At 64.4% G+C, this 57671-nt stretch carries 53 protein-coding genes, 3 tRNA genes and 1 pseudogene (2 of these 57 cut by a window edge); 34 read left to right on the top strand and 23 right to left on the bottom strand.

The window, feature by feature from the left end; all coding sequences use genetic code 11:
- On the bottom strand, positions 1-629 hold the 5' portion of the coding sequence (locus H7K34_RS20410) for a cytochrome P450 (protein ID WP_264063890.1). 604 nt of this gene lie to the left of the window's left edge; only the first 629 of its 1233 coding nucleotides appear in the window; it begins with the start codon at positions 627-629; its stop codon lies off the left edge, out of view.
- Positions 630-954: 325 nt separating this feature from the next.
- On the opposite strand from H7K34_RS20410, the gene H7K34_RS20405 reads away from it, so the two are divergent.
- Positions 955-1602: an adenylate/guanylate cyclase domain-containing protein gene (locus H7K34_RS20405; RefSeq protein ID WP_264063889.1), complete on the top strand. Its 648-nt coding sequence runs from the start codon at positions 955-957 to the stop codon at positions 1600-1602.
- A 42-nt stretch (positions 1603-1644) separates the two neighbouring features.
- On the opposite strand, the gene H7K34_RS20400 is transcribed toward H7K34_RS20405, so the two are convergent.
- The 3 genes from H7K34_RS20400 to H7K34_RS20390 all read right to left on the bottom strand — a co-directional run bounded on the left by H7K34_RS20400 (position 1645) and on the right by H7K34_RS20390 (position 5985).
- The gene (locus H7K34_RS20400) at positions 1645-2880 is read right to left on the bottom strand and encodes a cytochrome P450 (protein ID WP_264064808.1); all 1236 of its coding nucleotides are present in this window, start codon (positions 2878-2880) and stop codon (positions 1645-1647) included.
- An 84-nt stretch (positions 2881-2964) separates the two neighbouring features.
- Positions 2965-3729 (bottom strand): SDR family oxidoreductase, encoded by a 765-nt coding sequence (locus H7K34_RS20395; RefSeq protein ID WP_264063888.1) that lies wholly within the window; start codon positions 3727-3729, stop codon positions 2965-2967.
- 78 nt (positions 3730-3807) lie between these two features.
- Positions 3808-5985 (bottom strand): FUSC family protein, encoded by a 2178-nt coding sequence (locus tag H7K34_RS20390; protein WP_264064807.1) that lies wholly within the window; start codon positions 5983-5985, stop codon positions 3808-3810.
- A gap of 214 nt (positions 5986-6199) precedes the next feature.
- Here H7K34_RS20390 and galT point away from each other — a divergent pair, with 214 nt between their 5' ends.
- Together galT and H7K34_RS20380 are read left to right on the top strand one after the other, a co-directional pair.
- Positions 6200-7309, top strand: coding sequence for a galactose-1-phosphate uridylyltransferase (galT, locus tag H7K34_RS20385; RefSeq protein ID WP_276059938.1), 1110 nt, complete (start codon positions 6200-6202; stop codon positions 7307-7309).
- Complete coding sequence (locus tag H7K34_RS20380) at positions 7306-8394, top strand: galactokinase (RefSeq protein ID WP_264063886.1); 1089 nt, start codon at positions 7306-7308, stop codon at positions 8392-8394. Before galT ends, H7K34_RS20380 begins: the two co-directional genes overlap by 4 nt.
- A gap of 3 nt (positions 8395-8397) precedes the next feature.
- On the opposite strand, the gene H7K34_RS20375 is transcribed toward H7K34_RS20380, so the two are convergent.
- From H7K34_RS20375 to H7K34_RS20360, 4 genes are all read right to left on the bottom strand, one after another.
- Positions 8398-8883: a hypothetical protein gene (locus tag H7K34_RS20375; RefSeq protein WP_264063885.1), complete on the bottom strand. Its 486-nt coding sequence runs from the start codon at positions 8881-8883 to the stop codon at positions 8398-8400.
- Between the two features lie 22 nt (positions 8884-8905).
- The gene (locus H7K34_RS20370; RefSeq protein ID WP_264063884.1) at positions 8906-9664 is read right to left on the bottom strand and encodes a hypothetical protein; all 759 of its coding nucleotides are present in this window, start codon (positions 9662-9664) and stop codon (positions 8906-8908) included.
- 72 nt (positions 9665-9736) lie between these two features.
- The gene (gene lpqN / locus H7K34_RS20365; protein WP_108926188.1) at positions 9737-10408 is read right to left on the bottom strand and encodes an envelope biogenesis lipoprotein LpqN; all 672 of its coding nucleotides are present in this window, start codon (positions 10406-10408) and stop codon (positions 9737-9739) included.
- A 105-nt stretch (positions 10409-10513) separates the two neighbouring features.
- Positions 10514-12889, bottom strand: a complete 2376-nt coding sequence (locus tag H7K34_RS20360) for a lysylphosphatidylglycerol synthetase family protein (protein ID WP_264063883.1) — start codon at positions 12887-12889, stop codon at positions 10514-10516.
- A 215-nt stretch (positions 12890-13104) separates the two neighbouring features.
- Here H7K34_RS20360 and H7K34_RS20355 point away from each other — a divergent pair, with 215 nt between their 5' ends.
- From H7K34_RS20355 to H7K34_RS20310, 10 genes and pseudogenes are all read left to right on the top strand, one after another.
- Positions 13105-14052 (top strand): class I SAM-dependent methyltransferase, encoded by a 948-nt coding sequence (locus H7K34_RS20355; protein ID WP_264063882.1) that lies wholly within the window; start codon positions 13105-13107, stop codon positions 14050-14052.
- 103 nt (positions 14053-14155) lie between these two features.
- Positions 14156-14878, top strand: a complete 723-nt coding sequence (locus H7K34_RS20350; RefSeq protein WP_264063881.1) for a FadR/GntR family transcriptional regulator — start codon at positions 14156-14158, stop codon at positions 14876-14878.
- Positions 14875-15672, top strand: coding sequence for an MlaE family ABC transporter permease (locus H7K34_RS20345; protein WP_108926190.1), 798 nt, complete (start codon positions 14875-14877; stop codon positions 15670-15672). The genes H7K34_RS20350 and H7K34_RS20345 overlap by 4 nt, the downstream gene beginning before the upstream one ends.
- Position 15673: 1 nt before the next feature.
- Positions 15674-16542 (top strand): annotated as a pseudogene (locus tag H7K34_RS20340) (ABC transporter permease).
- A 5-nt stretch (positions 16543-16547) separates the two neighbouring features.
- Entirely contained in the window at positions 16548-17762 is a 1215-nt protein-coding gene (locus H7K34_RS20335) for an MCE family protein (protein WP_264063880.1), read from the top strand.
- Positions 17759-18790 (top strand): MCE family protein, encoded by a 1032-nt coding sequence (locus tag H7K34_RS20330; RefSeq protein ID WP_264063879.1) that lies wholly within the window; start codon positions 17759-17761, stop codon positions 18788-18790. The genes H7K34_RS20335 and H7K34_RS20330 overlap by 4 nt, the downstream gene beginning before the upstream one ends.
- Positions 18787-20328: a virulence factor Mce family protein gene (locus H7K34_RS20325; protein ID WP_264063878.1), complete on the top strand. Its 1542-nt coding sequence runs from the start codon at positions 18787-18789 to the stop codon at positions 20326-20328. The genes H7K34_RS20330 and H7K34_RS20325 overlap by 4 nt, the downstream gene beginning before the upstream one ends.
- Positions 20325-21824, top strand: a complete 1500-nt coding sequence (locus tag H7K34_RS20320; protein WP_264063877.1) for a virulence factor Mce family protein — start codon at positions 20325-20327, stop codon at positions 21822-21824. Before H7K34_RS20325 ends, H7K34_RS20320 begins: the two co-directional genes overlap by 4 nt.
- Before the next feature lie 8 nt (positions 21825-21832).
- Positions 21833-22975, top strand: coding sequence for a virulence factor Mce family protein (locus H7K34_RS20315; RefSeq protein WP_264064806.1), 1143 nt, complete (start codon positions 21833-21835; stop codon positions 22973-22975).
- 3 nt (positions 22976-22978) lie between these two features.
- Entirely contained in the window at positions 22979-24529 is a 1551-nt protein-coding gene (locus tag H7K34_RS20310; RefSeq protein ID WP_264063876.1) for an MCE family protein, read from the top strand.
- A gap of 17 nt (positions 24530-24546) precedes the next feature.
- Here the strand turns inward: H7K34_RS20310 and H7K34_RS20305 are convergent, their stop codons facing one another.
- Entirely contained in the window at positions 24547-25278 is a 732-nt protein-coding gene (locus H7K34_RS20305) for a TVP38/TMEM64 family protein (RefSeq protein ID WP_264063875.1), read from the bottom strand.
- 163 nt (positions 25279-25441) lie between these two features.
- On the opposite strand from H7K34_RS20305, the gene H7K34_RS20300 reads away from it, so the two are divergent.
- The 5 genes from H7K34_RS20300 to H7K34_RS20280 are packed head-to-tail and all read left to right on the top strand — an operon-like array spanning position 25442 to position 29729.
- Positions 25442-26878, top strand: coding sequence for a CehA/McbA family metallohydrolase (locus H7K34_RS20300; protein ID WP_264063874.1), 1437 nt, complete (start codon positions 25442-25444; stop codon positions 26876-26878).
- A 58-nt stretch (positions 26879-26936) separates the two neighbouring features.
- Positions 26937-27452 carry a nitroreductase family protein gene (locus H7K34_RS20295; RefSeq protein WP_264063873.1) on the top strand — a complete coding sequence of 172 codons (516 nt, stop codon included), beginning with the start codon at positions 26937-26939 and terminating at the stop codon, positions 27450-27452.
- A gap of 11 nt (positions 27453-27463) precedes the next feature.
- Positions 27464-28234 (top strand): class I SAM-dependent methyltransferase, encoded by a 771-nt coding sequence (locus tag H7K34_RS20290; protein WP_264063872.1) that lies wholly within the window; start codon positions 27464-27466, stop codon positions 28232-28234.
- A 23-nt stretch (positions 28235-28257) separates the two neighbouring features.
- A complete protein-coding gene (cynS, locus tag H7K34_RS20285) occupies positions 28258-28716 on the top strand; it encodes a cyanase (protein ID WP_108926200.1) in 459 nt (152 codons plus the stop codon).
- The gene (locus H7K34_RS20280) at positions 28716-29729 is read left to right on the top strand and encodes a patatin-like phospholipase family protein (protein WP_264063871.1); all 1014 of its coding nucleotides are present in this window, start codon (positions 28716-28718) and stop codon (positions 29727-29729) included. The genes cynS and H7K34_RS20280 overlap by 1 nt, the downstream gene beginning before the upstream one ends.
- Before the next feature lie 121 nt (positions 29730-29850).
- Here the strand turns inward: H7K34_RS20280 and H7K34_RS20275 are convergent, their stop codons facing one another.
- The 3 genes from H7K34_RS20275 to H7K34_RS20265 form a co-directional block, all read right to left on the bottom strand.
- A complete protein-coding gene (locus tag H7K34_RS20275; protein ID WP_264063870.1) occupies positions 29851-30546 on the bottom strand; it encodes a crotonase/enoyl-CoA hydratase family protein in 696 nt (231 codons plus the stop codon).
- Positions 30547-30606: 60 nt separating this feature from the next.
- Positions 30607-31449 (bottom strand): hypothetical protein, encoded by an 843-nt coding sequence (locus tag H7K34_RS20270; RefSeq protein ID WP_264063869.1) that lies wholly within the window; start codon positions 31447-31449, stop codon positions 30607-30609.
- 125 nt (positions 31450-31574) lie between these two features.
- On the bottom strand, positions 31575-32225 hold the full coding sequence (locus tag H7K34_RS20265) for an MBL fold metallo-hydrolase (RefSeq protein WP_264064805.1): 651 nt from the start codon (positions 32223-32225) through the stop codon (positions 31575-31577).
- A 182-nt stretch (positions 32226-32407) separates the two neighbouring features.
- Here H7K34_RS20265 and H7K34_RS20260 point away from each other — a divergent pair, with 182 nt between their 5' ends.
- The 12 genes from H7K34_RS20260 to rplA all read left to right on the top strand — a co-directional run bounded on the left by H7K34_RS20260 (position 32408) and on the right by rplA (position 37414).
- Positions 32408-32620: a type II toxin-antitoxin system VapB family antitoxin gene (locus H7K34_RS20260; protein WP_264063868.1), complete on the top strand. Its 213-nt coding sequence runs from the start codon at positions 32408-32410 to the stop codon at positions 32618-32620.
- Between the two features lie 84 nt (positions 32621-32704).
- Positions 32705-32777, top strand: a tRNA-Thr gene (locus H7K34_RS20255).
- 37 nt (positions 32778-32814) lie between these two features.
- Positions 32815-32888 (top strand) — tRNA-Met (locus H7K34_RS20250).
- A gap of 35 nt (positions 32889-32923) precedes the next feature.
- Positions 32924-33091 carry a 50S ribosomal protein L33 gene (gene rpmG / locus H7K34_RS20245; RefSeq protein WP_108926205.1) on the top strand — a complete coding sequence of 56 codons (168 nt, stop codon included), beginning with the start codon at positions 32924-32926 and terminating at the stop codon, positions 33089-33091.
- 49 nt (positions 33092-33140) lie between these two features.
- A complete protein-coding gene (gene hadA, locus H7K34_RS20240) occupies positions 33141-33617 on the top strand; it encodes a (3R)-hydroxyacyl-ACP dehydratase subunit HadA (RefSeq protein WP_264063867.1) in 477 nt (158 codons plus the stop codon).
- On the top strand, positions 33604-34032 hold the full coding sequence (hadB, locus tag H7K34_RS20235) for a (3R)-hydroxyacyl-ACP dehydratase subunit HadB (protein WP_108926207.1): 429 nt from the start codon (positions 33604-33606) through the stop codon (positions 34030-34032). The genes hadA and hadB overlap by 14 nt, the downstream gene beginning before the upstream one ends.
- Positions 34033-34036: 4 nt before the next feature.
- The gene (gene hadC / locus H7K34_RS20230; protein ID WP_264063866.1) at positions 34037-34552 is read left to right on the top strand and encodes a (3R)-hydroxyacyl-ACP dehydratase subunit HadC; all 516 of its coding nucleotides are present in this window, start codon (positions 34037-34039) and stop codon (positions 34550-34552) included.
- Between the two features lie 146 nt (positions 34553-34698).
- Positions 34699-34771 (top strand) — tRNA-Trp (locus H7K34_RS20225).
- A gap of 89 nt (positions 34772-34860) precedes the next feature.
- Positions 34861-35334: a preprotein translocase subunit SecE gene (gene secE / locus H7K34_RS20220; protein WP_264063865.1), complete on the top strand. Its 474-nt coding sequence runs from the start codon at positions 34861-34863 to the stop codon at positions 35332-35334.
- A 34-nt stretch (positions 35335-35368) separates the two neighbouring features.
- Positions 35369-36139, top strand: coding sequence for a transcription termination/antitermination protein NusG (gene nusG / locus H7K34_RS20215; RefSeq protein ID WP_264063864.1), 771 nt, complete (start codon positions 35369-35371; stop codon positions 36137-36139).
- Between the two features lie 62 nt (positions 36140-36201).
- Positions 36202-36630, top strand: a complete 429-nt coding sequence (gene rplK / locus H7K34_RS20210) for a 50S ribosomal protein L11 (protein WP_108926211.1) — start codon at positions 36202-36204, stop codon at positions 36628-36630.
- 76 nt (positions 36631-36706) lie between these two features.
- Positions 36707-37414 carry a 50S ribosomal protein L1 gene (gene rplA / locus H7K34_RS20205; RefSeq protein WP_264063863.1) on the top strand — a complete coding sequence of 236 codons (708 nt, stop codon included), beginning with the start codon at positions 36707-36709 and terminating at the stop codon, positions 37412-37414.
- A 2-nt stretch (positions 37415-37416) separates the two neighbouring features.
- Here rplA and H7K34_RS20200 read toward each other — a convergent pair whose 3' ends face one another.
- From H7K34_RS20200 to H7K34_RS20150, 11 genes are all read right to left on the bottom strand, one after another.
- On the bottom strand, positions 37417-38643 hold the full coding sequence (locus H7K34_RS20200; protein ID WP_264063862.1) for an RNA polymerase sigma factor: 1227 nt from the start codon (positions 38641-38643) through the stop codon (positions 37417-37419).
- 9 nt (positions 38644-38652) lie between these two features.
- Positions 38653-39351 (bottom strand): YciI family protein, encoded by a 699-nt coding sequence (locus H7K34_RS20195; RefSeq protein WP_264063861.1) that lies wholly within the window; start codon positions 39349-39351, stop codon positions 38653-38655.
- Between the two features lie 102 nt (positions 39352-39453).
- Positions 39454-40350: a hydroxymycolate synthase MmaA4 gene (gene mmaA4, locus H7K34_RS20190; protein WP_264063860.1), complete on the bottom strand. Its 897-nt coding sequence runs from the start codon at positions 40348-40350 to the stop codon at positions 39454-39456.
- A gap of 145 nt (positions 40351-40495) precedes the next feature.
- The gene (locus H7K34_RS20185; RefSeq protein ID WP_264063859.1) at positions 40496-41377 is read right to left on the bottom strand and encodes a cyclopropane mycolic acid synthase family methyltransferase; all 882 of its coding nucleotides are present in this window, start codon (positions 41375-41377) and stop codon (positions 40496-40498) included.
- 146 nt (positions 41378-41523) lie between these two features.
- A complete protein-coding gene (locus H7K34_RS20180) occupies positions 41524-42387 on the bottom strand; it encodes a cyclopropane mycolic acid synthase family methyltransferase (RefSeq protein ID WP_264063858.1) in 864 nt (287 codons plus the stop codon).
- Between the two features lie 91 nt (positions 42388-42478).
- Positions 42479-43342: a cyclopropane mycolic acid synthase family methyltransferase gene (locus H7K34_RS20175; protein ID WP_264063857.1), complete on the bottom strand. Its 864-nt coding sequence runs from the start codon at positions 43340-43342 to the stop codon at positions 42479-42481.
- Positions 43343-43493: 151 nt separating this feature from the next.
- Positions 43494-44354: a cyclopropane mycolic acid synthase family methyltransferase gene (locus H7K34_RS20170; protein WP_264064804.1), complete on the bottom strand. Its 861-nt coding sequence runs from the start codon at positions 44352-44354 to the stop codon at positions 43494-43496.
- A gap of 98 nt (positions 44355-44452) precedes the next feature.
- Positions 44453-45358: an alpha/beta hydrolase gene (locus tag H7K34_RS20165; RefSeq protein ID WP_264063856.1), complete on the bottom strand. Its 906-nt coding sequence runs from the start codon at positions 45356-45358 to the stop codon at positions 44453-44455.
- A complete protein-coding gene (locus H7K34_RS20160) occupies positions 45358-46704 on the bottom strand; it encodes an ABC1 kinase family protein (protein ID WP_264063855.1) in 1347 nt (448 codons plus the stop codon). The genes H7K34_RS20165 and H7K34_RS20160 overlap by 1 nt, the downstream gene beginning before the upstream one ends.
- Before the next feature lie 129 nt (positions 46705-46833).
- Entirely contained in the window at positions 46834-48282 is a 1449-nt protein-coding gene (locus H7K34_RS20155; protein ID WP_264063854.1) for a gamma-aminobutyraldehyde dehydrogenase, read from the bottom strand.
- Positions 48283-48360: 78 nt separating this feature from the next.
- The gene (locus tag H7K34_RS20150) at positions 48361-49833 is read right to left on the bottom strand and encodes an APC family permease (protein ID WP_264064803.1); all 1473 of its coding nucleotides are present in this window, start codon (positions 49831-49833) and stop codon (positions 48361-48363) included.
- Between the two features lie 693 nt (positions 49834-50526).
- Between H7K34_RS20150 and H7K34_RS20145 the strand changes: the two genes are divergently transcribed.
- The 4 genes from H7K34_RS20145 to H7K34_RS20130 form a co-directional block, all read left to right on the top strand.
- On the top strand, positions 50527-50970 hold the full coding sequence (locus H7K34_RS20145) for an Lrp/AsnC family transcriptional regulator (protein WP_235616956.1): 444 nt from the start codon (positions 50527-50529) through the stop codon (positions 50968-50970).
- Positions 50967-52322 carry an aspartate aminotransferase family protein gene (locus tag H7K34_RS20140; RefSeq protein ID WP_264063853.1) on the top strand — a complete coding sequence of 452 codons (1356 nt, stop codon included), beginning with the start codon at positions 50967-50969 and terminating at the stop codon, positions 52320-52322. The genes H7K34_RS20145 and H7K34_RS20140 overlap by 4 nt, the downstream gene beginning before the upstream one ends.
- 546 nt (positions 52323-52868) lie before the next feature.
- Positions 52869-53984, top strand: a complete 1116-nt coding sequence (gene ald, locus H7K34_RS20135; RefSeq protein ID WP_264063852.1) for an alanine dehydrogenase — start codon at positions 52869-52871, stop codon at positions 53982-53984.
- Positions 53985-54097: 113 nt separating this feature from the next.
- Positions 54098-57671: the 5' portion of a glycoside hydrolase family 38 N-terminal domain-containing protein gene (locus H7K34_RS20130; protein WP_264063851.1), read on the top strand. The gene runs 590 nt beyond the window's last position; only the first 3574 of its 4164 coding nucleotides appear in the window; it begins with the start codon at positions 54098-54100; the stop codon falls past the right edge of the window.

The following is a 57671-nucleotide window of genomic DNA, read 5'->3' as shown; positions in this document are numbered from 1 at the left end:
CGAGCGACCATCCCGTCGACATAGTCGTCTAGCTCACCCCACGCGCGCATCACGCCGGGCTCGAGTTCGCGAATGTCGGCACTGAAGCTGAAGGCCTTGAAGATCTCGTCGGCCCATACCGAAAACTGTTGCCAATCCTCACGTGGTGCGCCGAGCAGCGCGCAGATGATCGGCACGGGGTAGGGGCGGGCGATGGCGGTGACCACGTCGCAGCACCCCGCGTCGGCAACGCCGTCGACGAGCTCGTTCATCAGGTCGGCCATCGTGTCGTGCAGGCGCAGGGTCGCTTTGGGGGTGAATGCCTTGGAGGTCAGACCGCGCAGCCGATGGTGCGCGTCACCTTCCAGGCAGAGCAAGCTGTTGACCACCTTGTCCCACAACGGGCCCGACGTGATGCCGTGGACGAGCAGATTGATGCCCGGCGGGATCTGGAATCGGGTGTCGCGAAGAACAGTGCGCACCAGGGGGTACGAGAGCACCGCGGGTCCGTATGGCCCGATCGCGATCGGGGCCTGTCGCTGCACGGCTTCGATGCGCGGGTAGATCTCCGCGGGGGTCTCCCCGGCGTTGTAGTCCAACGCGGGGAGATCGGCGTCGAAAACACTTGCGGGAGCGGTACCGACAGCCATGGCGGTCTCCTTAGCCCGGAATCCGCGACGCGCGAAGCGCGCGGACAACTTTCAAACAATGTATGGCCACGTTGTATAGGTGTCAACGAGGCGCGTTCAGGCGAACCGATGTTGGCGGCCAAACGGACGGCTTTGGGGGCGGATGCCTCATGTGCCGGTAGGGCTCGGGGTCGACAATTTCGGCATGGTTGTTTTCGATTCCCCGCCCGACACCGCTGCTGTAGCCCCAAAACAGCCGTGGGACAGGGTGTTAACGGAAGGTCATGCGTCTCTGGTCAGGGCGCGGCGGGTGTTTCGCCATCTGCCGTCCGAACCGCGTTGCAAGGTGTGCAACAACCCGTTCGGTGGGCTGGTCGGACGCGCTTTCGCTGCCGCCGGATTCAGCCCGTCCCGCAAGAACCCAAATTTGTGCAGCCGCTGTTGCGACGCGCTTCCGCCGGGCGGCGCCGAGGTGGACGTCGCGGTGTTGTTCGCCGACGTTCGCGGTTCCACGGAGCTGGGCCGGCGTGGCGACGCCGCGGACTTTGCCGTGTTGCTCAACCGGTTCTACTCAGCCGCAACGCAGACGCTCCTGCGCCATGATGCGGTGATCGACAAGCTGATCGGCGACGAGGTCATGGCCTTCTTTGTGCGGGGCATCAGCGGGCCCCACTACCGGCGTCGTGCGGTGATGGCGGGGAGGGATCTGCTGGACGCGGTCGGGTACGGGGGCGACGAGGGGCCTTGGCTGCAGCTGGGCGTGGCGGTCAACGCGGGTGTCGCCTACGTCGGCAATGTCGGGGACGCGGTGGTCGATTTCACCGCGCTCGGCGACCCGGTCAACGTCGCGGCGCGGATGCAACAGCATGCCGCCGGTGGGGAATTGCTCGTCGCGTCCGCAGTGGCCGACGAGTTGGTGGCAGGCTCACCGCGGCGGCGGTTGCAGCTGCGCGGATACGACCGGCCGATCGAAGCGTTCACCGTCAATGCGTGACTTCGATTATCGGCGAACAGGACTGCGCCGCTAGGTGACAGGTCAGCTGCGCTGGTAGTCGACCTGCCAGTGTTTGATGCCGTTGATGAACGGTGAGCGCAGCCGCTGCGGGTCTCCGGCGGAAGCCAGGTCGGGCATGTGGTCGGCGATTGCGTTGAACATGATGTCGATCGTCATGCGAGCCAGGTTGGCGCCGATGCAGTAGTGCGCACCGGTGCCACCGAATCCGAGGTGCGGGTTGGGGCTGCGCATGACGTTGAATGCATATGGATCGCCGAATACCTCTTCGTCGAAATTGGCCGAGCGGTAGAACATCACCACCCGCTGACCCTTGGTGATCGCGACGCCACCAAGCTCGGTGTCGGCCAGCGCGGTGCGCTGGAATGCCGTGATCGGAGTGGCCCACCGGATGATCTCGTCGGCCGCGGTCTTGGGTCGCTGCGTCTTGAACAGCTCCCATTGCTCGGGGTGGTCGGTGAAGGCCATCATCCCCTGCGTGATCGAGTTGCGAGTCGTCTCGTTGCCGGCGATGCCGAGCGTCACCACGAACATGCCGAACTCCGCCTCGGAGAGTCCGTCGCCGTCGGCGCCGGCCGCCACCAGCGTCGACACGATATCGTCACCCGGATCTTCGGCTTTGCGGGCCGCTAATTGCATTGCGTACCACATTAATTCGCCCGCTGAGGTGAGTGCGTCGTAGTCGGCGAACTCCGGGTCGTCGCTTCCGATCATCTTGTTGGACCAGTCGAACAGCTTGCCGCGGTCCTCCGCCGGCACCCCGAGCAGGCCGGCGATGGCCTGCAGCGGCAACTCGCAGGCCACCTGAAGGACGAAGTCTCCCGAGCGTTGCTCCGCGGCGTGCTGGGCGATCTGGCGCGCGCGCTCGTTGAGGTCGGCGCGTAGCCGCTCGACGGCTCGCGGGGTGAAGCCGCGGGCGACGATCTTGCGTAGACGGCTGTGTGCGGGGTCGTCCATCATGATCATCGATGCCCGGCCGGCTTCGATCTGCCCCTGCGCCTGATCCTCCCGGTAGCGCGGCACGATGGATTTCGTTGCGGACGAGAAGATGTCGCTGCGCAGCGACACCTCGCGGATGTCGCGGTGCTTGGTGACCATCCAGTAGCCGCCGTCGGAGAACCCGCCCTGATCGAGCGGCTGCTCATTCCACCAGATCGGCGCCGCCCGGCGCAGTTCCGCCAACTCCTGCACCGGTAACCGGTGGGCGTAGATGTCGGGATCGGTGAAGTCGAACCCCGGCGGGAGGTTGACAGCGGCGATGGATGCGCTCCTCGGGGATTGCGGGTGGTGAGCAGATGCTAGCGCTTAGACACGGCTGGGCATACATAAAAGAGCAAATGTCGGCTACTTGCCGTGCGGGTCGCTGGCGTTGAGCGCCGCGATCACCTTGTCCTGGTCGCCGCGGGCCTCGCCGTAGCGCAGGAACTTCACCCGCTCCACCTGAATCTCGTTGTTGTTGGGTTCGTTTTCCAGCAGCAGCATCACCTCGTCGAGAAACTCGTCGAGGGGCATCGCGGCGGGGTTATCCCGTTGTCCGGGAGCCAGATCGGTTTGCACGGACGGCGGCACGAGTTCTTTGACCTCGACGCCTGTGTCGGCCAGCTGCAGCCGCAGCGACTCGCTGAGCATGTGAATGGCGGCTTTGGAGGCGTTGTAGCTGGGGGTGGCCCGCAGCGGCGCGAAGGCCAGGCCTGACGAGACTGTGATAAGGGTAGCTGCCGGCTGCTTTTGCAGATGCTCGACGAACGCCGCGATCAGTCGGATGGGGCCCAGTACGTTGGTGACGATCGTCGATTCGGCGGACTCCAGGAACGTGTCGGGGTGATGCCAGTCCTCGATTTTCATGATGCCCGCGACTGCGATCACAACGTTGAGGTTCCGGTGGCGCGCCAGCACCTCGTCGGCGGCCGAGCGCACGCTCGCGGCGTCGGCGGTATCGATCTGCACGGTGTCGAGACCGGGATGCTCGGTGGCGATCTTGTGCAGCAACTCGGTTCTGCGGCCCCCGACGATGACGGTGTTGCCCTTGGCCTGCAGGCGCAGAGCGAGCGCCAACCCGATCCCGCTGGTCGAGCCGGGAATGAAGATGGTGTTGCCGGAGATGTGCATGCGCTGACGCCTTTCCTGGGGTAGCTAGAGTTTGCCAAGTCGGCGGGTCCTGCGCGAGACCCTGGCTCCCGGTAGTGCTCAGTGCGCCGGCTGGCTAGCTACCTTCTGGGTGTCGTGCGCGCCGAGGTTTGTTGCCGCGGTGATGACGGCCCGTTCGATCTGGCGAAGCGCGTGCACCGCGGTGAGGAATCGCCTGGCGTCGGGAGGCGGCCCGGCCTCGTCGTCGCGATGGCGGGCCAGGGCCTCGGCGGCGTCGAGCGCGTCGGTCGTGGAGTTGACGGTCACCGGGCCGGCCCCGTCGACGAGGGTGACCAGCGCGTCGATGTTGCGCCGAGTTTGCTCGGCGGCCGTGGTGAACGCGTTGCCCATTTCGACGGCCAGCTGTTGTGAGCCGACGGGATTCCGGTAGCGCTCGCTGCTGCGGGCCAGGCTTCGCCCGTAGCGGTCGCAGGCGGTGAAGATGCGCAAGCCCCGGCGAATGCTGCGGCGTCCAGCCAGACCGGCAACTCCTGCCAAGAGCGGCTTGGCGGTGATCCGGAACTGCTGCAGGTTTCGGTCGAGCTGGCGCGCTTGCTCGGTCGGGCTGACGGCTTCGTCCTCGCCGAACATCGTCGCGGTGGAGATCTCGATCAGTGCGGTCAACGCCTTCAAGAAGGCGAGGGTGTCGTCGCGGATGGCGGTTCTGGTGTTCGTCGGCAACACCAGGATCGCCACGGTAACTCCGATCACGGCGCCGATCGCGGTCTCTTCGATGCGCAACATCAGTACACCGAACGAGAATTGGCCCATCAAGCCGTAGAGCAGCGCCAGCATCGTGGTGATCCAGAAGGTCATCAGGCTGTAGGTGATCGTCATGAAATAGAACGCGCAGAACAGGCAGACGAAAATCGCCGCCAGCGAGGCGGTCTTGTCGCCGGCGAACAGCGTGGCCGCCAGCATGCCGCAGGGCACGCCGAGGATGGTGCCCAGCATTCGCTGCCAGCCTTTGGTCAGGGTTTCACCCCAGGAGTTGGTGCCGGCAAAGATCACGAACGCGGCGATGACCGCCCAAAACCAACGGGCGGGCGACACCAGCTCGCCGGTGACGATGGCCAGCGACGCGGCGATCGTCACCTGAATGGCTTGCCGAGTGGTCTGCGACAGCCCGCCGGCTTGCTTGGCATCGGCACTGTCGTCGTCTTCCGGGTACGCCTGCTCGGGCTCCGCAGGCTTAGCGTCCTCGATGCTTTCAGCGGCCTTGCCGGTGGCGTGATCGATGATTGACCGGACTTCAGCAGTTGCAGTGGCGGCGTTGATGATTGCCAGCGCAAGGCGGCGTATTGCCGCTTGCCCGGGGTCGTCGTCGGCGGTGGGCGTTGGCTGATGGTCAAGGATCCGTTGGGCCTGACTCGCGGCCTGCGCAAGCCCGTCGAGCGACGGAATCCGGATCGCTCGGGCCAGCTCGGTGAGCACCCCGGCGAGTTCCAGACGGGTGCCGGAGCCGATGGCGGTGGGATTCTCCGTCACGACCAATGCCGCTTGCCGTCCGGCGTTGGCGACCCACTCGATGGCCAGTTCCGCGTCGAACAACCACGGAGCCAGCTGTTGGCTGGTCACCCCGGGCCACAGCACGGCGGGATCGGCCTTGTCTTCGATCTGGCTCTGCACCATCAGGGCGGTCTCGTTGAGCCGAATCGTGCGGGCCCGCATTTGGCGCTGTCGCCGTTCGTCGAGTCGCCCGGTGCGAACCGCGTCCGCCGTGGTGTCGACGACGATCGCCATTCGCGCCCTCAGCGCACGAATCGTGGCGCGTAGCACGCGTTCTGGATGATCGGGCAGTGCGTAGGTGGTCATCACGAACGTGCACACCGTTCCGACGACGACAGCGCCGATCATCCACGGCAACTCTGAAAGGCTTGCTCGCAGATACAAAGTGAAGAAATAGGCCATGAACGCGACCATTCCGAGTGCTCTGCCGCGGGGGCCGAAGCGACGAATGTACACCGCGGTGAAGACGACAATCACGAAGACGGTATCGGCGGCCAACTGGTACGGCGCGAGCGCCGCGGCGGCAATGATGGACAGTGCGGCGGGTAATGGCATCAGCGCCATCGTGATTCGCTGCTGGCGCGAGTCAGGTTCGTTGACGGATCGGGACGCGATCATCGTGATGACGACGCCCAGCAATGCGACGGTCAACGGCTGTCCGGTCGCGCGGGTCAGTACGAAGAGGATGGTGAGCGAGCAGGCCAGCGCGGTCGTTGTCCGAGTCGCCATTCGCAGTCGCAACAGTCCGGGGTCGGAGCCGAACCACCAGTTTCGCGCCCGCCCATAGAGCACCGTCGCGGAGGCGCCGAGACCCCTACCGGCGCTCAAATCCACATCGTCTCGGCGGGTATCGCGAAGGTCGCGCTCGTTCGCCCCGCGCCCACCCGACACCCGCCACCACCTCTCTTTTTGCTCTCCTATCCGCAGCGCTACTGCGTGAGCGCTGCGGACCAGGCTAGTCTTCGAGGTCGTGACAGCGCCGACGCGGGCGAAGCTGGCCGATGGCCGTGACCTGTTGTTCTTCGCGTTGCCCGGGCACCGTCCGGTGCCGGTCGCCGATCGCAGGCCATTGCCGGAGCGTGCCGGAGGTCAGTCGCAGTTGCGGTTCGACCGGTCGACCGGACAGTGGGTGATCATCGCGGCGCTGCGACAAGACCGCACCTACAAGCCGCCCGCCGACCTGTGCCCGCTGTGCCCGGGTCCGACCGGGTTGACCAGCGAGGTACCCGCGCCCGACTACGACGTCGTCGTTTTCGAGAACCGGTTCCCAAGCCTGTCCGGTGCCGGTCAGCCGATGGGCGCGCCCGAAGCCGACGGGTTTGTCTTCGCGCCCGGAAATGGCCGGACCGAGGTGATCTGTTTTTCCAGCAACCACACCGGGTCGTTTTCGGGGTTGGAACCCGCGCATGCGCGGCTGGTGGTCGAGGCATGGCGGCACCGCACCGCCGACCTGATGGGCACCCCGGGCATCGAGCAGGTGTTCTGTTTCGAGAATCGCGGCGAGGAAATCGGGGTGACGCTGGCCCATCCGCATGGTCAGATCTACGGCTACCCTTATTTGACGCCGCGCACCGCCGCGATGCTGGCACAGGTGCGCGAGCATCGAATGCGTCACGGCGGCAACCTCTTTGCCGATCTGCTGGCCCACGAGATCGCCGACGGTAGTCGTATCGTAGCGCGCACCGAGCTGTTCACGGCGTTTGTCCCGTTCGCGGCGCGCTGGCCGGTCGAGGTGCACATTTACCCGAACCGGTTCGTGCGCAACCTTGTTGAGTTAACGGAGGACGAGCTGGACGCGTTCGCGCAGCTCTATCTCGACATGTTGGGTCGGTTCGACCGGATGTATTCGGGTCCGCTGCCCTATATTTCGGCGCTGCACCAATACGCCGATACCGAGGTTCAGGCTGACGGCTACTTCCACGTCGAGTTGATGTCGATCCGGCGCAGCGCCACCAAGCTGAAGTACCTGGCGGCCTCCGAATCGGCGATGGACGCCTTCATCACCGACGTCACGCCCGAAAGCGTGGCCCAGCGACTGGCCGAACTCAGATGACTATTCGCTACGCGGCGCCGGGGCGGATCAATCTGATCGGGGAGCACACCGATTACAACCTCGGGTTCGCGCTGCCGATCGCGCTTCCGCAGCGCACGGTGGTGACCTTTACCCCCGACCGTGGCGATGCGATCACGGTGAGCAGCGACCGCGCGGACGGAGCCGTGCGCATACCGCTGAGCACCGCTCCCGGGGACCTGGATGGTTGGGCGAGTTACGTGGCCGGGGTGATGTGGACGCTGCGCCAGGCCGGCCACCCGGTGCCCGGCGGCGCGATGTCGATCACCAGCGAGGTGGAGCTGGGGTCCGGGCTGTCTTCCTCCGCGGCGTTGGAATGCGCGGCACTGGGGGCGATCGCGTCGGCCGCCGGTGTGCGCATCGACGCAAAAGAGCAGGCCCGGCTGGCTCAGCGTGCTGAGAATGAATATGTCGGTGCCCCAACGGGTTTGCTCGATCAATTGTCTGCACTTTTCGGGGCGCCGTCGACCGCGCTGCTGATCGACTTTCGCGATGTCACCGTCGAGCCGGTGGCCTTCGACCCGGACGCATGCGGCGTCGCGCTGCTTCTGATCGACTCCCGGGCGCGGCATCGGCATGCGGGCGGCGACTATGCGGCCCGGCGTGCGTCGTGCGAGCGGGCGGCCGCCGAGCTCGAGGTGTCGTCACTGCGCGAGGTTCAAGACCGCGGACCCGCCGTCTTAGCGGCGGTGACCGATCCGGTCGATGTCCGTCGGGCCCGTCACGTATTGACCGAGAACCGGCGGGTACTTGATTTTGTTGGCACGCTACGGGATTCGGACTTCACCGCGGCCGGCCAGATCATGACCGCCTCGCACGCGTCCATGCGTGACGATTTCGAGATCACCATCGGCCACATCGACCTGATCGCCGACACCGCGGTGCGCGCGGGTGCCCTGGGCGCGCGGATGACCGGCGGCGGCTTCGGGGGTTGTGTGATCGCCCTGGTGCCAACCGGCGAGGCCGAGGCGGTTGGCGAGGCGGTGCGACATGCGGTGACCGATGCTGGGTTCGAGCAGCCGGTGATCACCCGAACCCGCGCGGGCACGGGCGCGGGGCCGGCGTAGCTATTACTCGGCCGGGGTCAGTCGGACAGCGCCGAGGTGCATGCGGTCGACCGCCTCGCCGAACTCCTCCAACGTCGGGATCCGCTGGTCGCGGAATTTCAACCCGATCATCGTTTGGGCGCGTCGCAGGCCATACGAGTCGGCGCAGCGCTTGTAGAGATCGGAAACGATAGCGCGGTCCCGGATGAGCTCGCCGCGCATCGCGGTCGTCTTGCCGTCGTAAATGACCTGGGCGGGCGCGCCACCGCGAAAGTTCTGCTTCCACGGAGCACCGGTGAGCGCATACAGATCGCTGCCGATCACATGGGCGCTCACCGGAAGTGTGAACGGGCGCCCCGTCTTTCGGCCGGTGAAGCTCAACACCATGAGCTGCTTGCGGGCGGAGCCGGCCAGCGGGGTGCGCAGCAGGAAACCCAGCATCGGGTTGACGAGTTTGAGCAGGGCCGACGGTGGGTGCCCGGCGTCGATCGCATACGACTGTTCTGCCATGCACCCACCGTAAGGCCAATCGCTACGGTGAGCAGCCTTTTCCGCGCAGGATCGGCGCGAGCCGGGCCAGCGGAACACTGGGTGCTACCGAACCTGGTGACACGCCGCCGGGGCCACGACCCGCAGGCATATAGAGGATCAGGTTGTCACGGTCCAGCGCCCAGGCCTGGTAGCTGTCGGCCAGCTCGCCCTCGGCGCGGTCGGGTTCGAACTGCTCGACCTGGAACGGCGACCCGCTCAGGGCCTGCTGCACAAAGGGATGCGCGATGGGCGGGATCGCCTTCAACGGATCCACGCCGGGGCACAGCAGGTCGGCGAGCTGCAGCTGACGGTTCGAGTCGAAGGTGAACGTGGTGATCTCGGCATTGGGGTGGGGCATGCTGCTGAAATACCAATCAGACTGGAATACCACAGTTTTCGTGGTCGATGCATTCGTGAGAACCTGCGACGTGATGTTGGCGTTGCCGGTTCCGTTGGCGTCCGTTTCGCCGTGATCGGTGAAGAATTTCCGGACGAAGGGTGTCAGGACCGGGCCGGCCGGCGGGGTGTCGACGAGGTCGACGGGGTACGCGGCGGTCACTTCGAGGTGGGCGCCGTTGACGTTCTTGCTCAATCTGCACTGTCCGACCTTGGCGTCCCACACTCCGTGCACGTCGTTGCAGAGACGGTTGGGAATCGGGGGCGGGCCGGCCGCTGGAGTGCCCGGGCTGTGGTTCGGACTCTGGCAGCCGCAGGCGATCAACATAGCGGCCGCGGCGATAGCGAGCCGGCTTCGTGGCATCGCCCCACCTTAAGGGCATGCAGACAGCGCGCCGCGGAGCGTGGTCGTCTCCGCGGCGCGATCCGGCTGCTGTCAGGGGGTAATGGTGGTCTGGTCGTCGATCACGTTGGTGGCCTCATTCAACGGGTCGTGATCGCTCTGCAGCGAATCGGCGTTGAACTGCAACACGTACACCCCGTCCTGGCTCGGGATCACCACTGTCTTCTGTGCGATGGCGCGCGTCTTGCCGTCCCTGGTGTACGTGCCACCTAGCTGCCAAGCCTGAAACCCGCCGAGCGTGGACGCATTGCCCTTGGAGCCCTCGTAGCCGGGGAGATTCTGCAGCTCGCCCGGGGCGTAGTGGAGGATCTTCGCCGGGTCGACGTTACCGGTGAGCTTCGAGAAAATCGCCACGATGGTGGGCGGATCAGCGGGATTGGCGGGCTGCGACTGGACGATGGCGCCGTAGGACGCGGCGCTGTTCTGCGCGATCTGCCAGCCCGGGGGCACCGGCAGGTTGATGGTGGGGCCGGGGTCGCCGCGGTGCACCGGGGTTTCGGTGATCTTGTTCTCGACGACATAGTCGGCGATGGACTTGTTGGCGTGTGCGCCCGGTGTCGCGCTGGTGGTCGTCGTGGTCGTCGTTGTCGACGTCGAGGTGCTTGTCGATGTTGATGTCTTGGTTTCTGACTTGCCGCCCGAGCCGCAACCCACGACCGCCAGACTCAGAGCCACGACAATGGTTGCTGCGGTGAAGTGTTTCATCGATCAATTCTCCCGGAAATTGGGCTAGCACCAGCGCCAGCCCCGCGAAATGAGACTAGCCGACATTGTCGGAGAAAAGTTGCTAGTTGAGTAGCGGTCGACCGGCTAGACCATGTCGTTGTCGGCGAGCCAGCGCATCACCGGCCAGCCGATGAAGACCGGCAGCCAGCAGGTGAGCACCCGATACAGCAGCACCGATGGCACGCCGACAGCGGCGGGCACCCCGAACGCGGCCAACCCACCGATCAGCGCCGCTTCGACGGCACCCACGCCGCCGGGCGTCGGCGCGGCCGAGGCCAGGGTGCCGCCGACCATCGTCACCACCGTGCAGGTGACGAATGTGGCGCCGCCGCCGAAAGCCTGGACGCTGGACCACAGCGCCAGCGCCGCACCGAGAGTCGTTCCGGCACAACCAAGTACGATCAGCGCGAGTCGCCTGGGTTCACGGACCAGCTCGATGAGGTCCTTGGCCACTTCCTGCAGCCGCGGGCGCACCGCCGTCGCCAGCCAGCCACGGAGCGTGGGCACGAACAGAAATGTGCCAACAATGCCCAGCGCCACACCCGCGATCAGGTAGAGCACCGTGGCATCGGGAACGAAATGCGAAAGGTCCATCGACGCGCCCGCCACGGTGCTGAACAAAATCAGCAATAGCAGGTGCATGATCACCTGTACCGATTGCTGCAGCGCCACCGCGGCGGTGGCCCGCATGACGGACAGACCGCTCTTCTGCAAGATCCGGGTGCTCAGTGCCAGCCCGCCGACGCCGGCCGGGGTCGTGGTGGCGGCAAAGGTGTTGGCTACCTGGGCTATTGACAGCTTCCAGAAGTTCACCGTCCCGTCGGTGCACGCCCACAACGCCGCCGCCGCACCCACATACGTCGAGGCAGAAATGAACGCACCCAATACTGCCCACCACCAGTTCGCCGTCCTGAGCTCGGAAAAGAATGTCGGCACGGTGCTGATGAACGGGTACGCGACATAGACCAGCGCGCCGAGCAGGACCAGCTGAACGACCTGACTACGGGTGAATCGGGTGATGGTTTCCTTCTCGATCTGATCCGCACCCGTTTGGGCTTTGACTTCGGCCCGGGCGGCCGAGATGACAGCGGACGCGTCGCCTACCGACTTGCGGACCCGTTTGGGCACAGCGGATTTGGTGAGCCGACGCGAGGCGGTCAAGATGTTGTCTTTGCCGAACGTATCGATGGCCGCCCGAACCGCCGACTTCGCGTCGTACAGCGCTGAGGTGGTCACCAGCAGCTGGGCCAGGTCGGATTGCAGTTGTGCTTCGGTGGCGCCGTATTCGGCGTTGCCGAACCCACCGAAGAGCACCGTGCCGTCGTCGACGGTGATCTCGTGGCTGCGCAGGTCGCCGTGCGAGATCTGAAAGTCGTGCAGCTTTCCCAGCGATTCCCATACCCGCGCGACCGGTGTCGTCTTTGTGCACTCGTCGAGCGGGATCCCCCGAACGGGCCTGTGGGCGTAGAGCGTCCATCCCCGGTCCAACGCCGCGAAGGCAATCGTCGAGGTGTTGGCCACGCCCACCTCACCGATGGCGATGGCCATCAACGCGCGATGCTCGACGGCGCGACGCATCGAGGCCTGTAGGGGAGCGGTCTCGGCATCACGCAGCCGCAGCTTGCGCCACAGCTCGCGCAGCGCGCCGCCACTGCGTTGGTGCGGGCCGTACAACTCGATCGCTGCCGTCGAATCGGGATCGCCGGAATCGGTCGACAGCACAAGCGGACCGGGTCCGGCGGGCCGGATCACCATCAGCCGTGAGACGACGAATCCTCGCTTGGCCATCGCACGGACCGCGGCCACCAGCGGCACTTCCAGCGCGGGTGTACCGACGGCCAGCACCACCAGGGCGCCGACGAACCAGCCCACCGCCAGCCCCACCAGCGAGCGGGCCGGGACGATGGCGCTGATGACGAGGTGGATCGGCACGAAGGCGAGCAGCAGCGCCCACCACCAGTGTCGCCAGCGCGCGGGAAGCCAGGGGCCGGAAACCGTCAGCACCGCGGCCAGCATCGCGATCCAGCGCGGGTCGTCGAGGAACTGCGCGGGTAGCGTGCTCAGCCGGTCCGAGACATCGAAGTGCCAGCGGGGTGCCGCCAGGCGGTTGCTGCTGATCGACAAGGGGAGTGCCGCGAGAATCGCGGCGGCCCCGTAGGCGCCCAACAGTTTCCACTGTCGGGCGACAATCAGGCCGATCAGGATCACGAATGGCAGCGCCAGAATCGCGAAGCCGTATAGCAGGTAGACCACGTCCGATTGCGTGGGCGACAAGACCCCGACAATCTGGGAGACGGATTTCTCCAGCCGAATCCAGCGGGTGCGGGTGACCAGCGAGCCGGTGATCACCGTCGCAAGAAACGCTGTGGCCAGGATCAACCGCAGAATGTCATTGGTCCGCCGATTCACCGGTTGCAGCAAGCTGCCCGAAACGCTGATCTCGCGCCCGTCAACTCGCATGACCGTGATCCTTCGAAATCCCTGGGCCCGTGCGCCGCTGTGAGCGGCCCGCCGACAACTTAACCGGATACCTGCGGGCAAGCGCGCATGAACCTGGTGGACAGCTTGTTTACCTGCGGGTAAACGGTAGCCGGACGCCGCCGATGGACACAGCGTGCGGACAGTTCGCTCACGTAAGGTCGCCCAAAGTGTGCGTCAACCGGGAGGACGTGAGCGTGGCCAGGACCGAGAACGACAGCTGGGAGATCACCGAGAGCGTGGGGGCGACGGCGCTGGGCGTCGCGGCGTCCCGAGCGGCGGAGACCGAGAGCGAAAATCCGCTGATCCGCGATCCGTTTGCCCGCGTCTTCCTCGACGCGGCCGGTGACGGGGTGTGGAATTGGTACTCCGCTGCGCAGCTGCCCGCCGAGCTCCTCGAGACCGAGCCCAATTTGGCGCAGCAGATGCAGGCGATGGTCGGCTATATGGCTTCCCGGACCGCCTTTTTCGACGCGTTCTTTCTGGACGCGACGAACGCGGGCATCTCCCAGGCGGTGATTCTGGCGGCCGGCCTGGACTCGCGGTCCTGGCGGTTGCCGTGGCCGGACGGCACTACGGTGTACGAGCTCGACCAGCCCAGGGTGCTCGATTTCAAAGCGTCGACGTTGGCCGACCATGGGGCGCAACCCGCCTGCAACCGGGTCGCCGTCCCGGTGGACTTGCGCCAGGACTGGCCGAAGGCCTTGCGCGAGGCCGGTTTTGACGCCTCAGCACCCAGCGTCTGGTCGGCCGAGGGGCTGATGCCATATCTGCCGGCCGCAGCCCAGGAGCTGCTGTTCGAACGCGTTCAGGGCCTGACCGTCACCGGCAGCCGGATCGGTGTGGAGGCGCTGGGGCCGAAGTTCCTCGACCCCGAAGCCCGGACGCGCCGGAAGGCGCGGATGGATCGCGTCCGCGCGGCGTTCGCCAAAGCGGACCTGCAGCGCGAGGTCCCCAGCACCGACGAATTGTGGTACTTCGAAGAGCGCGAAGACGTGGGTGCCTGGTTCGGTCGCCACGGCTGGGACGTGACGGTGACGCCTTCGCTGGAACTGATGGCCGGCTATGGCCGCAGGCCGGTGGAAGAGGTCGAGAACGACGTCCCCGGCAACCTGTTCGTCGCCGCGCAGCGGACGGGGAATTAGCGCCCCGGGCAAACACCGATCCCGGATGGACGGCGTGGGCTGCGCGACACGCCAGTGGTCTGACCACTTGACGTCTGACCTATGGCCGAGAATGCTCTTGCGCATGGCGCTGCAGCCGGTGATCCGCCGATCGGTGCCCGAAGAGGTCTTCGAGCAGATCGCGGCCGATGTACTTAGCGGGGAGATGCAGCCCGGTGAGGCACTCCCCAGCGAGCGCCGCTTGGCAGAAGTTCTTGGGGTGTCCCGACCGGCCGTTCGCGAGGGTCTCAAGCGGCTTTCGGCGGCTGGCCTCGTCGAGGTTCGCCACGGCGACGTCACTACCGTGCGTGACTTCCGCCGGCACGCGGGCCTGGACCTGCTGCCCCGGTTGGTATTACGCAAGGACGAGCTCGACATCTCCGTAGTCCGCAGCGTGCTCGAGGCCCGGCTGCGTATCGGCCCGAAGGTTGCCGAACTGGCGGCTGAACGGCATGGGCCTGAATTGGCCGGCTTGTTCGAGGATTCGCTGCGCGATCTCGGGACCGAACGCGATCCCATCGTGTGGCAACGCCACTCCCTCAAGTTCTGGGATCAGGTGGTCGATAGCACCAGCTCAATCGTATTTCGGTTGATGTACAACGCCTTTCGCGCCGCATATGAGCCGGCGCTGGCTGCCCTGGCCGGCGGGATAACCGCTGAGGTCAAACGCCCGGACGCCTACCGGAAATTGGCCGATGCGATCTGCGCCGGCGATGCCGTCGGGGCGAGGAAAGCCGCCAACGACTTGCTCGAACTCGCCAACACCGCGATGCTGGCCGCTCTCGACCGCCCGGGGAGGCGGCGATGAGCACCCACACCGTGATCGCCACTTATCTCCGCGGTCAGATCCAGCCCGGGATTGACGCGGTCGGCGGCTTCTGTCAGATGTGCGTCTTGACCGGCAAGGCGCTGTTTCGACGGCCCTTCCAGTGGGGTGAGGTGATCGAGCAGGGCTGGTTCATCACGAACGTTTCGTTGCTGCCAACCCTGGCGGTCTCGATTCCGTTGACAGTGCTCATCATCTTCACGCTCAACATCCTGCTGGCCGAGTTCGGCGCTGCCGACATCTCCGGCGCGGGCGCGGCGCTGGGCGCGGTCACCCAGTTGGGCCCGCTGACCACCGTGCTGGTGATCGCCGGCGCCGGGGCGACAGCCATCTGCGCCGACCTGGGCGCTCGGACCATCCGTGAGGAGATCGACGCGATGGAGGTGCTCGGCATCGACCCCATCCACCGGCTGGTCGTGCCCCGCGTCGTCGCCGCGACCATCGTCGCCGCACTGCTCAACGGCGCGGTGATAACCATTGGCCTGGTAGGCGGTTTCGTCTTCGGTGTCTTCATCCAACACGTTTCGGCCGGCGCCTATGTCGGCACACTCACCCTGGTCACCGGCTTGCCCGAAGTGGTCATCTCGGTGATCAAGTCGGCCATCTTCGGGATGATCGCCGGCCTGGTCGGCTGTTATCGCGGGCTTACCACCAAGGGCGGTCCCAAAGGCGTGGGCACCGCCGTCAACGAGACGCTGGTGTTGTGCGTGATCGCGCTCTTTGCGGTCAACGTGGTTCTGACCACGATCGGCGTGCGGTTCGGGACGGGGCGCTGACATGTCGACCTTCGCCGTGCTGCGCGCCCGCTACCCGCGCACTAGTTCCAACCTCAACCACTACGGTGGCGGCGCGGTCCGAAGGCTCGAGCGGATTGGGATTTTCGCGAGGTTCACGCGGATCAGCGTCACGCAGATTGGGTGGGCGCTGCACCGCTACCGCACCGAGACGCTGCGACTCATCGCCGAGATCGGCATGGGCACCGGCGCGATGGCCGTGATCGGCGGCACGGTCGCCATCATCGGGTTTGTGACGCTATCCGGCAGTTCGTTGATCGCCATCCAGGGCTTCGCCTCGCTGGGCAACATCGGTGTCGAGGCGTTCACCGGATTCTTTGCCGCACTGGCTAATACACGCGTCGCCGCGCCCATCGTCTCCGGTGTCGCGCTGGCCGCCACGGTCGGCGCGGGTGCCACCGCCCAGTTGGGTGCGATGCGGATCAGCGAGGAGATCGACGCCCTGGAAGTCATGGGCATCAAGTCGATCTCGTATCTGGTCTCCACCCGGATCCTGGGCGGGCTGGTGGTGATCGGGCCGCTGTACGCGCTGGCTCTCGACATGGCCTTCACCTCGGGCCAGCTCGTCACCACCGTGCTCTACGGACAGTCGAACGGTACCTACGAGCACTACTTTCGTACCTTCCTGCGTACTGAGGACGTTTTTGGTCGGTCGCCGAGGTCGTCACGATCGCGGTGGTGGTGATGATCACCCATTGCTACTACGGGTACACCGCCAGCGGTGGCCCCGTCGGCGTCGGCCAGGCAGTCGGCCGATCGATGCGTTTCTCGCTGGTCTCGGTGGTGGTCGTCGTCTTGCTGGCCCAGTTGGCGCTGTACGGCGTCGACCCGAACTTCAACCTCACGGTGTAACCGCCATGGCCGCGGAATTGACGCGCAATACCCGACGCGTCGTGCTCTACGTCGAGGGCATGGTCTTACTTCTGGTCAGCGCGATCGTTCTCACATTGGTGTACATGCAATTTCGGGGAGACTTCACGCCGAGGACCGAGCTGACCATCGTCGCCGCGCGGGCGGGCCTGGTGATGGAACCGGGAGCGAAAGTCACCTTCAACGGGGTGGCGATCGGTCGGGTGGCCAGCATCTCGGAGATCGAACGGGACCGCAGCCCGGCGGCGAAACTGGTGCTGCAGGTAAATCCGGAGTACATCAAGCTGATTCCGGCCAACGTGGAAGCCACCATCGAGGCAGCCACCCTGTTCGGAAACAAATATGTGTCGCTGGTCTCGCCGGAAAACCCGCAGCAGCGCCGGATCTCGCCGCATGACGTGATTGACGTGCGCTCGGTGACCACCGAGTTCAACACGCTGTTCGAGACGATCACCTCTCTCGCCGAGAAGGTGGATCCGATCGAGGTCAACGCCACGTTGTCCGCGCTGGCCCAGGCCCTGGACGGACTGGGCAGCAACTTCGGGGATTCGATCGTCAATGGCAATCAGATTCTGGCGCAGTTGAATCCGCGAATGTCAGAGTTCGGCCACGACGTGCGTGGATTGGCCGATCTCGGCGAAACCTATGTCCGTGCATCGCCGGACTTGTGGGCCTTTTTGCAGAATGCGGTGACCACCGCGCGCACACTCACCCGGCAGCAGAGCGATCTGGATGCCGCATTGTTGGCGGCGGTGGGTGTGGGCAAGACAGGCGAAGACATCTTCACCCGCGGCGGGCCGTATCTGGTGCGCGGCGCCGCCGACCTGGTGCCGACCGCGGCGCTGCTTGACACCTATAGTCCCGCACTGTTCTGCACGATCCGCAACTTTCACGACGCGGCGCCCCTGATCCTGAATGCCGTTGGCGGGAACGGCTATTCGCTGGCGGCGGCCGGATCAATCCTGCCGGCGCCCAACCCCTATGTCTATCCCGACAATCTGCCGCGTGTGAACGCTCACGGGGGACCCGGCGGGCGACCGGGTTGCTGGCAGACCATCACCCGGGATTTATGGCCGGCGCCGTATCTCGTAATGGACACCGGAGCCAGCCTCGCGCCGTACAACCACTTCGGGCTTGGCCAGCCGATGTTCGCTGAATACGTCTGGGGACGCCAATCCGGGGAGAACACGATCAACCCATGAGAATCACTGGCACGGCAGTCAAACTCGGAATGTTGTGGTTGGTCCTGTTGGTGTTCACCGTGCTGATCATCGTCGTGTTCGGCCAAGTACGCTTCGACCGCACCACCGGGTATTCGGCGGTGTTCACCCATGTCAGCGGGCTACGAGAGGGCCAGTTTGTCCGCGCTTCGGGGGTGGAGGTCGGCAAGGTCTCCAAGGTCACGCTGATCGACGGCGACAAGCGGGTGTTGGTGGAGTTCGCCGTGGAGAACTCGCTTGAGCTCGACAAGGCGACGACCGCGTCGATCCGCTACCTCAACCTCATCGGCGACCGTTACCTGGAGCTCAGGCGTGGTGACAGCGGTCAGCGGCTGGCCCCGGGCGGCAGGATCCCGCTCGAGCACACCCAACCGGCCTTGGATCTCGACGCTTTGATCGGTGGGTTCCGCCCGCTCTTGAAGGCCTTAGATCCCGACAAGGTGAACAGGATAGCTTCCTCGATCATCACCGTGTTCCAGGGTCAGGGCGGCACCATCAACGACATTCTCGACCAAACCGCTTCGCTCACTGCAACATTGGTTGACCGCGACCAGGCGATAGGCGAGATCATCACCAACCTGAATACCGTGCTGGCAACCACTGTCAAGCACGAGAAGGAGTTCGATGGAACCGTCGACAAGCTGGAGGTGCTGATCACCGCGCTGAAGAACAGGGCCGATCCGTTGGCCGCGGCCGTGGCCCATATCAGCAACGCGGCAGGTACGCTGGCCGACCTGTTGGGCGAGGATCGGCCGTTGCTGCACAGCACTTTCGGACATCTCGAGGACATTCAGCAGTCGCTCATACACGATCTGCCGACTCTCGATCATGTATTGGGCAAGCTGCCGGAGGCCTATCGGATCATCGGCCGTTCCGGCGGCACCTACGGCGACTTCTTCAACTTCTACCTGTGCGACCTCTCGCTGAAAGTCAACGGATTACAGCCGGGCGGGCCGGTACGCACCATCAAGCTCTTCGGTCAGCCCACGGGCAGGTGCACGCCGCAATGAGAACGCTGACGGAATTCAACCGGGGCCGGGTCGGGCTGATGGGTGTGGTGGTTACGCTGCTGGTAATTGGTGTGGGGCAGAGCTTTACCAGCGTGCCGATGCTGTTCGCCACCCCAACCTACTATGCGGAATTCGCCGACACTGGCGGCATCAACACGGGCGACAAGGTGGAAATCGCTGGGGTACAAGTCGGTCTGGTGCGCTCGCTGGCGATTCGCGGCAACAAGGTCGCGATCGGATTCTCGTTGGTCGGCCGGATGATCGGGAAGGAAAGCCGTGTGGCGATTCGCACCGACACCATTCTCGGCCGCAAGAATATGGAGATCGAACCGCGTGATTCAGATCCGTTGCGGCCCAACGGGTTTCTTGCGCTGGCACAGACCAATACGCCATACCAGGTCTACGACGCGTTCGTCGATGCCACCAAGGCGGCCACGGGCTGGGACATCGAGGCGACCAAACGCTCGCTGAAGGTGCTGTCGGAGACCTTCGATCAGACCGCTCCGCATCTGAGCGCCGCCCTCGACGGCGTCACGAAATTCTCGGACACGATCGGCCAGCGCGGGGAGCAGCTCAAGCAACTGCTGGCGAATGCCAACAAGGTCGCGCGCGTACTCGGCAACCGCAGCGAACCGTTCAACGGGCTGCTGGTCAACGCCGACACCCTGCTGGCCGCATTCAGGCAACGCAGCCAGGCGCTGAGCATTCTGCTGAGCAACGTGTCGGACGTATCAGCTCAGGTGTCTGGCCTGTCCAAGGAGAACCCCAACCTCAACCATGTGCTGGCGCAGCTGAGTACCGTCAGCGACGAGTTGGTCAAGCGCAAGAAGGACCTGGGTGATGTGCTGATCCTGCTCAGCAGGTACACCGCGTCCCTCGCGGAAGCCGTCGCTTCCGGGCCGTACTTCAAGGCGATCGTGGTGAATCTGCTGCCCTATCAGATCATTCAGCCGTGGATTGACGCGGCGTTCAAGAAGCGGGGCATTGATCCGGAGAACTTCTGGCGCAGCGCGGGGCTGCCCGAGTTCCGCTTCCCAGACCCCAATGGCACTCGGTTGCCCAATGGCGCGCCGCCGCCGGCGCCGCCGGTGCTGGAGGGCTCCCCGGAGCATCCCGGGCCGGCCGTCCCGCCCGGATCACTGTGTTCCTACACGCCGGCCGCGGGCGCCTTGCCCCGGCCCGACAATCCGTTGCCGTGCGCAGGTGCCGCCATCGGCCCGTTCGGTGGCCCCGGCTTCCCGGCACCGCTTGACGTTGCGGCGTCGCCGTCCGACTCGAACGGCCTACCGCCGGCGCCGGGCATCCCGATCGCCGGGCGGCCGGGACAGACCCCGCCGGGCGTTCCGGGCACACCGGTGCCGGTACCGGCCAACGCGCCTCCGGGTGCACGCACCGAACCGCTCGGACCGGCCGGCCCGCCGCCACCGTCGACGTTCGCGCCGGGCCTGCCGCCGGGCCCGGCAGCACCACCGGGACCCGGGCCGCAGCTGCCTGCCCCGTTGATCACACCCAGCGGGACCGGAGGTAGCAACCAATGAGCACCATCTTCGACATCCGCAATATTCACCTGCCGAACGTCTCCCGCAAGGCAATGCTCGTCGCAGTGGTGGTTGTGGTGTCGGCGATGGCCGCGCTCGTCGTTGGAGTGCAGCTATACCGCAAACTGACCAGCACCACCGTTGTTGCCTATTTTTCCGAGGCCCTCGCGCTGTACCCCGGCGACAAAGTTCAGATCATGGGTGTACGGGTCGGTGCGATCGACAAGATCGAGCCGGCCGGCGACAGGATGCGAGTCACCTTTCACTACAGCACCAAGTACAAGGTGCCCGCCAACGCCACCGCGTCGATCCTCAACCCCAGCCTGGTGGCCTCGCGGACCATCCAATTGTCGCCGCCTTATATCGACGGGCCGGTGCTCAGCGACGGCGCAGTGATCCCGATCGAGCGCACCCAGGTGCCGGTCGAGTGGGATCAGCTGCGCGAGTCCATCAATGGGATCCTGCGCCAGCTCGGGCCGACGGCGGAGCAACCCAAGGGGCCGTTCGGCGAGCTCATCGATTCGGCCGCGGACAACTTGGCCTGCAAGGGGAAGCAGGTTCACGACACGCTGAACAGCTTGTCGGAGGCGTTGACGGCGCTGAACGAGGGCCGCGGGGATTTCGTCTCGATCACTCGAAGCCTGGCGCAGTTCATCAGCGCGCTGTATCGCAACGATCAACAGTTCATCGCGCTCAACGACGACCTGGCCCATTTCACCGACTGGTTCGCCAAGTCTGACCATGACGTAGCCGACACGGCCACACGGGTCGACGATGTCCTTACCATCGCGCGAAAATTCTTGAACGACAACAGGTCGACGGTGGCTCACGACGTCGACAACCTTGCCGACGCGACCACCGCCCTGCTGCAACCTGAGCCGCGGGACGGTCTGGAAACCGCGCTACACGTGCTGCCAACCTTTGCGGCCAACTTCAACAACATCTACTACCCGGCGCACAGTGCGCTGGTGGGAACCTTCGTGTTCCCGAACTTCGCGAATCCCATGCAGTTCATCTGCAGCGCGGTCCAGGCGGGCAGCCGACTGGGTTATCAGGATTCCGCCGAGCTGTGCGCGCAATACCTGGCGCCGGTTCTGGACGCCATCAAGTTCAATTACCTGCCGTTCAGCGCGAACCCTTTCAGCTCGGCGGCCGCTCTGCCCAAAGAGGTGGCTTACTCGGAGGAGCGGCTGCACCCGCCGCCCGGATACAAGGACACCACCGTCCCCGGGATCTTCTCGCGGGACACACCGTTTTCGCACGGCAACCACGAGCCGGGCTGGGTCGTCGCGCGCGGGATGCAGGGCACTGCGGTTCAGCCGTTTACTGCGAACATGCTGACCCCGGAATCGTTGGCCGAGCTGATGGGTGGTCCGGACATCGCGGCCCCGCCGCCGGGGACCAATCTTCCCGGACCGCCGAATGCCTTTGATGAGTCCAATCCGCCTCCACCGCAGTGGTTTCCGCGTCCCGCACAGGCGGAGGCGGGCCGGTGAGGGCGGTGATGCGGCTGACTGTCGGCGCCGGTCGCCGCGGACTCGTGTTCTTACTGGTCGCGCTGGTATTGACTTCGTGTAACTGGCGTGGCATCGCCAACGTGCCGTTGCCGATCGGCCGTGGCGCGGGTCCCAATCACCTGACGATCTACGTGCAGATGCCGGACACGTTGGCGCTCAACACTAATAGCCGGGTGCGCGTGGCTGACGTATGGGTCGGAACCGTGCGTGACATCAGGCTGAAGAACTGGATAGCGACCCTGACGCTGGATCTCGATCCGGCCGTGAAGCTTCCGGTGAACGCAACCGCGAAGATTGGTCAGACCAGCCTGCTGGGCACGCAGCACGTCGAGCTTGCCGCGCCGAAAAACCCGTCACCGCAACTGTTGAAGACCGGTGACACCATCGGACTGATGAACTCCTCGGCCTATCCCACCGTCGAACGGACATTGGCCAGCATCGCGGTCATCCTCACCGGCGGAGGCATCACGAACCTCGACGTGATTCAAACCGAGATCTTGAAAATCCTGGACGGCCACGTCGATCAGGTGCACGAATTCCTCGGGCGGCTAGACACATTCATCACCGAGCTGAACCGGCGGAGCGGCGACCTCACCCGCGCAATCGATTCGACCAATCAACTGCTGACCATCGTCGCGAACCACAACGACACGCTGGATCAGGTGCTCACCGACATCCCGCCGCTGATCCGGCACTTCGCCGACACGCGCGAATTGTTCGCCGACGCCACCGAATCGCTGGGGCGATTCAGCGACGTCGCCAATCGAGCGCTGTCAGATAGCCGGCCCGACCTTCGGCAGAACCTGCAGTCCTTGCAGCGACCGCTCAAACAATTGGGTCTGGCCTCGCCGTATGTGGTCGACGCGTTGAGGTTGGGCCTTACGGCGCCGTTCAACATCGACGGCGTCTCGAAGGTGATTCGCGGCGACTTTGTCAACGTGTCGGCCGCGATCGACTTGACGCTCAGCACCCTCGATAACGCGGCGCTGAGCGGAACGGGGCTTTCCGGGGCATTGCGGGCGCTCGAACAGGCGTGGGGACGGGATCCGGCCACCATGATCCCGGATGTCCGCTATACGCCGAACCCGAACGATGCCCCGGGAGGACCGCTGGTGGAAAGGGGTGAGTGAGAAGTGTTGACTCGCTTCATCAAAACCCAGCTGGTGTTGTTGGTGGTGTTCTCGGTCATCGCCGTGGTGGTCCTCGGTTGGTACTTCCTGCGGCTACCCAGCCTTGCCGGGATCGATCGATACACGTTGTACGCCGAATTGCCGCGGTCCGGGGGCCTGTACCGAACCGCCAACGTCACGTATCGCGGCATCACGATAGGCACGGTGACCAACGTGGAGCCCACCGAGCGGGGCGCCCGAGCGATGATGAGCATCGACGAGGGCTACCAGATCCCGACCGATGCGTCGGCCAATGTGCACTCGGTGTCGGCGATCGGCGAGCAGTACATCGACCTGGTGTCGACCCGCACCGGCGGTCCGTATTTTCACAACAACCAGACGATCACCAAAGCCACGGTCCCCAGCCAGATTGGCCCTGCGCTTGACGCCGCCAACCGCGGATTGGCGGTGCTGCCCAAGGAGAAGGTGGCGTCATTGCTGCACGAGGCGTCAGAGGCGCTCGGCGGGCTGGGGCCGTCACTTCGTCGTCTGGTCGACGCCACCCAGGCGATCAGCCACGACTTCAAGGGCAGCATCGACGATGTCGACGAGATCATCGAGCATTCGGCTCCCATCCTCGACAGCCAGGTCAATTCCGGTGACGACATCGCGCACTGGTCCGCCAACCTGCGCTCCCTGACCGCGCAGACCGCGCAGCAGGATCAAGTGATTCGTCGCATCCTGGCCAACGCGGCGCCGACCGCCGAACAAGTCGGTGCCACCTTCGGCGACGTGCGAGAGTCGCTGCCGCAGACGCTGGCCAATCTCGAAGTCGTGATCGACATGCTCAAGCGCTACCACAGCGGGGTCGAGCAGGCGTTGGTGTTCTTGCCGCAGTCCGGCGCGATCGCCCAGTCGGTTACCTCGGAATTTCCCGGCCAGGCGGCGCTCGGAATCGGTGCCTTGTCACTCAACCAACCACCACCGTGCCTGACCGGCTTCATGTCGGCATCGGAATGGCGGGCACCGGCCGACACCACCACCGCGCAGCTGCCGAGCGGCACCTACTGCAAGATTCCGATGGATGCGCAGAATGCGGTTCGCGGAGCACGCAATTACCCGTGTCCGGACGTGCCCGGCAAGCGCGCGGCGACCCCGCGGGAGTGCCGTAGCAGCGAGCCCTATGTGCCGCTCGGGACCAACCCCTGGTACGGCGACCCGAATCAGCTCCTCACCTGTCCTGCGCCGGCCGCGCGTTGTGATCAGCCGGTCAAACCGGGGCAGGTGATCCCGGCGCCGTCGGTCAACAATGGGCAGAACCCGCTGCCCGCGGATCGGGTGCCGGGCACACCGCCCCCGGTCAGCGACCCCCTGCAGAGACCGGGGTCAGGCACTGTCCAGTGCAATGGGCAGCAACCCAACCCGTGCAGCTACACGCCCAGCGCGGCGCAGGGGTCGATTTACGACGTGCAGAGCGGGTTGGTCGTAGGCCCAGACGGCGAAGTGTATTCCGTTGAGAACTCCAGGCACACCGGCGAAGACGGGTGGAAGGAGATGCTGGCACCGGCGCAGTGAAGCCTCAGCCGGGTTCCTCAGCACGTCCCGGCTCCCCGATCCGAATCGGGGATACCGTCATCCCCGTCCTGGGCGGCGTGCCCGCGCCATTTCCGATATCCGTGTCGCGCGGCGAACGCGCCGGCGAGGGCGGTCACGCACCACACCGCGATTGCCGAATATGCCAGCGCCGACGACTTATTCGCGATCGAGGCACCCAGCGCGGTGTAGGCGAATGCACGCGGCATCGAGCCGATGAACGAACCAATAGCTATCTGCCACAACGGAACTCCGAACGCCCCGAACGCGTAGGAGGCGAGCGCATCCGACAGGCCGGGAATGAACCGCTGGCCAACGACCGCGTACAAACCGCGACGTTCGATCAGCGCATCGATGCGCTGCGCGCGTTGCTTTCCCAGCAGAGCCCGCGCGCTGCCCCGGCTCGCCCGGCGGCCGACCCCGCTCGCGACGATCGCGGTCCCCATCGCGGCGCAGAGCGTCACGAAGATGCCGAGCACCGGGCCGAACAAAAGGCCGCTGCCCGCGGCCAGGATCGAGCCCGGCACGAACAATGCGCCCAGGACGGCCGACACCACGACGTAGGCCAGCGGCGCGGCCGGACCGGTCGCCGACACGGCGCGCCGCACGGTTTCGATGTCGATGACCCGCGCGATGGCGACCAGGTAGAACATACCGAGTAGCAAGCCGGCGAACACGACGAGCCGCACGATATGGCGTCGCCGGGATGCCGGTGAGGAATTGTCGATCATGCTGACCGCGATTCTCGCGCACCGGGTGTTGCCACGGAGTCATCAGCGCCCCGACGGCGGGCGTTCGTGTCGATGTAACGGGTGGTTAGACCTTCATGGCGAATGCTGTGGGCGCAACCCGACGCCGTCGTCGGAATGGTTACGGGCCGACGGGAGACAAGCCGTGAGCATCGTCAGGGTCGGGCCCGGTGCGATCACCGGGCAACGCGACGGCAAAGTCATCGAGATAGCGTTTTCGGGACGGTTTGGTTTTGGTATCTACCGGTGGGCTTACCTGCCGTTTGATGTGCCGCGGGGTGTGCAACAAATTCGGGTCGCCACCTCCCACGACGTCGGGGTTGGCGGTCTGGCACGAAATGTGTTGGATCTAGGGATGTTTAGCTCTGCCGGCTACGGCCTGGGCAATGTGGCCGGGTTCCGGGGCTGGTCCGGCGGGGCCCGCGACGGCTTTGTGATCTCGCCCGCTTATGCCACGCCCGGCTACCTGGCCGGCCCCGTCGAGCCGGGGGTGTGGGAGGTGGCGCTGGGCCCGGTGGTGCTGAGCCCGTGGGGGATGGCGTGGCAGGTGCGGGTCACACTGGACACCGAGCCGCCTGCCGCCCAAAACGGGCCGCCGGTCGCGCGGGACTCAGCGTCGATCGCGTTCACGCCCGCCTCGGTCGGCGGTGCGCGCTGGTATCGCGGTGATCTGCATCTGCATACGGTTCACTCCGACGGTGAGCGCGATCCCGGTGAACTGGTGTCCGCCGCGCACGCTGCTGGGCTCGACTTCATCGTCTCCACCGAGCACAACACCACCTCCGCCAACCGGGTCTGGCCCGGCTGCCGCACCGGATCACTGTTGGTGATCCCGGGCGAGGAGGTGACCACCCGCCACGGCCACTGGCTCGCCGTCGGCTTGCCCCCGCGCGCCTGGGTCGATTGGCGATACGGGCCGCGCGACTGCGTGTTTCCCCGCTTCGCCGCCGAGGTTCGCCAAGCCGGCGGCCTGGTGGTCGCGGCCCATCCTGCCGCGCCACTGCCGGGATCGGCGTGGGAATTCGGATTCGCCGACGTGGACGCGCTGGAGGTGTGGAACGGCCGGTGGAACGTCGATGATGAGCTGTCCCTTCGTATTTGGCAACGACTGTTGCGCCAGGGCCGGCGCATGGTCGCGGTCGGCGGCAGCGACTCGCACGCCAAACGCCAGCCGGTCGGCGCGCCGCAGACGGCAGTACACGCGGCCGAGCTGTCGATCACCGCAATCGTCGACGGGCTGCGCCGCGGCCGCTCCTACATCGTGGGATCCCGCGAAGTCGCGTGCGAGCTGACCGCGTCCAGCCCGAACGGCGACGTGGCCGGACCCGGGCAGCAGTTGCGGGTGGCGCCCAAGACGGCGGTGACGGTCACCGCCGTGATCAGCGGAGCTCCCGGCACCATCGCGACCCTGGTCACCGCGGCCGGCTGTGCGGGGCGAGCGCCGGTGGCCTCGGTGCGCACCCGGCTGCAATGGGAGCTTGACGCCGCGTCGGCGCGCTTTGCCCGACTCGAAGTACGTGACAGGCGGCGGGGTCGGCTCGGCGCGATGGTCGCCTTGACGAATCCGGTATGGCTAACCTGAGAAAGGGCAAGACACACCAGCATTCGCGACGGCCGGCGCCGACGAGAGAGGGACGAGATTGGAAACCTGGGATGCGATCTGTGCTCGGCGCAACGTCCGGCAATACCAGCCACAACCGGTGTCAGAGGACGATCTGAACCGGATCACCGAGGCCGGATGGCGGGCGCCGTCGGCGAAAAATCGCCAGCCGTGGGACTTTGTGATCGTCACCGACGCGGCTGCGCTGCAGGAGCTATCGACGGTTTGGCGCGGCGCCGGTCATATCGCGTCGGCGCCGGCCGCGATCGTTTTGGTGGTACCGGTTCCACCGGACGATCGCCGGCTGGTGACCGACAACTACGACGTCGGCCAGGCGACGATGGCGATGATGATCGCGGCGACCGACCTGGGAATCGGCACCGGCCATTCGTCGGTGGGTGATCAGCAGAAGGCGCGCGCGATCCTGGGCGTCCCGGACGGCTACCTGGTGGCCTTTATGCTCGGCGTCGGGTATCCAGCCGATCGTCCGCTCACGCCAATCCGCAAGCCGGACCGGCGCCCGTTCGACGAAGTCGTCCACCGCGGACACTGGTGAAGAGCGAGAAAGTGGCAGACGTGGCGCGCGAGCACAAAGGCGAATACGGGTACGACGGTTCGTTCCACACCGTCTCGGCCGGGGCGCAGGTGGCCGGGGTGGCAGGCATCTCCGCCGTCTTATTGGCCGGTGCCGGCGTTGCCCTGGCCCGTGGTAATCGGGTGGCGGCAGCGCTCGGCGCGGCCGGGGCGGCCGGGGCGGCCGAGCTTCTCGCGACGACCGCTTCCTACATCTATGCGACCAGGCGGGGCAAGTTCGTGGCGTGGAACCGGATCCTCGATGAGCTGGGGCTGCAAGGCGACGAAACCGTGCTCGACCTCGGATGTGGCCGCGGGGCGGTGTTGTGCGCCGCGGCCAAACGGTTGCCGCGGGGCCGTGCGATAGGCGTCGATCTCTGGCGTGCCGACCAGACCCAAAACTCGCAGCAGGCAACGCTGTCCAACGCGGAGCTGGAAAACGTCGCCGACCGCATCGAGGTGCACACCGCCGACATGACCGCGCTGCCGTTGGCCGACGAGAGCGTGGACGCCGTCGTCAGCAACCTGGCCATCCACAACATTGCGAGCTCGCAGGGCCGGCGAAAGGCCTTGGACGAAGCGATTCGGGTGCTGCGCCCGGGTGGCCGCCTCGCGATCGCCGACCTATGGGAAACCAGCCGCCACGCCGCACATTTGCGCGACCTGGGTTTCGATGACGTGCGACACCGCAACGCCGGTTGGCGCATGTGGTTCGGTGGCCCCTGGTTTGCAACGCGTGTAGTCACTGCGACCAAGCGCAGTTAGCCCCCGTGCAGCATGCTGGATTCATGAACAGAAACGAGATCACCGAACAGATCGTCGTTGCGCGCCTGACGCGCGGCCTCACCTGGCAGGAGCTGGCCGACGCCATCGGCCAGCCGGTGGTGTGGACCACCTCGGCGTTGCTAGGCCAGCATCCGATTCCGCCGGAGCTCGGCAAGCTGCTGGCCGAGATGCTCGGTCTCGACCTGTCGGTGGTGCCGGTGCTCGCGGCGCCGCCGATGCGTGGTGGACTGCCCACCGCGGTGCCGACCGACCCCACCATTTACCGCTTCTACGAAGCACTTCAGGTGTACGGTGGCGCCATCAAGGAACTGATCCACGAGCAGTTCGGCGACGGCATTATGAGCGCGATCAACTTCAGCGTCGACCTGCAGAAGAAGCCGCACCCGTCGGGTGATCGTGTCGTCGTCACTTTCGACGGCAAATACCTTGCCTACGACTGGGTTTCAGCGCAAGGGGAGTAATGGCCAAGGCGAGTCGGCAGCCGAAACCCGCGGATCTCGTCCTCTCCGGTGGGGGCGTCAAGTTCATCGGCCTGGTCGGTGCCATCGTCGCCTTGATGGACGCGGGATACACATTCCCGCGGGTGTCCGGAGTTTCGGCCGGATCGGTTGTCGGCGCGATCTTGGCTGCCGCGTCCAAGGGTGACCAGCTGACGAGCCAGGAGGTCAAGGACCTCGCGCTGTCGGCTCCGCTGAGCAAATGGCGCGACGCGGGACCCGTCCCGGTTCTCGGTGCCGCGTGGGGACTTGTCCGGGACACCAGCATGTTTCGGGGTGATGCCGCCTACGACTGGATTCGCGGCGAGCTGAAGAACCTCGGTGTCACCTACTTCGGCGATCTGGTACTCGACGAGGACACGCTGCCCGAGGACCGGCGCCAAAAGCTGGTGGTCACCGTCGCTGACGTGACCGCGGCACAGTTGGTGAGACTGCCCTGGGACTACCGGCGGCTCTACGGGCTGGACCCCGATGAGCAGCTGGTCGCCGACGCCGTGCGCGCGTCGATGGCCATCCCGTTCTTTTACCGCCCGGTCAAGCTGACCGGGGTCAGCGGCACGACGTCAACACTCGTCGATGGTGGTGTGCTGTCGAACTTTCCGATTGACACCTTTGACCGGTTTGACGGAAAACCGCCACGCTGGCCCACATTTGGGATCACTGTCTTACCCAGGCTCAATGAGGGCTTCAGCGCGGTGATGCCCGCGCTGAAGCCGCTGCGATTTTTCGAGCAGACGGCGTTGCTGGAAAGTCTGCTCACCACCATGCTGACGGGCCACGACCAGACCCACCTCAACCAGCCGTGGGTTGCCGCCCGCGCGATCGCCGTCGAATCGACCGATGTGGGTGTGCTCGACTTCGATGTGGCGGCGGATCGCCTCGAGGCGCTGTACGCCAAGGGCCATGAGGCGGCGCAGCAATTCCTGCTGACGTGGGACTGGGCGGGGTATCTCAAACGGTTCCGCTGGGCGATTTGACGTCAGGTCCGCTGCGGCCGCCAGGGTGAAGTGACGACTCATCGCCGCCGTGCCACACTTCGAAATGGAGGAGGCGACGGGAGGGTGAGGCGGTTGCCCGGGCAACCGCATCGCCTCCTCCTTACAGGCCGAATTCGGCTTCTATGCCGTCGATTCCGGCGCGCAGCGCCTTGAGGGATTCTTCGCGGGCACGCAATTTTGTTGCGAGATGCGCTTGCTGCTTCAGGCCGGCGAATTCCTGCGCGGCTTCCTCGGCGCGGCTGACCACCATCTCAGGCAACACGATCTCGTCGACAAAGCCTGCGGCGAGCGCGGTTTCACCGAAGAACGTCTTGGCCAGCCCGGTGGCTTGCTGATACGCCGACCGCGTTAGCCGTAGCTTCAGGATCTCGAGGGCCGCGTAGGGGATCGTCATGCCGATCGCCACCTCGTTGGCCTGGATGTTGTAGGCGTGGGCGGCCACCCGGTGATCGCCGGAAGCCAATAGGAACGATCCCATCGCGATGGCGTGTCCGGTGCAGGCGATCACTACCGGCTTTGGGTAGGTCAAGAGTCGATACGACAACTCGAAGCCGCCCCGCAGCATGTCGATCGCCGGCTGTGCCTCGCCGGAGGTCAGGATCTTCAGGTCGAATCCGCCGCTTAACACCCGCTCGTTGCCGGTGAGCACCAGTGCGCCGACGTTGTCACTGTCGGCCTGGTCGATCGCCTCGTTGATTGCCGCCTGCATCGTTGGACCCAGCGCGTTGACCTTGCCGTCGTCCATTCTGATGACTGCGACGGAATCTTTGAGGCTGTAGGTAACCGGACCGCTCATGAAGTCGATTGAATCAGATCGGCATTGCGCGACCCCGCGGGGCCAGACCTAGGCCGACGGTCACACGTGCTCGTCGCGATGTTTACCCAGATCGCTTTTGCCGTTACCCAAGCGCAGGCCGACATCGGTGGGTGCGTCGACCTGCCGGGCGCGCCAGCGGTCCTGAGTTTCGGCCACCGCATTGTTGATTCGTTCGATCTCGCTGCGGAACACGTCGGCGCGCGTTTCCTTGCTCGCGTAGTGAAAGTAGGTCAGCAGGCCGCGCAGCAGTTCCAGCTTCTGCTTTTCCCGCTTGGCCAAGTCGTGCGTCGTCATCAACTCGATGCGCTGAACGGGCGGCAGGGCCTCCCAGTCCAGCACCACGCTGGTCTGCAGCGGCTGGCGCTCGCGTTCCCAGAACCGCCACCCTCGCGGCTTATCGGCGCGGTCGTAATAGATCACCGATCCGGCAAAGCGAGATTCGATGCCGCCGCCGATTTCGGCGCGATCGAGCGCTGAATCCCAGACCATCCGCCACTCCTGGCCGGGTGCGAGCACCGGCAATTCGCGGGGGAGCTGCAATTCGACGACTTCTGCATAGCCGTCGCTGGAATTCTCGTATTCGGCCACCGTTGGTGGAGTCGGAAATGAAAACCGGATGTCGTAGGCCGCGGTCCGGCCGAAATTGCGGACCACCAGCTCGATCACATGCCAGTCCGCCGCATGCGGTTCCATCAGCATGCCGACGTGGGGCCGAGTCTGCTCGGCGGCCAATCGCCGGTTGCGGCTGATCTGGTGGTTGGTAAACACCAGCGCGACGATGCCGAGCGCGATCGCGGCCCACGCCGCCCATACCAGCCAGGTGCTGGACTCCACGTCGGTGACCCCGTGCCAGCTGCCTTGGATCCACCCCATTGAATCCATCCCTTCGCTACATCACAGCGATGTGCACCCGAAATTCTGCTGCTCCGGCTGCGGAATCGCAACGATCAGGCTAATTACTCAAGTGGCCACAAATATCGACCGAGAGAAACGCCTCGCTCAATCTGTTAGCCGCCCATCAACATTCGCCACTGATCAAGATTGGTGGCTCGATACACATAATTGGAACGCTTGACCTCGGCCAGCGACGCGCTCGGGTCGGCGGAATACCAGTGCCCTGGAAAAACCGTCGGGTCGCCTGGCAGCGCGGCCAGCTGCTGCAGACTGCGGTACATCTCGTCGGGGTCACCGCCCGGAAAATCGGTGCGCCCGCAGCCATCCAGGAACAGCGTGTCACCGGCAACCAGCCGACCGTCGAGCAGAAAGCACTGGCTACCCGGCGTATGGCCCGGAGTATGCAACAGCTCGATCTCGATGTCGCCGATGTTGATCCTGTCGCGATGCTCATGCGTGGTCAGGTCGCCGACGGCGATCCCGGTGACTCGGGAAACCCAAAGCGCTTCATGGGTATTGACGTGCACTGGCACACTGGTCCGCTCCAGTAACTCGGCCAGTCCGTTGAGCTCGAAACCCATCATCGACCCGCCCACGTGGTCCGGGTGGTGGTGGGTCACCAGCACGCCGGACAGGCGCATGCCGTCGGCCTCCACCGTGTCGACCAGATCGCCGGCTGCATATGCCGGGTCGACGACGACGCAATCCCCGGTCTGACGGTCGCCGATCAGGTATGCGAAATTGCGCATCTGTACCGCGAACATATCGCCGGCGGCAAAATCGCGGCCGGCGAGCAGTTGGCGGAAATACAGTCGATCCGCTGACGAGTCTGTCACCGCACCAGACTATGACCCGGCCAACAGGCCTGGTATTTCGGGCGCATCGTGGCCTTTCGTACGGGCTTTTTCGAACGCTTTGGCTGGTGTTCGGTGGGTATTGTTGGCCCATGCTGAAGAAGGTCGAAATGGAGATCGACGACGATCTTGTCCAAGAGGCAATACGTCGCTATCACCTGGCCGACGCCCGCGAGGCCGTCCATCTCGCGCTGCGGACTCTGCTCGACGACACGGCGGACGCACCCGGAGACCACGAGGACATTTACGACGAGTTCAGTGACCTGGGCGCATGGCAACCGCACCGCAACAGTGGCGGGGGCTGAACGCTGCGGCGTGGTTTGGTGCCGTCGCGCGTCGCGCTGTACCCTCTTTTTGGCCCGAGGCACGACTGATCGCTACGGGTTCAGGCCCCCTTAGCTCAGTCGGTAGAGCGTTTCCATGGTAAGGAAAAGGTCAACGGTTCGATTCCGTTAGGGGGCTCGGCGGGACGCCGAGCAGGCGGGCGGCGCGTACCAGAGGCGGTGTAGCTCAGTCGGTTAGAGCGAACGACTCATAATCGTTAGGTCGCCGGTTCGAGTCCGGCCATCGCTACAACACAACAATGTGACGTGTGAAAGAGAATTGAAATGGCTTCCAGTACCGATGTTCGGCCAAAGGTCACTTTGGCCTGCGACGTGTGTAAGCACCGCAACTACATCACCAAAAAGAACCGCCGCAACGACCCTGATCGGCTGGAGCTGAAGAAGTTCTGCCCGAACTGCGGCAAGCACCAGGCTCACCGCGAGACGCGCTAACCTCCACCTACGAGTGTTTACTCAGACTGACTAGGTAGGTTTTGAAGCCGTGCCATTGACCGCAGATATCGTCGGGATGCATTACCGCTATCCCGACTATTACGAGGTGGAGCGGGAGAAGATCCGCGAGTACGCGGTGGCCGTACAGAACGGCGATGCCTGGTTCTCGGCGGAGGGAGCCGCCGCCGAGCTCGGCTACAAGGGGCTGCTGGCCCCGTTGACGTTTTGCTGTGTGTTCGGCTACCAGGCTCAGACGGCGTTCTTCAAATACGCCAATGTAGCTGTCCAGGATGCCCAGATCGTCCAGGTTGACCAGGTACTGAAGTACTTTAAGCCGCTCGTGGCAGGCGACCGGCTCTACTGCGACGTGTACGTGGATTCAGTGCGTGTGTCGCACGGCACCCAAATCATCGTGACCAAGAACATCATCACCAACGAGGCGGGCGAAATCGTGCAGGAGACCTATACGACCCTGGCGGGTCGTGCTGGTGACGATGGAGAGGGATTTTCTGATGCCACTGCGTGAGTTCAGCTCGGTGAAGGTGGGCGACCAGCTTCCGGAGAAGACTTACCCGCTGACCCGCCAGGATCTGGTGAACTACGCGGGTGTTTCGGGCGACTTGAACCCGATCCACTGGGACGACGAGATAGCCAAGGTCGTCGGGCTGGATACCGCGATCGCGCACGGCATGCTGACCATGGGCATTGGCGGCGGTTACGTCACCGCGTGGGTCGGCGATCCCGGCGCGGTCACCGAGTACAACGTGCGATTCACGGCGGTCGTGCCGGTGCCCAACGACGGCAAGGGAGCCGAGCTGGTCTTCACCGGTCGGGTCAAGTCGGTCGATCCGGAGAGCAAGTCGGTGATCATCGCAATCAGCGCCACTACCGGGGGCAAGAAGATCTTCGGACGGGCCATCGCGTCGGCCAAGTTGGCGTAGTCGAATGGCGCTCAAAACCGATATCCGCGGCATGGTGTGGCGGTATCCGGATTACTTCATCGTGGGCCGCGAGCAGCTACGTGAGTTTGCCCGATCCATCAAGAACGAGCACCCGGCCTACTACGAAGAAGCAGCGGCAGCCGAACTCGGCTACGACGCGATCATCGCACCGCTAACCCTCGTCACGATCTTCGCCAAGCACGTGCAGCTGGATTTCTTCCGCCACGTCGACCTGGGGATGGAGAGCTTGGTGATTGTCCAGGTTGAACAGAGGTTCGTCTTCAACAGGCCGATCCTGGCGGGCGACAAGCTGTGGGGGCGGATGGACGTCGTGTCGGTCAGCGAGCGTTTCGGCGCCGATATCGTCCTGACCAAGAACGTCTGCACCGACGACAACGGTGAGGTCGTGATGGAGGCCTACACCACGTTGATGGGGCAATACAACGAGGCTCCGGACGACGGTTCCCTACAGCTCAAATGGGATCCCGCATCCGGGCAGGTCATCAGGACGCGTAATTAGTATCTGACTCCCGTGCCGATGTACACTCGGACCTCGGGGTTTTCCCATTACAGCGCGCTGTCCGTAGGTTCGGCGATCACCGAACGGAGAGCGCGCGTGTCATGTAGGCCCCGGTAGGTAAGCGCAGGTTGGCCTGCCAACCGCGAAGGGGCGTAGCTCAACTGGCAGAGCAGCGGTCTCCAAAACCGCAGGTTGCAGGTTCAAGTCCTGTCGCCCCTGCAGAAGGCGAAGCGTGCCATGCTGGACACTAAGGTGCCCGATCAGCGCGGGACGAAGCGTGAGATAGCTAGCGAACAAAGGAGCATGCGGTGAGCGACGAAGGCGACGCTGCCAACGACGCCGCACGCGACGGCGGTGACACCGACGACAGCATGAGCGGTGGTCGAACGGCCGTGGTGACCAAGCCTGCGACGCGTCCGCAACGTCCGACCGGCAAGCGGTCCCGGCAGCGCGTGGCGGATGCCGACGACGTCGACGCAGAGTCCTCGGACGAGGCCGAGGACTCCAAGGAGGACAAGAAAACCCCGGCAGCTAAGAAGGCCGGAGCCGATAAGAAGGCCAAGAAGCCGAAGAAACCCGGGGACCGTACGGCTAACCCGTTCGTTTTCGTCTACAACTACCTCAAGCAGGTCGTTGCCGAGATGCGGAAGGTGATCTGGCCGAACCGCAAGCAGATGCTCACGTACACATCCGTGGTGCTGGTGTTCCTGGCGTTCATGGTCGCACTGGTAGGTCTCGCTGATTTGGGCCTGACAAAGCTCGTGCTGTTGGTGTTCGGCTGAGCTTTTCGACAGTGATAGAGAGGACTGACAAACCGTGACTACCTTCGACGGTGACACGTCCGCGGGCGAAGCGGTCGACGTAGACGCGCCCGCCGAGGTCGTCGAGGCCCCTGAGTCCGCGGGGACCCCCGAGGCGGCCGAGACGCCCGAGGCGGCCGCTGACGCGGGATCAGCCGAGGAGGCCGACCCTGCCGCCGCGCTCAAGGCCGACCTGCGCAGCAAGCCCGGCGACTGGTACGTCATCCACTCCTACGCGGGATACGAGAACAAGGTGAAAGCCAACCTCGAAACCCGTGTGCAGAACCTGGACGTCGGCGACTACATCTTCCAGGTCGAGGTGCCCACCGAAGAGGTCACCGAGATCAAGAACGGCCAGCGCAAGCAGGTCAACCGCAAGGTCCTGCCCGGCTACATCCTGGTGCGCATGGACCTCACCGACGACTCCTGGTCCGCGGTGCGCAACACCCCCGGCGTGACCGGATTCGTCGGCGCGACCTCCCGTCCGTCGGCGCTGCGGCTCGACGACGTGGTGAAGTTCCTGCTGCCGCCCGCGGCGACGAAGAAGGCCGTCAAGGGCGCTGCCACCACCGCTGCCGCCGCCGAGACGGGTGGCCTGGAACGTCCTGTCATCGATGTCGAGTACGAGGTCGGCGAATCGGTGACGGTCATGGACGGCCCCTTTGCCACGCTGCCAGCCACGATCAACGAGATCAACGCCGAACAGCAGAAGCTCAAGGTGCTGGTGTCGATCTTCGGCCGCGAAACACCCGTGGAACTCACCTTTACCCAAGTCTCCAAGATCTAGCCGGCCGTCCCGCTCGCGGGAACGGCTGGATGCATAAACCCAGGAAGGAACGTCAAAATCTCATGGCCCCGAAGAAGAAAGTCGTTGGGCTGATCAAGCTGCAGATCCAGGCCGGGCAGGCCAACCCCGCCCCGCCGGTGGGGCCCGCGCTCGGCCAGCACGGCGTCAACATCATGGAGTTCTGCAAGGCGTACAACGCCGCAACGGAAAACCAGCGTGGCAACGTCATCCCGGTGGAGATCACGGTCTACGAGGACCGCAGCTTCACCTTCGCGCTCAAGACGCCGCCCGCCGCCAAGCTGCTACTCAAGGCCGCCGGCGTGGGCAAGGGCTCGGCTGAACCGCACAAGACCAAGGTCGCCAAGGTCAGCTGGGATCAGGTGCGCGACATTGCCGAGACCAAGAAGGCCGATCTCAACGCCAACGACATCGACGCCGCCGCCAAAATCATCGCCGGCACCGCCCGGTCGATGGGGATCACCGTCGAGTAATCCTCAGCACCACCACCGTGGGAGGGCCAGCTTCGGCCCGAATTAACCACGACCCAACACCAGATTGGATAGATCAATGAGCAAGAACAGCAAGGCCTACCGCGCCGCCTCCGAGAGGATCGATCGCGACAACCTGTACACCCCGCTAGAGGCTGCCAAGCTGGCCAAGGAGACATCCTCGTCGAAGCAGGACGCGACTGTCGAGGTGGCGATCCGGCTCGGTGTCGACCCGCGTAAGGCCGACCAGATGGTCCGCGGCACGGTCAACCTGCCGCACGGCACCGGCAAGACCGCCCGCGTCGCCGTGTTCGCCGTGGGCGACAAGGCCGAGCAGGCCCAGGCCGCCGGCGCCGACATCGTCGGCAGCGACGACCTGATCGAGAAGATCCAGGGCGGCTGGCTGGAGTTCGACGCCGCGATCGCGACCCCCGACCAGATGGCCAAGGTCGGTCGCATCGCACGTGTGCTGGGTCCGCGCGGCCTGATGCCGAACCCCAAGACCGGCACCGTGACGCCCGACGTCGCCAAGGCCGTCACCGACATCAAGGGCGGCAAGATCAACTTCCGCATCGACAAGCAGGCGAACCTGCACTTCGTGATCGGCAAGGCATCTTTCGACGAGAAGAACCTCGCGGAGAACTACGGTGCCGCGATCGACGAGGTGCTGCGGCTCAAGCCGTCGTCGTCCAAGGGGCGCTACCTGAAGAAGATCACCGTGTCGACGACGACCGGCCCGGGCATTCCGGTGGACCCGTCGGTCACCCGCAACTTCTCCGAGGGCTAAACCTACCCACCACACTCGGCGATACGCCGCCGCAAAAAGTCGCGCCCCGGCTCAGAACCGTTCGAGTGCAACGCCGTTCGATACCAGGCGAGAGCTTCGGTGGGCCTCCCCGCGCGCCGCAGCAGATCGGCCCTTACCATCGCGACCAGATTCGACCGCGTCAGCCGGGGATCGCGCGCCACTTCGTCCAGTGCGCTCAGACCGGCGGCGGGGCCGTCGCGGAAGCCCACCGCCAGCGCGCGGTTCGCGCCCGCCACCGGCGAGCCCGTCAACGCCAAGAGCCGGTCATAGGCCGTGCAGATGGTGGTCCAATCGGTGTCCGCCCAGGACGTGGCCGTAGCGTGTAGTGCGGCGATCACCGCCTGGGGCAGGTAGGGGCCCGTCGACCCCTGGGCCCGCCGCAACCGGTCCAACCCGCGCGCGATGCGGCCGCGGTCCCACTCGCGGCGGTCCTGTTCTTCCAGCGGTACCAGCCTCCCGACATCATCGACCCGGGTTGCCCGCCGCGAGTCGTGCAGCAGCAGCAAGGCGGCCAGGGCGTGTGCCTCGCGCTCGTCCGGCATCAACGCGCATAGCTCGCCGGCCAGCCGAACGCCCTCGTCGCACAGTTCGTCGCGAATCGCCGAGGGGCCCGCGGTGGACCAATACCCCTCGGTGAACACCGAGTAGATGCAGCCCAGCACGTGTGGTGTCCGCTCTCCCAACAGCTCCGCGGGCGGCACCCGCAGCGGAATGTTGGCGTGGCGAATCTTGTTCTTGGCGCGCGTGATTCGCTGACCAATGGCGGTGTCCGTCTGCAGCAATGCCCGGGCGATCTCGGCGACGGTCAACCCAGACACCAGCCGCAGCGTGAGCGCCAATTGTGACTGTCGGTCCAGCGCCGGATGCGCACAGGTAAACATCATCCGCAGTTCGTCGTCGCGAACCGCATGTGGATCGGTCCGGTCGGTGCGTGCTCTGATGTCGTCCACGTAGCTTCTCCAAGCCGCCAATTCCTTTCCGGGACGGACAGATTCGCGGCGCAGCCGATCCCGGGCGCGGTTGCGGGCGACAGTGACCAGCCACCCGCCGGGGTTATCGGGCATACCGTCGTCGGGCCAGCTGCGCAGCGCCTCGGTGCAGGCCTCCTGGACGGCGTCCTCGGCGACGGCGAGGTCGCCCGACCACCGCGCGAGCGCGGCGACGGCGGGCCCCCATTCGCGCCGGAAGACGCCGTCCAGGTTGGTCATTGCGGGCGGTCAGAGTGCCGAGACGCCAGCCAATTGCCGCAGCTGCACCGTCGAAGCGGGGATCATCGACGCGATCTTGACGGCCTCGTCGCGATCCGCCGCGCCAATCAGGTAGATCCCGGTGGCGATTTCGGCGCCTTCCACATACGGCCCGTCGGTGATCAGGACTTCGCCATCGCGCACCCGCACGGTCGTCGCGGTGGACCGATCGTGCAGCGCGGCGCCGCCGATCACATGATCGCCCGCGGCCGCGTGCAGATCAGCGTGCTTTGCCGCCACTGCTTCCCATTCCGGTGTGCCGGGCGTATGTGCGGTTGCCGGCGGTTCCAGCAGCAGCGCGAGCCAGTCGTTGCCGGTGAGCTCGCGGGACGGCTCAATCGAGTGGACTTCCGGCCACAACTCCACGGCGCCGTATGTGGCGATCGGGATATCGCGGGCCAGTGCCAGCGCCTCGTCCAGGTTTTCCGCCTCGAACACGTAGTAGCCGCACGCCACCTCGGCGGCCTCGGCGAAGGGGCCGTCGGTGACCATCGGCGCATCCGGGCCGCCGGTGAGGACCACCGCAGCGGCAGCGGGTGTCAGCGCGTCTCCGGCTTTGATCGCCGGACCGGCCTTGGTGTGGAAGTTCACCCATGCTTGCATCGCGGCGGCGGGATCGTCGGGTGTGCGGTCTTGTTCCTTGCTGATCAACAGCGCGAAATACTGCATGTTCGTCACCTCCGGTAGTGAGCGAAGCCTCGTGCTCCACTCTCTACCTATCCGACGAACGACGCAGCCCTAATCCGACAGCTGCGGCGATATGGGGCCCAATTAGTTCGAGGCGCCCGGCTTGAGGTAAGTCACCAGGCTGCAGTCGAGAATCTCGTAATCGAAATAGTGCTCGCAGCCGCGCAGGTACTTCATGTAGCGGTCGTAGACCTCTTCGGACGTGACCTCGATGGCCTTGTCCCGGTTGGACTCCAGCGTGTCACCCCAGATGTGCAGCGTCTTGACATAGTGCGGCTGCAGCGAGAGTGGTTCGGGGACAACAAATCCCGCCTTTTCGCCGTGTTCGACCATCATCTCGGTGGTCGGCAGACGGCCGCCCGGAAAGATCTCGGTGACGATGAACTTGATGAAGCGCACCGTTTCGAAGGTCAGCTTCTTGCCGCGGGCATTCATGTTGTAGGGGTGGTAGCTGACGCTGCTTTGGACGGTCATCCGGCCGTCGTCGGGCATGACGTCAAAACACCGCTTGAAGAAATCGTCGTAGTTCTCGTGTCCGAAGTGCTCGAACGCCTCGATCGACACGATCCGGTCGACCGGCTCGGTGAAGTCCTCCCAGTTCTGCAGCCGCACCTCACGCGAGCGGTTGGTGTCGATTCCGGCCAGCACCTGCTCGGCACGTGCGTGCTGATTCTTGGAAAGCGTCAGCCCGATCACATTGACGTCGTACTTCTCGATCGCGCGGCGGATGGTGGTGCCCCACCCGCAGCCGATGTCCAGCAGGGTCATGCCCGGCTTGAGATCCAGTTTGTCCAGGTTGAGGTCGATCTTGGCGTATTGGGCCTCTTCGAGGCTCAGGTCGGGGGGCTCGAAGTAGGCGCAGCTGTAGGTCCGGGTGGGGTCCTGGAATAAGGCGAAGAAATCGTCGGAGACGTCGTAGTGCGCCTGGATGTCTTCGGAGCGCGTCCGGATCTTCGTCGCACTAGTCGGTTGCTCAGCCATTGTCGTTTAGTTCTCCTGAATTCACTACTTCAAACCCATTGCCCACCGTCACCCGATTGACCAGCAACGATACTCACCCTTGATCGGACCGCTTAACCGCCGGCATTGCTGCGCACCCGGCGCCCCCGTTGCCCGACACATGAGTCTACTTTTCCAGCGTGAACTGGTTGCAGTCGATGTAGCCCACCCGGAATGCATTGGCGCAGCCGGTCAGGAACTTCATGTACCGCTCGTACATCTCCTCGGACTGCATCTCGACGGCCTGGTCCTTGTGCGCCTGCAAGGCCTGCGCCCACAGGTCGAGGGTCTGGGCAAAGTCCGACTGCAGCGAATGGCGGCGGGTCACATTGAAACCCACCTTGGCGCAGTGGTCCTGGACCTTCTCGATCGACGGCAGCCGGCCCCCCGGGAAGATGTCGTTCAGGATGAACCGGATGAATTTCGCCATCTCGATGGTCACCGGGATGCCGCGCTCCGTCATCTGCTTTGGATGCAGCGCCGTGATCGAGTGCAGCAGCATCACCCCGTCTGCAGGCATGGAGTTGTAGGCGAATTTGAAGAAGTCGTCGTAGCGTTCGAAACCAAAGTGCTCGAGTGCCTCGATGATCACGATACGGTCGACGGGCTCGGTGAACTCTGCCCAGTCGCTCAGCAGCACCCGACGCGACCGGCTCGAGTCGACGGTGCCGAGCACCTGCTTGCAGTAGGCGTACTGGTTCCTGGACAGGGTCACCCCGACGACGTTGACGTCGTATTTCTCGATCGCACGCTTCATCACCGAACCCCAGCCGCAACCGATGTCGAGCAGGGTCATGCCCGGCTCCAGTCCGAGCTTGTCCAGCGTCATATCCAGCTTGGCGAGCTGCGCCTCCTGCAGCGACATGCCCTGGCGGGGAAAGTATGCGCAGCTGTAGGTGCGGGTCGGATCCTGGAACAGCGCGAAGAATTCGTTGGAAATGTCGTAGTGCGCTCGGACATCGGCCGCGTTGGACCGCGTCCGGGTGGCACTTGCTGAACTACTTGTCATATGTCCCCCCGATGGACAGGCACCTCGGCGAGGAGGCTATGCCGGGGACCCTACACGTGGCCAGGCGCATCTCTGGCATTTGAGGTGTGATGCCACTGGGTTTCTCGATGGCAGGTCCGCCACCCCTCAGTGTGACGACGTGATCGTTACTTCTCCAGGGTGAATTGGTTGACGTCGATGTAGCCGACCCGGAACGCGTCGGCGCAGCCGGTCAGGTACTTGATGTAACGCTCGTACACCTCTTCGGACTGGATCTCGATGGCCTCGTCCTTGTGCGATTCCAGGGCGGCGGCCCAGAAATCGAGTGTCCTGGCGTAGTGCGGCTGCAGCGATTGGCGGCGGGTCAACCGGAAACCGTGCTTCGACGAGTGGTCCTGGACCTTCTCGATGGAGGGTAGCCGGCCGCCCGGGAAGATCTCGGTGACGATGAACTTGATGAAGCGGGCCATGTCGAACGTGAGCGGGATGCCGCGTTCGGTGCACTGCTCTGGCTTTAGACCGGTGATGGTGTGCAGCAGCATCACGCCGTCGTCGGGCAGGACGCCGCGGGCCATCGTGAAGAAGTCGTCGTAGCGGTCGTGGCCGAAGTGCTCGAACGCGCCGATCGACACAATGCGGTCGACGGGCTCGTCGAACTGTTCCCATCCTTCCAGCAGCACCCGTCTGGTTCGCGGAGTCTCCATTTCGTCGAAGGACTTCTGCACATGGGCGGCTTGGTTTTTGGACAACGTCAGGCCGACGACGTTCACGTCGTGCTTCTCGACCGCGCGGCGCATGGTGGCGCCCCAGCCGCAGCCGACGTCGAGCAGCGTCATGCCGGGCTGCAGTCCCAGCTTGCCGAGCGCCAAGTCGATCTTCGCGATCTGCGCCTCTTCCAGCGTCATGTCGTCGCGCTCGAAGTACGCACAGCTGTAGGTCTGGGTGGGATCCAGGAACAGCCGGAAGAAGTCGCCGGACAAGTCGTAGTGAGCCTGCACATCGGCGAAGTGCGGGGTCAGTTTTCGAGCCATGACAGTGAGCCTTCCTGACGAAACGCACCTAAAGATACCGTGCGCAAGCCGCAGGGCCAGCTATTCGATCCCGCAGCTCAAGGCTGCCGATTTACTTAACCAAGGTGAATTGGTTGACGTCGACGTAGCCTTGCCGGAATTTGTCGGCGCAGCCGGTCAGGTATTTCATGTAGCGCTCATAGACCTCTTCGGACTGGATCTCGATGGCCTCGTCCTTGCGTGCCTGCAGCGCCTGCGCCCACAGGTCGAGGGTCCTGGCGTAGTGCGCCTGCAACGACTGGCGGCGAGTCAGCCTGAAACCGGCTTGGCTCGAATGGTCTTCCACCATCGGGATTTTCGGCAACCGGCCGCCCGGGAAGATCTCCCGCTGAATGAAGATGATGAAGCGCAGCAGATCGATGGAGATGGGTAGACCCTGGTCGACGATTTCCTGTTTCGTGAAATCGGTGATCGTATGCAGCAGCATCACGCCGTCGCCGGGCATCACGTGGTAGGCCATTTTGAAGAAGTCGCTGTAGCGATCGTGGCCGAAATGCTCGAATGCGCCGACCGACACGATGCGGTCGACGGGTTCGTCGAACTCCTCCCAGCCGGCCAGCATCACACGCGTGCTCCGTGCGGTGTCCATTTCGTCGAACGACTTCTGCACGTGGGCGGCCTGGTTTTTGGACAGCGTCAGGCCGACGACGTTCACGTCGTACTTTTCGACCGCGCGGCGCATGGTTGCGCCCCAGCCGCAGCCAACGTCGAGCAGGGTCATGCCGGGCCGCAGACCCAACTTGCCCAGCGACAAGTCGATCTTGGCGAGCTGCGCCTCTTCTAGCGTCATATCGTCGCGCTCGAAGTACGCACAGCTGTAGGTCTGGCTGGGATCCAGGAACAGTCGGTAGAAGTCATCCGACAGGTCATAGTGCGCCTGCACGTCTTCAAAGTGTGGTGCCAGTTTTTGAGTCATCAGTGTTACGCCCTCCCCGTAAAGCCCACCGAAAATCCCCCGAGCCGAGTGGGTGGAATTTTATTACTCAGCATCTGTCCGGTTTGACGAACGGTGAAACCTCGCAGTTCAACGCGAATGTCATGTCGGGCGTGTCGCGGGCGGCAACGCCCTATTTGGTGAGGGTGAACTGGCCGACGTTGGAAATGCCTTTGCGGAAGAGGCCCGCGCAGCCGGTGAGGTAGCGCATGAACCGGTCGTAAACCTCTTCGGACTGGACGGCGATGGCGCGTTCGCGATTGGCCTCCAGATTGGCCGCCCACATGTCCAAAGTCCGCGCGTAATGCGGTTGCAGATACTGGGTCTGCTCGAGCGAGAAACCGCTGGCTCGTGAAAGGTCGACGATGTCGGGTTCGCCGCACATCTGCCCGCCGGGGAAAATCTCCTTGCCGAGGAAGTGCAGGAACCGCAGATCATTCATCGTGATCGGGATGCCGTGCTCTTTCCAGTACGACTGGGGATGCGTGAAGATGCTGTGCATCAGCATCCGGCTGCCGTCGGGGAGCGTCTCATAAGCCCAGTCCCAGAACGCGGGCCAACGCTCCTTTTTGAACGCGTCGAACGCCTCGAAGCTGATGATCCGATCGACGTGGTCGTCGAACTCTTCCCAGCCCTGCAGACGGGCTTCGGTCCGCCTCGTGGTCGGGACCGCGGCCAGCCTTTCTTTGGTGCGCGCGTAGTGATTTCGGCTGAGCGTGATGCCGATGACATTCACGTCGTATTTCTCAGCCGCTCGGACGACGGCTCCGCCCCAGCCGCATCCGACGTCGAGCAGCGTCATTCCCGGCTCGAGGTTCAGCTTGTCCAGCCCGAGGTCCAGCTTCGCCAGCTGCGCCTCTTCCAGCGTCATGTCATCGTTCTTGAAGTACGCGCAGGTATAGACCATGTTGGGGTCTAAGAACAGCGCGAAGAAGTCATCCGAAATGTCGTAAGTAGCCTGCGACTCTTCGTAATACGGCTTCAGTTTCGTCACCATCACGTCCCCTTCAGTGTTAACGCTACAACGCTGTGAGACCCCGCGGGAAAATCACCACGAACTATGAACGCCGAAGCCGCCTGCTCGACTCTGACTCAGCTGGCCTCGGCGAAATTGCCAGTCAAAACACCGATCACCGGATCCCACAGCTGCTGTGGCAGATCATGTCCCATTCCCTCGAATAACACCAATCGGGCTCCAGCTATTGCCCTCGCGATCGCCCGTCCGCCGAAAGGCCGCATGAGTTTGTCGGACCGACCGTGGATGACAACTGTCGGTGCCACGATGCGGCGGTCGTGGTGGGCCAGGCTCCCGCTTCCCAGAATTGCGCTGAATTGCCCGACGACGCCTTGCGGGTAGTAGTTGCGGTCGTATCCCTCGGCGGCCTCGGCGCGAACCTGCTCGTCGGGTATCCGGTAGCGCGGGCTGCCGATGATCCTGCTCACCCGGACCGCGTAGTCCAGGATCACGTCACGGGGTGAGCTCGGGGGCGGGCCTTTGAGGAGCGCCAGCAGTGCGCGTGGTGCCGGCGGCGGCAGGAATGCCGAGTTATTGCTGGAGAAGATGACCCCGAGGGTTCGGGTCCGCTCAGCGAACTGCGCGGCGAAGACCTGGGCGATCATCCCGCCCATCGACGCCCCGACGATGTGGGCAGCCTCGACGCCCAGATGATCAAGCACGGCTGCGGCGTCGTCGGCCATGTCCTCGAGCGTGTAAGTCGCCTTGCTGGGCAGACCCACAAAGGAGCGGGCCAATCGCGTGACCAGTGGCTGTCCGACGCTGCGGCGCTCGGTTTTGCCGGACAGGCCGACATCGCGGTTGTCGTAACGGATTACCCGCAGGCCCTGGCTGACCAGCCTCTCGCAGAACTCGGTCCGCCACAGCAGCAGCTGCGCGCCGAGCCCCATGATCAGCAGCACGGGCGGGTCGTCGATATCGCCCATGTCCTCGTAGTAGAGCTTCAGGTCGCCCGCAGCGGCGCTGCCGCTGCGAATTTCCATCAGACCTCGACGTCTGACTGATGCTCGCGGCTGACCTCGACCATGAAGTTGGCGAAGTACCCCGTCAGCTGGGGGTCGGACATCATCTGCCATTTCGGTGCCAGCAGCTTCATGTATCGCTCGACGTAGAGGAACTGCTTGCCGATCAACACCAACTCGCGGGGCAGCTTGACGTCGTAGGCGTCGGCCAGTGTCGACAGTTGCCGCCCGATGTCGGCATAGGACATGTCGCCCAGCGTCTGCATGGTCAGCGGGGTGGCGAACTTCTCCAAATCCTTGGCGGCCTCGGCTTCGGGCTTCATCGTGCCGACGGCCCCCATCAGCACGACGATCTTGCCCGCCGCGGCGTGGTCCTTTTTGACCAGCAGGGCGTACACCAATTCGCGCAGCAGCCAACGGGTGCGCGGGTCGATGCGGCCCATGATCCCGAAGTCGAAGAACACGATGCGGCCCTGGTCGTCCACGTAGAGGTTTCCGGCGTGCAGGTCGCCGTGGAACAGCCCGTGCCGCAGCCCGCCTTCGAAAAGCGAGAACAGCAGCGCCTTCACCAGCTCGGTGCCGTCGAACCCGGCCTTGCGGATGGCGGCGACGTCGTCGATGCGGATGCCCTGCACCCGCTCCATCGTCAGCACCCGATCGCTGGTGAAGTCCCAGTGCACGGTCGGCACCCGGATGTTGCGCCCCAGCGGCGACACGTGCAGGTGCGAGACCCACGCCTCCATCGACTGCGCCTCGAGGCGGAAATTCAGCTCCTCGGCCAGGTTGGCGGAGAAGTCGGCGACCACGTCCTGTGCCGAGAGCCGGCGGCCCAGCTTGGCCAGCTCGACGGCTTGGGCGAAGCGTTTGAGGATCTGTAGGTCGGCGGCGACGCGGCGGCGGATGCCGGGGCGCTGGATCTTGACGACGACCTCCTCGCCGCTGTGCAGCGTGGCGTAGTGCACCTGGGCGATGGAGGCGGACGCGAACGGGGTTTCGTCCCACTTGGCGAACAGGTCGGCCGGGTCGGCGCCGAGCTCGTCGACGAACAGCCTGTGCACTTCGCCGGAGTCGGCCGGCGGCACCCGGTCGAGCAGGCCACGGAATTCGCGCGACAGCGATTCGCCGAACGCGCCCGGGCTGGACGCGATGATCTGCCCGAACTTCACATACGTCGGTCCGAGGTCGGCGAAGGTCTGGGGGAGCTGTTTGATCACCTTTTGCTGCCACGGCCCTTTGCCTGACAGCTTGGCGACGACGCGGCCGGCGGAGCGGGTGAGCTGCCAACCAGTAACTGCGACTCGGGCCGCTTCGACCGGCAACGGCACCCGGTCCAGCTTGGCCAAGTCTCGGTGTTTGGTAGAACTCATCCCAGCAGTCTGCCAAACCGGGGTAAGCAAGAACCAATTCTTCTGCGCGTGCCTGCAGCGGGAGGCTGTGGATGGGCATCCAACTGGTGGTTGCAATGGCCGCTGCCGCGAACGAGAGGGCTGACGGGCTTAGGCCTGAAACCCGTGCCAGTGCATCACGTGTTTGATCCGGGTGTAGTCCTCTAGGCCGTACATTGAGAGGTCTTTGCCGTAGCCGGAATGTTTGAACCCGCCGTGCGGCATCTCGGCTGCCAGCGGAATATGGGTATTGATCCAAACACAGCCAAAATCCAGCTGGGCGGCCACGCGCGCGGCGGTGTCAACGTTTTTCGTCCACACCGAGGACGCCAAGCCGTATTCGGAGCCATTGGCCAACTCAAGCGCCTGGTTTTCATCGCTGAACCGCTGGGCGGTCACGACGGGTCCGAAAATCTCGGTCTGGACCAACTCGTCGTCCTGGCGTAGGTCAGCGATCAGGGTGGGCTCGTAAAAGAAGCCAGGGCAGTCTTTCCGCTCGCCGCCGGCAAGAATTCGAGCATGTGCAGGCGTGCGGGACACCAGCTCGGAGATGCGGTGCATTTGGTCGGCGTTGTTGATCGGCCCGAACAAGATGTCCTCATCCGTCGGGTCGTAGCCGGCCTTGGTGGTGGCGACCGATTCGACCATCGCGGACAGGAACTCGTCATAGATGTCGTCGTGGATGATGATCCGGGTGGCCGCGGTACAGTCTTGACCGGCGTTGAAATAGCCTGCGGCCGTGAGCCCCCCGACCGCGGCACCGATGTCGGCATCATTGAAGATAATCACCGGAGCTTTGCCGCCAAGTTCCAGGTGAGCACGCTTAAGGTCATTGGCCGCGCTGGCTGCCACGGCCATGCCGGCTCGGGTGGATCCGGTGATCGACACCATCCGCGGCACCGGGTGCGCGACGAGCGCGGCACCCGTTTCACGACCGCCGCACACCAAATTGCACACCCCGGGTGGGAAGATCTCCTGCATCTTCTCCACCATCCAGTAAGACGATGCCGGCGTGGTATCGGATGGCTTGAGCACCACGGTGCAGCCAGCGGCTAACGCCGGAGCGAACTTCCATACCGCCATCATCATCGGGTAGTTCCACGGCGCTACCTGCGCGACCGGGCCGACCGGCTCACGACGGATCGACGAGGTATGCCCGCGCAAGTATTCGCCTTGTGAGCGACCTTCGAGTACTCGCCCTGCACCGGCAAAGAATCGGATCTGGTCGACCATCGGGGGAATCTCCTCCGACATGGTTAACGAGATCGGCTTGCCCGTGTTCTCGCTCTCGATCGCGACGAGCTCACTGGCGTTGTCCTCGATGACATCTGCGAGTTCCAGCAGCGCGCGCTGGCGTTCACTGGGGGTGGACCAGCGCCACGATTCGAATGCCGCCGCTGCCGCCTTAAACGCCTCATCTACGTCCCTGGCAGAGGAGTTCGGCGCCGATGCATATACCTCCCCCGTCGACGGGTTGACGAGATCCATCGCGTGGCCGTCGGCCGCTGCCTGGACTTGCCCTCCGATGATGTTGTAGAAGGACTTCTTTTCCGGTAACACGATCACCTCTTGGAGTTGTTTGTTCTCAACGTTGGGTATCCGGGCCGGCGCCCGCGTGACTTGCGGGGACGCGGAGGGTCATCGCAGGACACGGCTGGCCTGAGCCGTGGAAGTGGCCGCGGCCGAAAAGAACTTGGGCCGCAATATCCGCATCACAATCATCAAAACGAAACCGAGCAACAAAATGCCAAAACCCAGATAGAAGACCAACCCGATGCCCCCAATGGAGGCGCCGCTGCCATGGCTGGGGTTCATGCTCTCGCCTTCCGAGATCACGAAGACGAGCGCCAGCATGACTCCGCCCAGCAGTGGGAAGAGAAACTTGAACAGCGCGTTGCGGATGCTGTGGAAGAGCACCTTGCGGAAATACCATACGCATGCGAAAGCGGTGATTCCGTAGTACCAGCACACCAGAATGCCAAGTGCTGCAACAGTATCCAGCAAGACTCTATCGGACAGCAATCTTACGATGACATAGAAGGCACTAGTGATGAGGCCAGCCGCGACAGTGCTGAAGACCGGCACCCGGAAGCGCGGGCTCATCCGTGCGAAGCGTTTGGGAAAGGCCTCGCTGGTACCCATGGCAAGCATGCATCGCGCGGCAGGCAGGATCGTGGTCTGTACGCTGGCTACCGCCGATGCAAGGATCGCCAAGAACAGTAGCTGGCTACCCCAGCTGCCGAGCACCGGTTGTGCCAGAGCGCCGAATGCGTTGTCCGAGTTGGCTGGATTTCCCAGACCCAACCCCTTGGTGCCGACGCTGGCGTACATCATCACTGCCACACTCACCAGCAAGTAGGTAAGCAGAACCGTGACGACGCACAGCATCCCGGCGCGGCCCGGCACTTTTTCGGGATCTTTGCATTCTTCCCCCAGGGTGAGGCAGGTGTCCCAACCCCAGAAGGCGAACACCGAACCGGTGACACCAATGACGAACGCGCCCACGGTAATACCGGTGAAGGGGTTGAACCAGTCGAGGCTGAAGCTGAGGTCGGTCGGCCCGTACCCCTGATCAGGACTAACGCTCACGATGGCCGCGATCGCGAAGCCCACCAGTACCACTATCTGGAAGCACACCAGCGCCCGTTGGAGTCGTGCGCTAGTTTCAATGCCGCGACTCGAAATCCAGGTTGCCACGACGATGAACGCCAGCGTAGTGACAATGTCGATCCATTTGTTCGCAGCCAGATCGGCGATTCCAGGATCATGAAACAGGCCTGCGAGGAACAAGTAGAAGAACTGAACCGCTACGGCGGCTGTGTTCGAAAGGACGATGATCGTCGCGATCACCATCCCCCAACCGCACATCCATCCCACGTAGGGCCCAAATGCCTTGGTGGACCACGTAAACGATGCTCCGCAGTCAGGAGAATCAGAGTTAAGTTCGCGGTACGCGAAGGCGGTCAGGAGCATCGGGATGAAGCCGCCGATAAATACCGCTGGCATTTTGAGTCCGACTGAGGCGACGATAAGGCCAATGCTTGCCGTCAGCGTGTAACCTGGTGCGACGCAGGAGATGCCGAGTATGGCACCAGAGAACGTGCCCACCATCCCGGCGGCTAGACCCTTGTCAACCGTTCCGCCGCCCCCAGGGCCGTGGCCATTGCTAAGTGGCGTACTTGACGTTGAAATCGCTAATTGGCCGAGCTCCGATTCGGTGTCGGTCATGACGGGCCGTTCACCCGCGGTGTATCGGTACTTGGCAGGGACAATCGCCTGCATCGAGTTGCGTGGCCAGTCGGGTTGAGACCGCTCGTTCGGGAGGCACCCCGCTGGAGCGCTTGCACCACAACGACAATTTGCCAAGGTTGTCCAGATCCATTTGCAGGAGCCCCTTCGATCATGCTGCCTGGATAAAAACACCGATAGCCGAGGTATTCGCGATCAACGACTGTCACGTCGCGCAGCACCGTATGCCGACGCGCGCGCCGTACATCAGGTAGAGCAGCGGTACCCACCGACAGCCATTCTCTGGCTGGCACGTTTTCCACTGCTCCGCCGGTGACTGTTGATCAACCCCCTGCCAACGACACAGTTGGTGTCATGGAGCGAACATAGCCGACCGCCATGCGTGTGGCTACTGATTCCATGTAAAATCCGTGTTTAGCCGATTGATTTCGTGTTTCAGTTGCATCTTTGACATGGATTTAGTACATAATGTCTCCTATGGGTAATTCCGTCGTTCCCGCGGGCGAGGAGCCGGCGCCGCGTTGCGCTCCCGGTGCGCTGAACCAGGGCGCGGCGATGCTCGATGAGTTGTCCAAAACGATCATCGAGATCCTGCAGGAAGACGGCCGGTCTTCTTACGCGAAGATTGCCAAGACCGTTGGGTTGTCGGAGGCAGCGGTCCGTCAGCGCGTACAACGGCTGATTGACTCCCGGGTGGTTCAGATCGTGGCCGTCACCGACCCAATGCAGCTCGGATTCGCCCGCCAGGCAATGATCGGTATCCGCTGTGCCGGCGACACCAACAAGCTCGCCGCTCAACTGGCGGCTATCGACTCGATCGATTACGTGGTGCTGACTGCAGGGTCTTTCGACCTGATCGTCGAGGTGGTCTGCAAAGACGACGGGGACCTGCTCGACCTACTCAACAGCAAGATCAGGGCGCTGGCCGGAGTCATCTCCACCGAGACGTTCGTCTACCTGAAACTCGTTAAGCAACAATACAATTGGGGGACCCAATGACAGAAGCTTCCACCAAGAGCGCAAACCATCTGTGGGGTCACTTCGCCCGCCACGGCGCCGGCATCACACCTCCGATCATTACCCGGGGCGAGGGCGTAACCGTCTGGGATGATCGGGGCAAGAGCTACCTCGACGGGTTGTCGGGATTGTTTGTCGTGCAGGCCGGTCACGGCCGTCGCGAACTCGCCGAGGCCGCCGCGCGGCAGGCGGAGACACTTGCTTTCTTCCCGCTGTGGTCGTATGCCACTCCGACCGCGCTCGAGCTGGCCGAACGCCTGGCGCACTATGCACCCGGCGACGACAACCGAGTGTTCTTCACCACCGGCGGCAGTGAGGCCGTCGAGTCGGCCTGGAAACTTGCAAAGCAGTACTTCAAGCTGACCGGTAAACCCGGTAAGTACAAGGCGATTTCGCGATCAGTCGCCTACCACGGGACACCCCATGGCGCGCTAGCCATCACCGGCGTGCCCGCGTTTCAGGCGCCGTTTGCACCGATCACCCCCGGCGGCGTGCGAGTCCCGAATACAAACTTTTATCGGGCGCCCGCGCGGTTTGACAACGATCTGAAGGCGTTCGGGCTGTGGGCGGCCAACCGGATTGCCGAGGCCATTGAGTTCGAAGGGCCCGATTCGGTAGCGGCGGTCTTTTTGGAGCCGGTGCAAAACGCGGGCGGATGCTTCCCGCCGCCGCCAGGTTATTTCGAGCGGGTACGTGAAATCTGTGATGAGTACGACGTGCTGCTCGTTTCCGACGAGGTGATCTGTGCGTTTGGTCGGGTAGGAGCGATGTTCGCGTGCGACGAGTTTGGCTACGAGCCCGACATCATCACCTGCGCCAAAGGCTTGACGTCGGGCTACTCCCCGCTTGGGGCGATGATCGCCACGGGCAAGCTATTCGAGCCCTTTAATGACGGTAAGACGACGTTTTCGCACGGCTACACCTTCGGTGGGCATCCGGTGTCGTGTGCGGTGGCGCTGGCCAATCTCGACATCTTCGAGCGTGAGGACCTCAACGATCACGTGAGAAGGACGGCGCCCGCCTTCCGCGCCACCTTAGAAGGTTTGCTTGATCTGCCGATCGTTGGCGATGTACGCGGCGAGGGATTCTTCTACGGCATCGAGCTGGTCAAGGACAAGGCCACCAAAGAAACCTTCAATGCCGACGAGAGTGAGCGGCTGCTACGCGGCTTCTTGTCGGGGGCGCTACTCGAGGCTGGACTGTATTGCCGCGCCGACGATCGTGGCGATCCGGTGGTCCAATTGGCGCCCCCGCTGATCAGCGGCCAAAAGGAATTCGACCAGATCACGCAGATTCTGCGCAGTGTCCTCGCGGAAGCCTGGTGTCGGCTGTAGCCATTGCCTGACGTTGCGAGGCGCCGCTGCGCGAGCTGAGCGACATCGTGCGCAAAGTTGTACTCGGCGGATGTCTAGCGGATCGACGGTGCCGAGACGCGAAATAGATTGTAAGTGAGGAACATTGACTGAAATCGACTTCAGTGAGGCATTCGCCTTGGTTGATAACGGACTTCATCCTTGCCGTCAGTGCGATGACGGCGAGCCGCGACGGCGATGGCCGTTCGGTCGGAGATTTCGGCAGCGCCGCCGCGTGCTTTTCAGCGGCGGTCCAAAAACTCATGCCGAGCTTCGAGCGAAACGCGCCAAGCGTCGCGGCCGTTGATCGTGCGCCAATCTGCCACGCACACAACCGCACCCGAGAGCCCTGACTCAACACCTAGCAACGAGAGGAGGCGCGCCGGGTTGCCGAAGATTCATCGTGGAGTTCCGCCTCGCACACCGTGGGATCGATAAATATTCGAGTTTCTGCGACAGGCTTGCGAATAGGGCAGGTCTTCTTCGTCGTTGGGACGACCTTTCCGTACCTTCTTCAGAGGAGTCACTATGCGTGTCGGCGTACCGGCCGAGATCAAGAACAATGAGTTTCGCGTAGCGATCACCCCCGCCGGGGTCGCAGAACTCACCCGACGTGAACACGCCGTCGTCATCCAGGCTGGAGCCGGCGAAGGCTCTGCGATATCTGATGCGGATTTCAAAGCCGCCGGCGCAGAAATCGCTGACACCGCCGACCAGGTATGGGCGCAGGCTGACCTCTTGCTCAAGGTCAAAGAACCCATTGAGGCCGAATACACCCGGATGCGCCGCGACCAGACGCTGTTCACCTACCTGCACCTGGCAGCGTCGCGACCGTGCACCGATGCGCTGCTTTCGTCCGGCACGACGTCCATTGCCTATGAGACGGTGCAGACTGACGACGGTGCGCTGCCGCTGCTTGCCCCGATGAGCGAAGTCGCCGGCCGGCTGTCGGCTCAGGCCGGCGCCTACCATCTGATGCGCACCCATGGCGGGCGCGGAGTGCTGATGGGTGGTGTTCCGGGCGTAGCGCCTGCAGATGTTGTGGTCATCGGTGGTGGGACGGCCGGGTACAACGCCGCCCGTGTTGCCAGTGGGATGGGTGCTGACGTGACGATCTTCGACATCAACATCAACCGGTTGCGCGAGCTTGACGCGGAGTTCGGCGGCCGCATTCAGACACGCATTTCGTCTGCGTACGACCTGGAGTCTGCGGTCAAAGACGCCGATCTGGTCATCGGAGCGGTATTGGTGCCCGGCGCCAAGGCGCCCAAGCTGATCCCGAACTCTCTTGTCGCGCACATGAAGCCGGGCTCAGTGCTAGTGGATATCGCGATTGACCAAGGCGGATGCTTCGAGGACTCCCAGCCGACCACACACGATGATCCGACATTCACGGTGCACGACAGCGTGTTTTACTGTGTCGCCAACATGCCGGGTGCGGTGCCGAGGACGTCGACCTACGCCCTGACGAATGCGACCATGCCTTACGTACTGAAACTGGCCGGTCTCGGCTGGCGAGCGGCATGCACGTCCGATCCGGCGCTGGCAAAGGGTTTGTCGACCCACGATGGAAAATTGCTGTCGGAACAACTGGCAGCCGACCTAGGTCTCCCGTCAGCCGATCCGGCCGCAGAGCTGGTTTAGGGGCTCGGGAATCTGGCGCGCAAGCCTCCGTTGAACGTGGCGCACCAACTGAATTGATGACGTGCAGGATCACTGATCGCACCGACCAGGCGGCCGCGAGTTAAGGTGCGGGCATGCAGCTGGTTTCGGCGCAGTCGACCGAACTGTTCGTCGGGCCGCCCGAAGTGCCATTACAGCTGGCCCGGGTTGTTGTCGGCGAGGTAGCAGAGCCGACGCCGATCCGTATCGACGGCGACGGCCTGAGCGGGCAAGGGCTCGCCAGCGTGGGCGACGAGATCGTCGAGATTCCGGTGACGGTGCGCAGGCCGGTCGTCGGGCAACGGCGGGCCGCTCGGGTGCGTGCCGGCGGCGCCAGCGCGCAGTTCGAGTTCACCGTGGCCGAGCCTGGCTGGACGATGTACATGGTCAGCCATTTCCACTACGACCCGGTCTGGTGGAACACGCAAGGCGCCTACACCAGCGAATGGCGCGAAGACCCGCCTGGTCGACAAGCCAACGCTTTCGAATTGGTGCATGCGCACTTGGAAATGGCCCGCCGCGAGCCCGAGTACAAGTTCGTGCTCGCGGAGGTGGATTACCTCAAGCCGTACTGGGACACCCACCCCGAGGACCGTGCCGATCTTCGGCGCTTTATCGCCGACGGTCGAGTCGAAATCATGGGCGGCACCTACAACGAACCCAACACCAACCTCACCAGCCCGGAGACGACGATCCGAAACCTGGTGCACGGCATTGGTTTTCAGCGCGACGTGCTGGGTGCTGACCCGGCGACGGCATGGCAGCTCGACGTGTTCGGCCACGACCCGCAGTTTCCCGGGATGGCCGCCGATGCCGGGCTGACGTCGAGTTCGTGGGCTCGCGGACCGCACCACCAGTGGGGCCCGACCCACTCAGGCGGCGTCGAGGGCATGCAATTCTGCAGCGAGTTCGAATGGATCTCCCCATCCGGCCGCGGTCTGCTCACCCACTACATGCCGGCGCACTACGGCGCGGGCTGGGGGATGGATTCGTCGGCCTCGCTGGCCGAGGCCGAGCAGTCCACCTATGCGTTGTTCGATCAGCTCAAGAGGGTCGCGCTGACACGCAACGTACTGCTGCCCGTCGGCACCGACTACACCCCGCCGAACAAGTGGGTCACCGAAATCCACCGCGATTGGGCCGCGCGCTACACCTGGCCGCGATTCGTGTGCGCGACACCGCGCGAGTTCTTCGCCGCGGTGCGCGCCGAGCTGGACGAGCGGGGGTCGGTGCCGTCGCCGCAAACGCGCGACATGAACCCGATCTACACCGGCAAGGACGTCTCCTACATCGACACCAAGCAGGCCAACCGGGCAGCCGAAACGGCGGTGCTGGATGGCGAGCGTTACGCGGTGTTCGCCGCGCTGATGACCGGCGCCGACTACCCGCATGCCGCCTTGGCCAAGGCGTGGGTGCAGCTGGCCTACGGGGCGCACCACGACGCGATCACCGGCTCCGAATCCGATCAGGTGTACCTCGACCTGCTGACCGGTTGGCGCGACGCGTGGGAGCTGGGTCGCGTGGTCCGCGACAACTCGTTGGCGGCGCTGTCGCGTGCAATCGACAGCCCGGCGGATGCCGTCGTGGTGTGGAACGCATTGACACACCAGCGCACCGACGTCGTCACCGCCCGGGTTGATCCGCCGCTGGCCGCCGGGGCGCGGGTGCTCGACGCCGGCGGTGCTGAGCTGCCGGCGCTGGTCGAGCATGATGGTCGGTCGGTCAGCTGGTTGGCTCGCGACGTCCCGTCGCTGGGCTGGCGGGCCTATCGGCTGGTTCCCGCGGACCAGGTCACCGGCTGGGAACCGCTGTCCGGGCACCAGATTGAAAATGAGCATTACCGGTTGGCCGCCGATCCGGCTAGGGGCGGGGCGGTGGTGTCGCTCGTTCAGGACGGCCATCAGCTGATCGCGCAGGGACGGGTGGGCAACGAACTCGCCGTCTACGACGAATATTCCGCACACCCGCAGCAGGGTGAGGGTCCTTGGCATCTGCTGCCCAAGGGGCCGGTGGTGTGCTCGTCGGAATCGCCGGCGCAGGTGCGGGCCTACCACGGACCGCTCGGTCAGCGACTCGTCGTGCACGGCCGGATTGGCGAGATGCTGCGCTACACCCAGACCTTGACGTTGTGGCGCGGCGTGGCCCGGGTTGACTGCCGCACCACCATCGACGAGTTCACTGGCGAGGATCGGTTGCTGCGGCTGCGCTGGCCGTGTCCGGTGCCGGGCGCCATGCCGGTCAGCGAGGTGGGCGACGCCGTCGTCGGCCGAGGGTTCGCGTTGCTGCACGAAGGGTCGCGGTCGGTCGACACCGAGCATCTGCCCTGGACGCTGGACAACCCGGCATACAGCTGGTTCGGGCTTTCATCGGCTGCCAGGATTCGATTGGGAGACAACGATATTCGTGCAATATCGGTGGCCGAAGTGGTGTCACCGTCGGAAACTGCGTCCGGCCCGCTGGCGCGTGGGCTGATGGTCGCGCTAGTCCGCGCCGGCGTCACGGCCACCTGCAGCGGCGCCGGCAAACCTCGCTACGGCAACCTCGCGGTTGACTCCAACCTGCCCGATGTCCGCATCGCGCTCGGCGGCCCGGACCGCAACGAATTCACGAAAGCGGTTCTGGCCGAGGCCAATCCGGTGTATGCCAAAGAGCTCGTTAGCCAACTGGCGAAGACCGGCCGGGCTCGGGTGTGGGTGCCGGCGGCGGCGCCGTTGGCGGCGGCCTGGGTGCCCGGCGCCAACCTGAGTGCGGTGCTTGCGCTGCCTGTGCTGGTGATCGACGGCGCCGACGACAGCCGCCTCGACGCCGAGATCGCTTCCGTAACAGCTGATCTCGATGACGCCGAGATCGTCGTCAAACAACAGGCCGGGCCCGGTACCCAACAGTTCGAATCCCGCACAGTCGCGTTGCTAAATCGCGGCGTGCCGAGCTTCGCCGTCGACACCGAAGGCACGCTGCACACCGCGCTATTGCGGTCCTGCACCGGCTGGCCGTCGGGCACCTGGATCGACGAGCCGCGCCGCACCGCACCCGACGGCTCCAACTTCCAACTTCAGCACTGGACACACCATTTCGACTACGCACTGGCAGGTGGGGACGGCGACTGGCGGCACGCCGAGATCCCGACCCGTAGCGCGCAGTTCTCCCATCCGCTGCGCGCGGTATTCCCGAACCAGCGACGAGGCGACCTGGCGCCGACCGGATCGCTGCTGCACGTCGAGCCCGCCGACACGGTGCATCTCGGGGCGTTCAAGGCGGCCGGCAACCCACTGACTGCCGGTCGTGCCGAGCCCGTCGACCCGGGCGCGGTGGCACTGCGGCTGGTCGAAACGACGGGTTCGCGCGCCCGCGTCTCGATCGGCTGCCCGCTCGGCAAGCTGGGCGGAATGCAGCTGGCCGACCTGCTGGAGGCACCGCGGTCGCGCAAGCGATCGGTGGAACTGCACGGGTACCAGGTCGCCACCGTGCTGGCCCGGCTAAAGATCCCCAAGGCATTCGACGAGCCCAGCGCACTGGGCCCGGACGCCGAGATCGCTCAGCCGCTGTATGCGCGCTACTGGCTGCACAATCGCGGGCCCGCACCCCTGGGCGGCCTGCCGGCCGTCGCGCATCTGCACCCGCAGCGGGTCACCGCCGAGCCGGGTGCTGAGCTGGCGTTGCGGGTTACCG

This window comes from Mycobacterium montefiorense, assembly GCF_025823255.1.
Lineage (GTDB): Bacteria > Actinomycetota > Actinomycetes > Mycobacteriales > Mycobacteriaceae > Mycobacterium > Mycobacterium montefiorense.
Note: the sequence above shows the minus strand (reverse complement) of the source record. Positions and strands in the feature narration are given on the sequence as shown.

Excerpts from the sequence above, each read along its gene's own strand:
- H7K34_RS20395 (WP_264063888.1), bottom strand. The coding sequence starts at position 3,729 with ATGCACATCTCCGGCAACACCATCTTCATTCCCGGCTCGACCAGCGGG.
- H7K34_RS20390 (WP_264064807.1), bottom strand. The coding sequence starts at position 5,985 with ATGGCGACTCGGACAACGACCGCGCTGGCCTGCTCGCTCACCATCCTC.
- H7K34_RS20380 (WP_264063886.1), top strand. The coding sequence starts at position 7,306 with ATGACTATTCGCTACGCGGCGCCGGGGCGGATCAATCTGATCGGGGAG.
- H7K34_RS20375 (WP_264063885.1), bottom strand. The coding sequence starts at position 8,883 with ATGGCAGAACAGTCGTATGCGATCGACGCCGGGCACCCACCGTCGGCC.
- H7K34_RS20370 (WP_264063884.1), bottom strand. The coding sequence starts at position 9,664 with ATGCCACGAAGCCGGCTCGCTATCGCCGCGGCCGCTATGTTGATCGCC.
- lpqN (WP_108926188.1), bottom strand. The coding sequence starts at position 10,408 with ATGAAACACTTCACCGCAGCAACCATTGTCGTGGCTCTGAGTCTGGCG.
- H7K34_RS20360 (WP_264063883.1), bottom strand. The coding sequence starts at position 12,889 with ATGCGAGTTGACGGGCGCGAGATCAGCGTTTCGGGCAGCTTGCTGCAA.
- H7K34_RS20350 (WP_264063881.1), top strand. The coding sequence starts at position 14,156 with ATGGCGCTGCAGCCGGTGATCCGCCGATCGGTGCCCGAAGAGGTCTTC.
- H7K34_RS20345 (WP_108926190.1), top strand. The coding sequence starts at position 14,875 with ATGAGCACCCACACCGTGATCGCCACTTATCTCCGCGGTCAGATCCAG.
- H7K34_RS20335 (WP_264063880.1), top strand. The coding sequence starts at position 16,548 with ATGGCCGCGGAATTGACGCGCAATACCCGACGCGTCGTGCTCTACGTC.
- H7K34_RS20330 (WP_264063879.1), top strand. The coding sequence starts at position 17,759 with ATGAGAATCACTGGCACGGCAGTCAAACTCGGAATGTTGTGGTTGGTC.
- H7K34_RS20325 (WP_264063878.1), top strand. The coding sequence starts at position 18,787 with ATGAGAACGCTGACGGAATTCAACCGGGGCCGGGTCGGGCTGATGGGT.
- H7K34_RS20320 (WP_264063877.1), top strand. The coding sequence starts at position 20,325 with ATGAGCACCATCTTCGACATCCGCAATATTCACCTGCCGAACGTCTCC.
- H7K34_RS20315 (WP_264064806.1), top strand. The coding sequence starts at position 21,833 with ATGCGGCTGACTGTCGGCGCCGGTCGCCGCGGACTCGTGTTCTTACTG.
- H7K34_RS20305 (WP_264063875.1), bottom strand. The coding sequence starts at position 25,278 with ATGATCGACAATTCCTCACCGGCATCCCGGCGACGCCATATCGTGCGG.
- cynS (WP_108926200.1), top strand. The coding sequence starts at position 28,258 with ATGAACAGAAACGAGATCACCGAACAGATCGTCGTTGCGCGCCTGACG.
- H7K34_RS20280 (WP_264063871.1), top strand. The coding sequence starts at position 28,716 with ATGGCCAAGGCGAGTCGGCAGCCGAAACCCGCGGATCTCGTCCTCTCC.
- H7K34_RS20275 (WP_264063870.1), bottom strand. The coding sequence starts at position 30,546 with ATGAGCGGTCCGGTTACCTACAGCCTCAAAGATTCCGTCGCAGTCATC.
- H7K34_RS20270 (WP_264063869.1), bottom strand. The coding sequence starts at position 31,449 with ATGGATTCAATGGGGTGGATCCAAGGCAGCTGGCACGGGGTCACCGAC.
- H7K34_RS20265 (WP_264064805.1), bottom strand. The coding sequence starts at position 32,225 with ATGTTCGCGGTACAGATGCGCAATTTCGCATACCTGATCGGCGACCGT.
- H7K34_RS20260 (WP_264063868.1), top strand. The coding sequence starts at position 32,408 with ATGCTGAAGAAGGTCGAAATGGAGATCGACGACGATCTTGTCCAAGAG.
- rpmG (WP_108926205.1), top strand. The coding sequence starts at position 32,924 with ATGGCTTCCAGTACCGATGTTCGGCCAAAGGTCACTTTGGCCTGCGAC.
- hadB (WP_108926207.1), top strand. The coding sequence starts at position 33,604 with ATGCCACTGCGTGAGTTCAGCTCGGTGAAGGTGGGCGACCAGCTTCCG.
- hadC (WP_264063866.1), top strand. The coding sequence starts at position 34,037 with ATGGCGCTCAAAACCGATATCCGCGGCATGGTGTGGCGGTATCCGGAT.
- rplK (WP_108926211.1), top strand. The coding sequence starts at position 36,202 with ATGGCCCCGAAGAAGAAAGTCGTTGGGCTGATCAAGCTGCAGATCCAG.
- rplA (WP_264063863.1), top strand. The coding sequence starts at position 36,707 with ATGAGCAAGAACAGCAAGGCCTACCGCGCCGCCTCCGAGAGGATCGAT.
- H7K34_RS20200 (WP_264063862.1), bottom strand. The coding sequence starts at position 38,643 with ATGACCAACCTGGACGGCGTCTTCCGGCGCGAATGGGGGCCCGCCGTC.
- H7K34_RS20195 (WP_264063861.1), bottom strand. The coding sequence starts at position 39,351 with ATGCAGTATTTCGCGCTGTTGATCAGCAAGGAACAAGACCGCACACCC.
- mmaA4 (WP_264063860.1), bottom strand. The coding sequence starts at position 40,350 with ATGGCTGAGCAACCGACTAGTGCGACGAAGATCCGGACGCGCTCCGAA.
- H7K34_RS20185 (WP_264063859.1), bottom strand. The coding sequence starts at position 41,377 with ATGACAAGTAGTTCAGCAAGTGCCACCCGGACGCGGTCCAACGCGGCC.
- H7K34_RS20180 (WP_264063858.1), bottom strand. The coding sequence starts at position 42,387 with ATGGCTCGAAAACTGACCCCGCACTTCGCCGATGTGCAGGCTCACTAC.
- H7K34_RS20175 (WP_264063857.1), bottom strand. The coding sequence starts at position 43,342 with ATGACTCAAAAACTGGCACCACACTTTGAAGACGTGCAGGCGCACTAT.
- H7K34_RS20165 (WP_264063856.1), bottom strand. The coding sequence starts at position 45,358 with ATGGAAATTCGCAGCGGCAGCGCCGCTGCGGGCGACCTGAAGCTCTAC.
- H7K34_RS20160 (WP_264063855.1), bottom strand. The coding sequence starts at position 46,704 with ATGAGTTCTACCAAACACCGAGACTTGGCCAAGCTGGACCGGGTGCCG.
- H7K34_RS20150 (WP_264064803.1), bottom strand. The coding sequence starts at position 49,833 with ATGGTGGGCACGTTCTCTGGTGCCATACTCGGCATCTCCTGCGTCGCA.
- H7K34_RS20145 (WP_235616956.1), top strand. The coding sequence starts at position 50,527 with ATGCTCGATGAGTTGTCCAAAACGATCATCGAGATCCTGCAGGAAGAC.
- H7K34_RS20140 (WP_264063853.1), top strand. The coding sequence starts at position 50,967 with ATGACAGAAGCTTCCACCAAGAGCGCAAACCATCTGTGGGGTCACTTC.
- ald (WP_264063852.1), top strand. The coding sequence starts at position 52,869 with ATGCGTGTCGGCGTACCGGCCGAGATCAAGAACAATGAGTTTCGCGTA.